Origin of the sequence: Pseudomonas orientalis (assembly GCF_002934065.1) — a bacterium.
GTDB classification, from domain to species: Bacteria; Pseudomonadota; Gammaproteobacteria; order Pseudomonadales; family Pseudomonadaceae; genus Aquipseudomonas; species Aquipseudomonas orientalis_A.
This window is the reverse complement of record NZ_CP018049.1, coordinates 2,183,150-2,239,368: the sequence shown is the minus strand read 5'-3', so window position 1 is coordinate 2,239,368 and position 56,219 is coordinate 2,183,150. Positions and strand designations below refer to the sequence as shown.

The window sequence follows — 56,219 nt, the reverse complement described above, 5'->3', positions numbered from 1 at the left end:
TGAGTTCACTGGCCGCCGAAGGTTACGACCTGGCCGTGCGCCATGGCTTCCAGATCCCCGAGACCCATGTGGCCTGGAAGCTCTGCGACACCGCCTCGGTGCTGGTCGCCACCCGCGACTATCTGCAGCGCCATGGCGAACCCGGCACGCCGAGCGAGCTGTCGGCGCACAACTGTCTGTTCTACCCACGCGGCGCCGACCAGCCGGCCTGGACCTTCGAACGCAGCGGCACACACATCGAACGCCTGACCATCCCCATCGCCGGCAGCTTCGCCACCAACAACAGCGAAGCCCTGCGCGACGCGGCGCTCAACCACCTGGGCATCGCCCTGCTGCCGGACTTCAGCGCCCACGCGGCGCTGGCCGAGGGCAAGCTGGTGCAGGTCTTGAAGGGTTGGACGCTCAAGGGCGCGTTTGCCGATGAGATCTACCTGATTCGGCCGTACTCGCCCCATGTGCCGAAGTCAGTGAGTGCGTTGGTGGGCTTTTTAAAGGCGCAGTTGGCCGGCGGGTTCCGATTCGTCGGCTGAGGCAAAAAAAAGCCCGGCGACACACGCGGATGCGTCACCGGGCAAAGCAAGCGACCTGCTTCAGAAACGCGGCTTGAGCGTTTTCCAGTCCGGTTGATAGCGCTGCATCTGTTTTACGTCATCACGCTGACGGATACCGCAACTGAGGTATTGGTCATGCAGCTTGCCCAACTGATCGTGGTCAAGTTCCAGGCCCAGCCCCGGCGCGCGGGTGATGCTCACGCAGCCGTCGACGATAGGCAGCTTGCCGCCCTTGATCACCTCCTCATCCGGCTCCTGCCACGGGTAGTGCGTGTCACAGGCATAGTCGAGGTTGGGCACCGCGGCCGCTACATGGGCCATGGCCATCAGGCTGATGCCCAGGTGTGAGTTGGAGTGCATCGACACGCCCAGGCCAAAGGTGTGGCACATTTTCGCCAGCACTTGGGTGTCACGCAGGCCGCCCCAGTAGTGGTGGTCGGCGAGCACTATCTGCACACTGTTCAACGCCACGCTGCGGCGAAACTCGTCAAAGTCGGTCACCACCATATTGGTCGCCAGGGGCAAGCCGGTACGTGCGTGCAACTCGGCCATGCCGTCCAGGCCGGGGGTCGGGTCTTCGTAATATTGCAGGTCGTCGCCCAGCAGTTCGGCCATGCGAATCGAGGTGTGCAACGACCAGTTGCCGTTCGGGTCGATGCGCAGCGGCACACCCGGAAACGCCTTTTTAAGCGCCTTGATGCAGCGCACCTCATGCTCCGGCTCCAGCGCACCGGCCTTGAGCTTGATGCTTTTGAAGCCGTAGGTTTCAAGCATGCGCCGGGCCTGGGCGACGATCTGCGCTTCAGTCAGGGCCTCCCCCCAACTGTCGGGTTTGTAGGGCGAATCGATATGTTCGGCGTATTTGAAAAACAGGTAGGCGCTGAACGGAATCCGGTCGCGAATCGCACCGCCGAGCAGGTCCACCAGCGGCACATTCAGCGCGTGCGCCTGCAGGTCGAGAAACGCCACTTCGAACGCCGAATAGGCATTGCTTACGGCTTTGCTGGCATGGGAGCCCGGCGCCAGCTCCGCCCCGGCAATGCTCTGCGGTCTATACGCCGCCACGGTGGCCTGGACGATAGCGCGCAGGCCATTGAGGTTGAACGGGTCCAGCCCGATCAGCTGTGGCTGGACCTGTTGCTGGATCGCCAGCGCTGGCGCATCGCCATAGCTTTCGCCGAGGCCGATGTAACCGGTGTCGCTTTCAATCTCGATGATCGAGCGCAGCGCGAAAGGCTCATGGATGCCACTGGCGTTGAGCAGCGGCGGGTCGCGAAAGGCAATCGGGGTGACGGTGACGCGGACAATTTTCAAGAGACGGCTCCCTGTGGACCTGGACGCACTGTGTGATGTGCCGTGGATGAAGTGGGCGGCGTACCGCTGCGCGGTGCGGTGCGGGCAAAAAACACCAACACCGCCGCCACCAGTGAAGTGGCCGCCAGCCCGTAGAGGCCGCCCTCGATGGACCCCGTGCTCTGCTCCAGCAAACCGAACGTGGTGGGCGCCACGAAACCGCCCAGGTTGCCGACCGAATTGATCAAGGCAATCACCGCCGCCGCGACCCGCGCGTCCAGGTAGCCCTGGGGGATCGGCCAGAACAGCGCCGAAGCGGCCTTGAAGCCGATGGCGGCAAAACAGATGGCGACGAACGCAAACACCGGCCCGCCGATGGTGGACATGAACATGCCGAACGCGGCGATCACCAGCATCAGTGACACCCACGCCTGCTGGTGCTTCCACTTGCTGGCCAGCGAGGCGAAGCCGTACATGGCGACGATGGAAATCAACCAGGGAATGGAATTGAACAGGCCCACCTGGAAGTCACCCAGGTCGCCCATTTTCTTGATCATGCTCGGCAGCCAGAACGTGGCGCCGTAAATGGTCAGGGCGATGGAAAAGTAGATAAAGCAGAACAGTGCGATCTGCGTATCGGCGAGCAGTTTGAACATCGAAGGTCGCACGCCCCGGCTCGTCTCGCGCGCCTGTTGCTCGAGTGCAATGGCACTGACCAGCGCGTGTTTTTGCGCAGCGCTGAGCCACTTGGCCTGGTGCGGATGGGACTGCAGCCAGAACCACACGAAGCCGCAGAGCACGATGGAGGCGAAGCCTTCGATCAGGAACATCCATTGCCAGCCATGCAGACTCAACCCGCTGACGTTGAGCAATGCGCCCGACACCGGCCCGGAAATCACCGAGGCAATCGCCGACCCACTGAGGAAAATCGCCATGGCCTTGCCGCGCTCGCTGGCCGGCAGCCACTGGGTGAAGTAGTAAATGATGCCGGGAAAGAACCCGGCTTCGGCGGCGCCCAGGATAAAGCGCAACACGTAGAAGCTGGTTTCCCCCTGCACGAACGCCATGCCCATCGCGGCCGCGCCCCAGGTGAACATGATGCGCGTCAACCAGGCCCGCGCGCCGTAGCGTTGCAGCAGCAGGTTGGACGGTACTTCGAAGATCGCATAACCGATGAAGAACAGCCCTGCGCCCAAGCCATAGGCCGCCGCACCAATGCCCAGGTCGGTTTCCAGATGGCTGCGCACGAAGCCGATATTGACGCGGTCGATGTAGTTGACGATGAACATCACCACAAACAACGGCAGCACATGGCGCTTGACCTTGGCGGCGGCGCTCGCAAGCACGCTCGGGTCTGGCGCATTCTGGAGGGTATCCACGGGCAACTCCCTTTCATTATTTTTTTGGGGACCGCTCGATGATGGACGCCCGGTATTGTTCCCGTCTAATCTAACCTGGCATTGGATTGATACTGGAATTAGATCAATGTTCGAATTGACGCAACTGCGCTGCTTCACCACCGTGGCCACCGAGCTGAACTTTCGCCGCGCCGCCGAACGCCTGAACATGACTCAGCCGCCGCTGAGCCGGCAGATTCAGTTGCTCGAGCATCATCTGGGCGTGGACCTGTTTGTCCGCACCACCCGCAGCGTCGCGCTGACCGCCGCCGGCCGGGCGTTTTTCATCGAGGCGCAGTACCTGCTGGAACGCGCCCAGCAAGCGGCGGTCACTGCGCGGCGCTTTGCCGAGGGCGATATCGGTACGGTCAACATCAGCTTCGTCGGCAGTGCGGTGTACGAGTTCTTGCCCAAGGTGATCGCCGAGGCGCGGCTCAAGCAGCCCCACGTCAAGATCGACCTGTCCGAAATGAACACCTACCAGCAGTACGAAGCCTTGCGCGCCCGGCGCATCGACCTGGGCATTGTTCGCGCGCCGCTGCTGGAGCCCGGCTACGCCACCGAATGCCTGGTGCGCGAGCCATTTGTGCTGGCGGTGCCGAGCAGTCATCGACTGGCCCAGGCAAAGGAGGTCAGCGTGCACGACCTGGATGCGCAACCGTTCCTGATGTACGCCCATTCCGCCTATCCGCCGTTCAATGAGTTGCTCACCGGCCTGCTGCGCTCGGCCCGCGTCGCGCCGCAGTATGTGCAATGGCTGGGCTCGTCGCTGACCATCCTCGCGCTGGTCAACGCGGGCATGGGCCTGGCCCTGGTACCGCGTTGCGCCAGCAGTGTGGTGTTCAAGAACGTGGTGTTCCGCGATATCGACCTGGGCGAAGGCGCACAGAGCGAACTGCACCTGATCTGGCGCGAGCACAACGACAACCCGGCATTCACAATGCTGCTCGAGGGTATCCGCCATGCGGTGGGCGAAAACCTGCCCGACCATTGACCCAATCCTGTCGATTACTTGCCTGATCCTCTGAACTTGCAAGCTATTGCATAGATAGCCCTTGCGCGGTGGTCTAGAGTTCGACGATGGGCGACGTAACGTCGCACCACTCCTATAAGAACTTATGCAGCACCCACCGATGATCAGCAGGTAAGCCACCATGCAATTACGTATTAACCAACAGGCCTATGAGGTCGATGCCGACGGCGACACGCCTTTGCTGTGGGTAATCCGCGACGACCTGGGCCTGACCGGCACCAAGTACGGCTGCGGCCTAGCCCAGTGCGGCGCGTGTTCGGTGCTGGTGGACGGCAACGTGGTGCGCTCGTGCGTCACGCCGGTGGCCGGTGTGGTCGGTCGCGAGATCACCACCATCGAAGCCATCGAGGCCGATGAGGTGGGCAAACGCGTGGTCGAGGCCTGGGTCGAGCGCCAGGTGGCGCAATGTGGTTATTGCCAGTCCGGGCAAGTGATGGCGGCCACCGCGCTGCTCAAGCACACCCCGGCGCCCTCGAAGGCGCAGATCGACGCGGCGATGGGCAACCTGTGCCGCTGCGGCACCTACAACGCCATCCATGCCGCCATGGATGACCTGGCCGCCGGGAAGGAGACCGTCTGATGAGCACTGTCCTGCCTGACGTAACCCTCGACGCGCCGATCAACCTGTCGCGTCGGCGCTTCCTGGCGAGTACCGCCGTCGGTGCACTGGTGATCGGCTTCGGCCTGCCCCTGGGCGCATCCCGAGTGCAGGCCGCCACCGGCGCTGGCGCCGAACGCGGCACCCAGGTGCCGGCTTTCCTGGAGATCCGCCCGGACGGCAGCGTGCGCCTGCTCAGCCCCTTCATGGAAGGCGGCCAAGGCACCCACACCGCCATGGCGCAGATCATCGGCGAGGAGTTGGATGCCGACCCGGCGACGTTCACCGTTGAAGCCGCGCCGCCCGGCGAGGCCTATGTGGTGATGGAAAATGGCCTGCGCATTACCGGCGGCAGCATGTCGGTGCGCATGAGTTACCCGACCATGCGCCGCCTCGGCGCCCTCGCCCGTGCCATGTTGCTGCAGGCCGCTGCCGAGCACCTGAATGTACCGGTCGCACAACTGACCACCCAGCCCGGCCGCGTGCTGCACGCCGCGTCGGGCCGCTCGCTGGGTTACGGCGAGTTGGCCGGGCGCGCCCTGGACATGCCCGTGCCGGACCCTGCCGGCATCACCCTGCGCGACCCGAGCCAGTTCCGCTGGATCGGCAAGCCGGTCAAACGCCTGGATGCCTATGACAAATCCACAGGCAAGGCGCAATACAGCATCGACCTGAAAGTCGATGGCATGCTCCACGCCGCCGTGCAGCACGCGCCGCGCCTGGGCATGACCGTGGGCAGCCTGCGCAACCAGGCTCAGGTCGAGGCCATGAAGGGCGTGCATTCGGTGCACACCTTGCCCGGCGCCGTGGCAGTGGTGGCCGAACGCTGGTGGCACGCCAAGCGCGCCGTTGAAGCGATCCAGGTGGACTGGCGCGAAGCCGCCGCCGACTCCAGCGTACGCGTGATGCCAGCGGACTTTTCCAGCGACAAATACCGTGACTTTCTCGCCACTCAGGAAGGCCCGGCCCGCGACGAAGAAAATGCAGGCGACGTAGCCGCCACGCTGGCCAGCGCCAAGACCCGCGTCGATGCCACCTATCACAACCAATACCTCAATCATGCCCAGCTTGAGCCGCCCTCGGCGCTGGCGCGCTACAACCCCGACGGCACGCTGGAGGTGTGGCTGCCGAACCAGGCGCCGGATATGTTCCGTGCCGACATCGCCAAGCGCACCGGCCTGGCCATCGAACAAATCACCCTGCACTCCCCGCTGCTGGGCGGTTTTTTCGGTCGGCACTTCCTGTATGAGTCGGCCAATCCGTATCCGCAAGCCATCGCCTTGACCAAGGCCGTCGGTCGTCCGATCAAGCTGATCTGGAGCCGTGAGGAAGAATTTGTGCGCGATGTGCTGCGCCCGGTCGCGGTGGTCAAGTTCCGCGCAGCGCTGGATGACCAGGGCCTGCCGCTGGCCATCGAAGCGGTCAGCGCCACCGAAGGCCCGACCGAAGCGATTGCCGGCAAACAGGGCGACAAGCTCGACCCCACGGCCCTCGAAGGCCTGTCGGGCAAGAGCTATGCGATCCCCAACAAGCGCATCGCGCAGATCTATGTCAAAGGCCCGGCTATGCTTGGCTACTGGCGATCGGTGGGCAATTCGTTGAACGACTTCTTCTACGAAGCGTTTCTTGATGAACTGGCCGACAAAGGCGGCCATGACCCCTACGAACTGCGCCTGCACCTGCTGCGCGACAATGCGCGGCTGACCACGCTGCTGCAAGCGGTGGGCGAATTGTCCGGCGGCTGGAAGCGCGGGCCGTTCACTGCCGAAGACGGCAGCCGCCGTGCCCGTGGCGTGGCCATGGCTTCGCCCTTTGGCTCCCACGCGGCAGTGATTGCCGAGGTGTCGATCGAGAACGGCCAGGTCAAGGTGCATGACATCTGGCAGGCCATCGACCCCGGCAGCATCGTCAACCCGGCGATCATTGAAGCCCAGGTCAATGGCGCCGTGGCCCTGGGCCTGTCGCAAACCTTGCTGGAGGAGGCGGTGTACGTGGACGGCATGCCACGGGCGCGCAACTACGACCTTTATCCGATCCTGCCGCCGTCGCGGATGGCGCGGGTGCACGTGAAGATCGTCGAGAGCGGCGAAAAGATGGGGGGCATCGGCGAACCGCCGTTACCGGCCGTGGCACCGGCGGTCGCCAATGCGGTAGCCCGGTTGACCGGCCAGCGCATCCGCAGCCTGCCATTGAGCCGCTACACCTTCAGTTAACCCACAGGGAACGCCCATGAACAACCGCCGATTCGCAAGAACCGCAGGCTGGCTGGCGCTGCCCTGCCTGGTCGTCGCGGGCCTCTTGGCCTGGTACGTCACCCGCGAGCCCGCCTCGCCGTTCGAACAGGAACACGCCACCGGCCTGGACCCGGCACTGGCCAGTCGCGGTGAGTACGTCGCCCGTGTGAGCGACTGCGTGGCCTGCCACAGCCTGGCGGGCAAAGCGCCGTTTGCCGGTGGCCTGGAGATGGCCACGCCGCTGGGGGCCATCCATGCCACCAACATCACCCCCGACCGCGACCATGGCATCGGCCGCTACAGCCTCGCCGACTTCGACCGCGCCGTGCGCCACGGCGTGGCACCGGGCGGGCGCCGCCTGTACCCGGCGATGCCCTACCCGTCCTACGTGAAGCTCAGCGACGACGACGTGAAAGCGCTGTACGCGTTCTTCATGAAAGGCGTGCAGCCGGCCGACCAGGCGAACATCCCCAGTGATATTCCCTGGCCGCTGAACATGCGCTGGCCCATCGCGCTGTGGAATGGTGTATTCGCACCCACTGCGCCCTATGCGGCCAACCCCGGCCAGGACGCGTTGTGGAACCGTGGTGCTTATATCGTGCAGGGCCCCGGCCACTGCGGCAGTTGCCACACGCCGCGCGGCCTGGCGTTCAACGAGAAGGCCCTGGACCAGTCCGGCGCGCCCTTCCTCGCCGGCGCCCTGCTCGACGGCTGGTACGCGCCCAGCCTGCGCCAGGACCCCAACACCGGATTGGGCCGCTGGAGCGAGGCGCAGATCGTGCAGTTCCTCAAGACCGGGCGCAACCAGCATGCGGTGGTCTACGGTTCGATGACCGAAGCGTTCAACAACTCCACGCAGTTCATGGCCGATGACGATCTTGCCGCCATCGCCCGCTACCTCAAGTCCTTGCCCGGCGACCCGCAGCGTGACGGCACGCCCTGGCAGTATCAGGTGGCCGATACGCGTCAGGACATCCCCGGCGCCCACACCTACGCGACCCGCTGCGCCTCCTGCCATGGCCTGGACGGCAAGGGCCAGCCGGAGTGGATGCCGCCGCTGGCGGGCGCCACTTCGGCGTTGGCCAGGGAAAGCGCCTCGGCGATCAACATCACCCTCAACGGCTCACAACGGGTGGTGGCCGCCGGGCTGCCGGACGCCTACCGCATGCCGGCGTTCCGTGAGCAATTGTCTGATCAGGAGATCGCCGAGGTGCTGACCTACGTGCGCGGTACGTGGGGCAACAGGGGTGAAGCGGTCGACGCCCAGGCAGTCAGCAAATTGCGCGGGCATACCGACCCGGCCAGCGCCAGCCCGATCATTTTGCATATGCGTTGATAGACACCGATCCAATGTGGGAGGGGGCTTGCTCCCGATAGCGGTGTGACAGTCGACCAAAATATTGACTGATCCACCGCCATCGGGGGCAAGCCCCCTCCCACAGGTTTCTCGTGTAGCAGTTAGAGCTGGCAGTCTGCATGATCCGCCAGGCACCAGCGTTCAAGGACAAGTAACCCAGACTTACATCACACAGCAGATTCAACTGTGGGAGGGGGCTTGCTCCCCATAGCGGTGTGACAGTCGACCAAAATATTGACTGATCCACCGCCATCGGGGGCAAGCCCCCTCCCACAGGTTTCTCGTGTAGCAGTTAGAGCTGGCAGTCTGCATGATCCGCCAGGCACCAGCGTTCAAGGACAAGTAACCCAGACTTACATCACACAGCAGATTCAACTGTGGGAGGGGGCTTGCCCCCGATAGCGGTGGGTCAGTCACCTCTTCATTGACTGACACCCTGCCAACGGGGGCAAGCCCCCTCCCACCTTTTGCTCCAGGCGCCTACTTGCTCTCGCCCGCCTTGCCTTCCTGCATCTGCACCGAAGATTTGCGGCCGCCGGTATTGTCCTTGGTGGTGTTATCGGAATTGTCGAAACAGCCGTGCAGCAGGAACACGCTGCAAAGGCTCAAGCACATATAAAACTTCTTCATGGAAACCACCTGATGAGTGAAGGAAATAGTCGTCAACCCTTGGTGTATGTGGCCAGTATCGGAGCACGAACGTTCCACGCAGGGGTAGTGAGACTGACGAATGGTTCGCTATTAACTTGCCAGCATTTACGCACGGCATATTTGCGCTAACCTTCATCCGCCAAGGCCTGTTATCCGGTGATCCCATGGACACGTTGAGCAAAGCGGAAATCGAGCGCGCGCTGTCACAGCGGCTGCGCAATTGCCGTGTCACCTGCACGATCACTCCGGACAGCAACCTGTCCATCACGGTGCTCGCGCCCGACGCCAATCAATTCACCATTGCCAATATCAACCGCGCCCGCTACCACGGCGAGTCAGGCATCAACCGGCTGGTGCGGGAGATCCTGGAAGACATGGTGGTGTCCCGAAAAACATACCGCCTCTCATCCGTGGGCTAAATGCGGGGACAAGAACAGAGCGAGGCTTCCCATGCCGGATACCCCTGCTACACCATCGCTGCACTGCACCATCGATTACCTTCAAGACACGCTGTTTGGCGTAAAGCCGCTTTCCTGCGAGAGCCAGGTCCGGATTACCGAGGACGGCGAGCGCGTAACGCTGCGTATTCTGCCGCCCTGGCCGGAAACATTGGCGAAGGCCCACACGGTTACGATCAAGGGAGAAGGTCGCACCTATCATGGCGTCCTGCTGGAAGCCCAGGCATCCGACGCCGATGAACTGGTGTTGAAAATCGAACGCCAGCCGCAACGGCCAGGGGCAACTGATCGCTAACCCCGCTCTCCCGCCAACGCACGTTGGTGAAAAGGCGCCAGCCACTTCAGCGCGTGCAGGGCCGCATCAAGCTGCACCTGCTCGCGCGACCCCATGAAGCGTTCCTTGCGACTGAAGATACTCAGCCGGTCGCCGATTCGATAAGCCCAGGCAAAACAGATAGTCCCGGCCGGAATCCCGTCCATGTCATCCGGGCCAAGCAGGCCGGTGGTGGCGACGGCGACCTGCGCCGTACTGTCACGCAATGCGCCTTCGGCCATCTCGCGGGCGACTTCGCAACTGGTGAGGTTGAAGGTGTCGATTGTGTACGCACGTACGCCCAGCAAGCGCTGTTTGGCCTGCGGCGAATAAACGACGTAACCACTTTCGATGCACGCCCCACCGCCCGCCACCTCTGACAGCAGCGTGATGATTTTGCCCGCCGTGCACGACTCGGCGCTGGTGAGGGTCATCTGGTGTTGTTTCAGGTAGTCGATAGTAGAAGCAGCGATGTCCATGGTGATTCTCCTGCATTCAAAACGTGGCCAGGTAGTCTGCCAATGTCAGCGCACAGGCCTCGATCGCGCCATCCACAATCAACTCATAGCCGTGGGTATTCTCGGTTGGAATCGCCAGGCAACCGCCGCGTGCCGAGGTGCCGTTACTCATGACGGCGCTGGCATCCGAGGCAAAATCCACCAGCAATGCATATTGCGGCGTATAGCCGCTGCGTTGTGCGGCAGCCGCCAGGCCGGTGACCACCGAGCGGGTGTAATAGCCTTTGAGGTCACCGGTATTGATGATCGGATCGACACTCAGGCGCGTGCCGTACTCGCTCATCACCGGGCCGACCTCCACCGCGATGGTGGTATCGCCCGGCAGTGTCCGCGCCGCATACATCGCGCCGGCATTGCACTCTTCCTCCAGGGTGGTGAAGATAAAATACACATCGCATGCCAGTTCCTGCCGGCGCTGATCCAGGTACTGCGCGCTGTGGAGTACGGCGGCGATGGGCGCGCGGTCGTCGAGAAAATGCGCGGCTGTCGCATCCCCCACCCGAAACGGCGCACGCCAATGGCGGCTCAGCGTGACGCGGCTGCCGGGACGCACACCGTAGTCACGCAAGGTCTGCACCGAGCACCGGGTGATCACATGCACGTCGTTCCAGTGCACGTCCCCTGACAGTACATCGGCGCCCTGGGGCGCATTGCCGGTTGCATGCATTGAGCCAAAGGACAGCACCCCCGGAATGAATTGATGATCGCCGAGTATGTCCACCGGGCACATGCCGAAATTCACCGGATTGGCGCCGCCCAACGCGGTCACCCGCAAGGTGCCATCGGTGTCGACATGCTTGACCACCATGGCGATTTCATCCATGTGCGCCATGATCTTCACTGCGCGCCGGGGCGCGCCATCGTCCTGCGCGCCTTTGACCAGGCCGATGACATTGCCGGCAGGGTCCACCCAGGTTTCGTCGCACAGCGGACGCAGGCGCTCCAGACAAATGGCGCGCACCTCATCCTCCTGGCCACCAGGGCCACGGGCGAGCAACAACTGCTCAAGCAAGTGGGGAATGGCGTGGGTTTCGGTCAAGGCGGTGTGGTCAGGCCGGGCATCGTTTGGCATCCGGGACGGTCTCCATTCGTGCGATTGAGCAATTATAAAAATGACCCGGCACATCGAGCGGTTGTTCCACAATTTTTTCGTTGGCACGCAAGCGCCTCAATCGGTTTGAACACCCACTTCGGCACGCTTTCTAGATGGGTTCTACAACCGCTCATGGAGGGAGTCCCAATGAAACTCACCCGCCTGCAACCTACGCTGCATTCGCTGTGCCTGACGATGTCCATTGCCGCGCTGACCGCCTGCGCCGGCAACGACTCGGCCTCCAACGTTGTCGCGCCCGGCGCGGCCAAATCACCCACCACGCGCAGCCTCGACGCCGGCGCCGCCCTGCTGCAATCGCGCCCGCCCATCGACGCGCTGAATGCCTACCTGGACGGTTTTCACTTCTACAACGGCCATCCCGACGTACAGATGGAAGCCCATCACTACTGCGCCATTCTCAACGAGGAGGTGATCCAGTGCGTGATCTACGACGGCAACCGTAAGGACGCCAAGTTGATGGGCGTGGAATACATCATCAGCGAACAGTTATTCAGCACACTCCCCACAGCGGAAAAGGCGCTGTGGCACAGCCACGTGCATGAGGTGAAATCGGGCCAATTGGTCGCCCCCGGCATCCCTGAAGTGGCCGAACACGCACTGATGGAAAAACTGGTGCACACCTACGGCAAGACCTGGCACACCTGGCATACCGACCTGCACAAGCGCCTGCCGCTGGGCGTTCCTCAGTTGATGATGGGGTTCACCGCCGACGGCCAGGCCGATGCGAAGATGGTCGCCGAGCGGGATCAGCGGCTGGGCATCGACAGTACCGAGAAAAAGACCGATCGCGCCGACATTCCCGCCCCGCCGATTGCACCCGGTGCGGACGCCTGGCGCCAGGGCAACATCATCCAGATCGTCGACCCCACCCAGACCGACCACCAGCACTGACGGCAGCAGCCGGTCATTTTGATTGAACGATCATTTGCCGGCGATTGCCTCACTAGAACCGGGGCGCACGTGTGCCCTTCGCACGAGGAGTCCGTATATGTCCTATGACCATCAAGGCACCGTCAGCCTCATCACTGCTTCGCGCCATCTGGGCACCGAAGATGATGAAGTGCTGAATGAGAACGCTGATATCAAAATGACCAGCAGCGGCAAGCCCACCATTGTTCGCGTGGATTTTTCCTCACCGCTGCAATGGCCCGGCCATCCCAACTTCGTCACGGTCAATTTGCCCGACGGCACGTCCGTTGGCGGTGTAATCGTGGCGCTGGAGCGCCCGGCCGATGGGCCAGGCTGGGTCACCTTCACGGTGGACGACTGAGCCTGCGCGCACGTCATCGCATTGTCCGACAAGTTCTTTGAATTTTTTTTGACGTCAAATATCTGTACTTCATGAGCATAGGGAGTCCTCATGAACAAGAGCGAATTATTCACGATCAACTATCAGCTTCACGGCAAGCCCAGGTCCTTTATCGTGCGCGCGGCGCGCATGAATAATGCTGAAGCATGGCACTGGGCCAGTTGCGATGCCGGCGTGGCGGTCATCCCCAGGTTCGGGCAAAACAACCTCAAGCGCGTCTCCAAGCCGATGGCGGAAAAATACGGCATTACGGACGTGCGCTGGTGCGGTGCGGCAGCGATTCAGTGGGCGGAGAGCGTTACATCATGAACAGTCAGGTGCTGGGCTTTACCAAGCGGCAGGCGGTGGACGACGAGGTGGCGCAAAACACGCAGATGTTTTTCGAAGCGGATCGACTCGATGCCCTGGCGTATAAAATCATCGAATCCTACAGCGGCGATGCGGCCACTTGGGCACGCTTCACCGAGGCAAAGAAGGTGGCAGACGCACAGCGTACCGCCGCTTATCGAGAGTGGATGCGCATTCACCGCGCGAGGAAGAAGTAAACCAAAGTCCGAAAGCACTGAATACCCAATGTGGGAGGGGGCTTGCCCCCGATGGCGATCTGTCAGTTATAAAGCGTTGACTGATACACCGCTATCGGGGGCAAGCCCCCTCCCACATTGGATTTGCACAGTACTCCGCATCGTCAGCAGCCCCCGCCCGAGTCGCATTCACCGCACGAAGATGAAGTAAACCAATAATCCGAAAGCACCGAATATCCACTGTGGGAGGGGGCTTGCCCCCGATGGCGATCTGTCAGTTATAAAAATTTGACTGATACACCGCTATCGGGGGCAAGCCCCCTCCCACATTTTAGACTTGCACAATACTCGGCATCTTCAGCAGCCCCCACCTGAGTCAGCGGGGGCGCACGCTCAAAGAATCGGCTTGCCCCCGGTCACGCCATAGCGCTCGCCGGAGATATAACTGCCCTCATCGGACGCCAGCAGCACATAAATCGGCGCCACTTCCACCGGTTGACCGGGACGACCCAGCGGCGTGTTGCTGCCGAACTCCTTGACCATGTCGTCAGTCATCGTCGACACGATCAACGGCGTCCAGATCGGCCCCGGTGCCACGCTGTTCACGCGGATCCCGCGCTCACCGAGCATCTGCGCCAGGCCTGCAGTGAAGTTGGCAATCGCGCCCTTGGTCGCCGCATAAGGTAGCAGTGACGGATTGGGCATATCGGAATTGACCGAGGTGGTGTTGATGATCGAACTGCCCTCGGCCATGTGCGGCAACGCTGCCTTGCAGATCCGGAACATCGCGGTGATGTTGACGTTGAAGGTTTTCACCCAGTCTTCGTCGGGAATGTCTTCCAACGATTTATAGGTCATCTGGAACGCCGCGTTGTTGACCAGCACGTCGATACGCCCGAACTGCTTGACCGTGTCATTGACGATGGCGCTGCACTGTGCCGCCTCGCCCAGGTCGCCGGGCAACAGCAGGCACTGACGCCCCGCCGCTTCGACCCAGCGCGCGGTCTCTTTCGCGTCCTCATGCTCATCCAGGTACGACACCGCAACGTCGGCACCTTCGCGGGCAAAGGCAATCGCCACCGCACGCCCGATACCGCTGTCGGCGCCGGTGATCAGGGCAATCTTGTTGGCCATCCGGCCCGAGCCTTTGTAGCTTTGCTCACCGCAATCGGGCATCGGCTCCATCTTGCGCTGGTCGCCGGGGACGGGCTGCTGCTGTGGCTTGAAGGGTGGTTTCGGGTAGTGGGTCATCGGGTTTCCCTCCTGTGTGTGGATAGTGTTGCGAGGGGTCGAAGGGCGCGATAGTTCAGAGCGATTTTCAGAAAATCTGATGACCGTTCCGGGCGCTGCACCCTATGGGTCATTCATAAGGGATCACCGAGATCTTGCCGTTGCGCTCAAGGATTGCAAAGCGGATCTGCCTGATCTCGAGAATGCCCTGGGACGAGCGCGCCGCCTCGAGGATATCGTCCTCATCCAGGCGTGCGCGCTTGAGGCGTTCATGGAGCACTCGGCCCTGTTCGACCACGACGGTCGGCCCGCCGTCGAGCAGGCGTGAGAACCACAGCGAACGCTGCTTGACCAATGAAAAGCCGATGTCGATGGCGATCAGCGTGACGATGACCAGCACCGCATTGGTCAGCGAAAAGTCATCCCCCAACAGGGCCTGCTGGGTGGCTTCACCGATCACCATCAACAGCACCAGGTCGAAGGTGGTGAGTTCCGCGAGGGAGCGCCTGCCGGCGATTTTGAACAGCACCAGCAACACCAGGTAAATCGCCGCTGCGCGCAGGACGGAGTCCATGACTGCCCCCTAGGGATAAATGAACTGAGACAAGGCCACGGTTGCGCCGTTGCCCAGCGAGACCTGGGTGTCGAAGCTGCCGACGCCGTCACTGCGCAAGGTCAGATACAGCGTCGCCCGCCCTTGATCGTCGCTCAGGGTCCACAGCTTCACGCCCTCGCCCGCCGTGCTGGCCTTCAGAGGCTGGGGCTGGAGCATTTCCACGTTGAAGCCCTGCAACAGCTCGCCGTTGATCGCGACTTCCAGTGGGGTGCGTGCGGGACCTTGCAGATGGATCACCAGTGCGTCTGAGGAACCATTGCGCAGGAAGCGCTGGTATTCGACGCGTACGTGGCCGTCGGCGCTGCGCACCTGGCTGGTGCTCAGTGGCCCTTTGGAAAACAGCCCCGCCAGCGTCAGCCCGATCAGGAGGACCAGCCCATACCAGCCCAGCCGCTCGAAGCGCCAGACCTTGCGCTGCAACGCCATATCCTCGCGTACCGGATAGTCGCGACTGTGCAGGTCGTCAGGCCCTGACTCGCTCATGTCCCGCCCTCTTTCAGCCCTTGCTGTGCTCCGGCGAAGACGGCCCCTTGGTCACGCCGCGCGGGCCGGACACGGCCCATATCACTGCTCCCAGGAACGGCAGCAGGACCACCACGGCGCTCCAGCCGGCCTTGCTCCCCGAAGAGTTTTCGCTACGCCATACGCTGTTGAGGACCCACAGGTCGAGCAACAGCAGGATGATCATCAAGCCAATCCAGAAATACATGGTGTCCATGGTGCACCTCCCAGTTATGAAACATTAGGTTTACCGGACGCGCACAGGGTTCAGAATTTTTCGACGGGCAGGCGCTGAATCTAAAGAAACGATAGTTGCGACGGAACTGAATCGTTGAATTGATCAATATTTCCGAGGCAACCAAATTGATACCGTCGCTTTTCACATCGGTCACAGCCTTATCGGAACCTGTTCAAGAAGGATTTACGCCATGCACCACACCGACACCTACGCGAAACGGATGGCCTGCCGCCAACTGGCGATGGAGCAGAACCAGAAGCTGTTCGATGAGGCCAACGCCCTCAGCCGCAGCGCATACGACCTGTTGGAATGCGCCGATTTCGACAGCGAAAAGTTCGATCACTACCTGCGCCTGCGCGCCAAGGCCGAAGCGCTGTTTCGTGAAGCGATCGAGCATCTGGGTGTACTCAACACGCACTTTCCGACGCCTGCATCCAGCGCGGCCAATGAGGGTGTGAAGGTTGTCATCCGTGAACAGGAGGTGGCGTGATGAATACCTCAAAGCAGGCTTGGGAGCTGGCGATGGTGCTGGTCGCCAACGGCAAGATTCCGTTCGACCCTGCCAACCCAAGCGGCTCGGTAAAGATCCTTTCGCGGCACCTGGAAGCGCTGGAAACCGCATTGCATGAGGAAGCGATGGCAAACACGCCGGTTGAGCGCCTGCGCAAACTCGGCAATCGCCGTTCTGCCCTGGCATGTGCCGATTGAGTTTGAGCAAAAGGTCAATGTGGGGCTTGCCCTAATACCGGTCAGTTAATGCTTTTTGTAGGAGCGAGCTTGCTCGCGAAAAACTCACAGGCACCGCGTTCATTCAGGAAGCACGCGTTATCGCTGACGTTTTTCGCAAGCAAGCTCGCTCCTACAGAGGGCCACGTACGCTTTACTGACTGGCATCAGGGCTTGCCCCCGATAGCATAGGCATCTACACGACTCTGTAGCGCTCAACCGTAACCACGATGCGAAGCGAGCCGCTCTTGATCTTGATCTGGCTTTTGATCTCAGGCGCCCCGTCAAACCAAGCTGGCCGGAGAGAGGGCACACCGAGCCTAAGCGAGGTGCCGAGTGGTGGGGCAAGAGCGTTTTGCTTACTTTTGCGCTTTTCAAAAGTGAGCCGCTGTAAAAGCGGAACCCTAAGTGGCCGTTACCGCAGAAACGGATATGTACTCGGTCCAATCCAACATCCTGGTCGGCCCTGAGGCCGCCATCGGGGGCAAGCCCCCTCCCACATCTGGATTGCGATCAATTCAGCGCAAAGCCATTGCGACCTGCCGACTTCGCCCCATACAGCGCCTTGTCGGCCGCCTCGATCAAGCTGAGCAAGCGCTCCAGTTCAACACCCACCGCCGCCGCAACACCGATACTCACACTCACACGCCCGAACGGGCTGCCCGGATGTTCGATGTTTTCCGCCAGCAACCGATCAATGATCAATTGCGCCACCACCGCCGCGCCTTCGCCGTCGGTCGCGGGCATGATAATGGCTATTTCCTCTCCGCCGTAACGCGCCACCAGATCCGACGGCCGCCGCACACAGGCTTCCAGCAAGTGGCTGACCCTCTGCAGACAGGCATCGCCGGCGACGTGACCCAAGGCATCGTTGTAGCGCTTGAAATAGTCGATATCGATCATCAGCAAGGCCAGCGCCGTGCCATCGCGCTGAGCCCGGCGCGCTTCCTGGGCCAGGGTTTCATCGAAGCAGCGACGGTTGGCCAGGCCAGTCAGCGCATCCTTCAGCGCCAGTAATTCAAGCTGTCGGTTGGAATCGAGCAGCTGTTGCTGGGCGATACGCAGCGCCTCTTCCACCAGGGTCCGCCGGCGGATATCGAGGATCAGGAACCAACCGATCAAGCCGGTCAGCCCCAGCAGCCCCGCCACCACCACCGCCGACAACGCAGCTTCGATACGCCAGGCCGCCAGCGACTCGTGCTTGCCCAGGGCAACGGTAGTGATGAGCGGCAGGCTCTCGCTTTTGCGGAAGGCATACAGCCGCTCTACTCCATCCAGGCTGGAGGTGTACGAAGCGGTACCGACGGAGCGGTCGACCAGATGCTGGGAATAGATAGGCGACTTGGAAAAGTTGCGCCCCATGTCCTGCTCGCGGAAGGGGTAGCGCACCAGCAAGGTGCCGTCGGTGTAGGACAACCCGATCGCGCCGTCCTGGCCGACATCAAGTTTGCCAAACACTCGCAGAAAGTTTTCCACCCCCAGCGTCACGGCCACCACCCCGGCAAAGTTGCCGGCCGCGTCATCGAAACGGCGGCTGATGGTCACCACCCACTCGCGGTTGGTATGGCTCTGAATCGGCGGGCCGATGAAAGGCTCACGGCTCGGATCGTCGCGATGATGGATGAAATACTCACGCGCGCTGCTGTTGGCACCCGCCGGAATCAAGCGATTGGAGGACAACAGCCAACCGCCCTGCCGGTCGTAGATGGTGATGCCGCTCAGTTGTGGCATCAGCGGCTGTTGTCGGCGGATCAAGGTGCTGATGCGCTGGATCTGCGCCGGGCCACTGCCATCGGTTTCCAGACGCTCGACCAGCCCCAGCAAGATCAGCGCGCTTTGCCGCACGATGCCTTCGGTGTAGGTAGTGAGCGCCTGGGTCAGGTTCAAGCCGTGCACGTCCACTTCCGCCAGCGCCCGCTCGCGGGAAGACAGGACTTTCCAGATCGTCAACGACGTCAGGGAACAGCCGATCACCAACAGCAAAAGCATCACAAGACGGGTATCACGCTTCACATCAGCACCTTAAGAAGTCCGGTTTCCGTTCCAGCCATCATTCGAACGTCGGTACTCACAGGGGCCACCGGTTCCGGGGCGCAAGCATACAAGCAGTCCGGCGGGGCCGCAGCAACAGAGTAGGTATCGGCAGGCGACGTTTCGAGACGGCACCAGGCAACGGTCACCGCCGGCATCAGACCAGGTAACGCTGTTATCCCGTTTCACACCGCATACGTGTAACTAAGCCCGATAGCAAGCAACGCCACTATTTCAATATCAACCCAAGTTAAAAAGTTATACGAAGCGGCATACAAACAGTGACTTTGTACAAGTTTCTCGCTGCGAACTACCGTTCATCGCCATTTTGAAAAAATTTCAAAACATCTGCCCGCTTGCTCTTATCGGAGTAGATGTCCGTTGCATAAATGGGCAACTAGCGAAACGACAACTGAACTTGGAGTATTGTTATGACCACTAGCAATAAAAACCCTGGCAACTTCGCTAACGATCGCGAGAAAGCGTCGGAGGCGGGAAAGAAAGGCGGCCAGGCGTCAGGTGGCAACTTTGCCAATGACCGCGAAAAAGCGTCGGAAGCGGGTCGTAAAGGCGGCCAGAACAGTCACGGTGGTGGACGCAAGTCATAACGAAGGGCATTAATCATGCGAGCGTCAATTGATTACCAGCGTGGCGAGTTGCATCACCGATCAATGGTGGAAGTGCGCACTGAAGCAAAATCCGGCGCACGCGCTAACACGACGCCGTGTTACGAACGCCGACAAGCCGCTGAACTAGCCGAAGCAACAGTCGGCGCGCCGCAAACACCACCATTGTGCGAGAGACACTTATAGCCCGTGCACCCGCACGAGTGAGTGTAAGTTACGTGAAAGATCGAAGTTAACGTTGTATAACCGACATAACGACGAGGTAACTGAACATGAGTACTCAAGACAAGAAAGGCCAAATGAGCGTCAATGAAGCCGGTAAAAAAGGTGGCGAAGCCACGTCGGCCTCCTATGACAAAGAGTTCTATCAAGAGATCGGCAGCAAGGGCGGCCAAAACAGTGGAGGGAACTTCAAGAATGATCCTGAGCGCGCCTCCGAAGCCGGTAGCAAAGGCGGCCAGAACAGTGGCGGCAATTTCGCCAACGATCGGGAGAAAGCCTCCGAAGCCGGGCGTAAAGGCGGCGAAAACAGCCATGGCGGCGGCCGCAACAGCTGATGTGCTTGATGCAGGGGAGCCAGCCTCCCCTGCTTTCATTGATGAGGGACACCATGCCTTTACACATTATTAATTTTACCGGCCCTGTCACTGCGTCAACCTGCAGCCAACTGATCGAAAAAGCCTCGTTAGCCGTGCAGCAAGACGCCTCGGGCCTGGTGTTGAACATCGCGACCATGGGCGGTGAATGCAGCTACGGGTTCACCATGTACAATTTCCTGATGTCCCTGCCAATACCGGTGCATACCCATAACCTGGGCACGGTGGAGTCAATGGGCAACATCATCTTTCTCGCCGGCGAGCGCCGTACTGCCTGCATCCACAGCAAATACCTGTTCCATCCGTTTCATTGGCACGTGCAAGGCGCAGTCGATCATTCGCGCATGTCCGAATACGCGATGAGCCTTGATTATGACTTGCAGTTGTATGCCCGCATCGTGGCAGAGCGCACCGCCGGTGCCAGCGAAACACTGGAAACGGAAAAGTACCTGATTGCCGCACCGCGCATTCTCGACCCCCAGCAGGCGCTGGCCGCCGGCCTGATCCACGCAATCGAGCTGCCCGTCATCAAGGCAGAGTTTGTGAGCAGCTTCATTCACACCTGACCCCGTTATGAATGGGAAACTCCAATGCACTTCGCTGCGGAATGGAATACTGGCATTAAAATATCAACTAAGCGCTTGTTTGAAATTCGTGCATCTATTGGTTGAAAACATCCGTCCAATCATGAATGGTTGCATTCCATTCAAGGAGGAACCGATGTGCCAGACTCACCAGCGGACTGTCGTTGCGTTCGATGCAAACAGCCCTATGAACCGACCTCGCAGGAGCCTGCCTATCTGGTGTCGAGCGCGTCAGAAATGCTCTGCCCGGCATGCAGACACACGTATTCAGCCGAGCTGATGAAAGAGGCACTTCAACGCAGCGTCCTGAAGTTATACACACTTCAGGAGCGGCGTGGGAAACAGTAGGTTTTAAACAAGTCTTCGAATGCGTTTCTGCAACTAACGATGCTGTCACTCGGGGGGTGGCGGCACATAGGGTTGTGCAATAAATGGAACATTGCCGGACGGCCGCCATCTCACATTTTCAAGCCCGTAACGCTCGGCAAGGGGCTTGCTTATTCGCTTGATTCTTTCATTGCGCGACCTCGGAATGACGCCGATTCCCGCATCGCAACATGCCCAATGCCAGGCTTCCGCATTATTCATCACCTCTGCCCTTATAATGAAAGACTTTGGCGTTTTGTGGTAGTCGTATTCAATGATATATAAAGAATTTTTCATAACTGCTCCTTCTGATTTTTTGTTGTTTGAGCAGAATGAAGGTTCAGAATTTTTCTCATCCAGATGAAAGATTTTGCGTTTTCAGCAGCACACGACCATTCGTCGGCAGTCGGTAAAAAAAATAAACCGCTACCCCTTTATTTGTTTCTCAATTGTGAGTCTGTTCACTCCAGGCTCTTGGTAAAAACTCCTGTCTTGCCCGTACTTAGTGCGGGCTTTTTTTCATGGCAACTTATTATGGCTAGACGCTCTGTTCGGACTGGCCAACGCGCTCGGCCAGAGACATGCGCGCATCCTTATATACGCAAGGGTTATTACTTGGGTTTGGACCCGACTGTCTATGTGTGCATGCGCTGCGGTGCACAGCGTGAGCCCGAGCGGTGGGACGATTTCGCACGTCGGCGCATGCCACCCCGGGGGCTTCTGAAGGAATCCCCGACCTGCGACAGCGATGATCAATACCCGCCTTGATACCTTTCATCCCCCCATCGTGAAATGCACCGGAACCTCAAACGGCGCAGGATTTTCTACCGAAAACACACCCTTAGGAGGACTGGAAAATGCCTGAGCAACCCCTGATAGCCAACCACACCCCTCAAGACACCCACCGACGCGGCACGCTGACCAAGGCTGAACGCGCGCTGTCGTTGACGGCCGGCGCTGCCCTGCTGCTGCAAGGCTGGCGCAAAGGCGGACTGGGCGGCGCATTGCACAGCGCGGCAGGCGCCTACGCCGTATTTCGCGGTTACGCCGGCCACTGCTCGCTCAAGCAAGCGCTGACGCCAACGCCCTTCGAACAACAGTTCAGTCGCGAACATCACTGGCCGATCAGCGAGGCGATCACACGCAGCATCACGATTGCGCGCCCGCTTGAGGAGGTGTCTGCCTTCCTCGCCCGGCCCGAGCAGATCGGCCCGCTGCTGCGCTGGGTCGACAGTGTCGAACAGCTTGCACCGGACACCACGCTCTGGACGCTGCGCGCTCCCGCCGGCAAGCGCGTGCAGTGCACCTTGATCCAGACCCAATCCCAGGAACCCTCGGTGTTGCATTGGAAAACCCCGGGCAATGCGCGCTGGGCGCACGACATTACCGTCTCGCTCACCCCTGCTCCCGCTGGCCGTGGCACGCAGGTCAAAGCGGTAGTGGTGTGCAAGCCGGCCATGGGCAAATTGGGCTATGGCCCGGCGCGGGCGATCAGCCTGTTCAGCGACAAGGCCTTGCTCAATGCACTGCAGGCCGTGAAACAGCAACTGGAAACCGGCGAGGTCAGCAACAACCGCCTCAGACCGGAACAGGATGACGACTTTTTTTACGTACACGCCGCCGATGACCAGGTGACCACCGATCACCCGGCCGTCAAAACCGGCGTCGCCATTGAAGGGGGACCTCACTGATGCGCGCACTCACCTGGCAAGCTCCGAACCTGTTGCAGGTCGACAATGTACCCGACCCGACGATCCTCAACCCGCGTGACGCGATCATTCGCGTGACGCTGTCCTCCGTGTGCGGTTCCGACCTGCACCTGCTCGGCGGCTACGTACCGGCCATGAAGCCTGGCGATATCATCGGCCACGAATTCATGGGCGAAGTGGTCGAGGTCGGCAAGGGCATCACCGACCTGCGCCAGGGTGACAAGGTGGTGACCATTTCGATTATCGGCTGCGGCAACTGCGAACCGTGCCAGCGCAGCGATTTTTCCTGTTGCGACAACTCCAACCCCAATCCGTCGGCGACGGACCTGATGTACGGCCAGCCTTGCTGCGGCATCCTCGGCTACAGCCACGCCTTCGGTGGCTACCCTGGCAGCCATGCGACCTACGTGCGGGTGCCGTTTGCCGACGTCAACCTGTTCAAGGTGCCCGAGGGCGTCAGCGACGAGCAGGCGCTTTTTGTTTCGGATGCAGCCCCCACCGGTTACTTCGCCGCGGACAATGCCGGTATCCAGCCCGGCGATACCGTGGCGGTGTGGGGTTGCGGCGGCGTGGGCCAGATGGCCATTTGCAGCGCGTACCTTCTGGGCGCGGAACGGGTGATCGCCATCGACCGCTACCCCGACCGGCTGCGCCTGGCCGAAGAGCGCGGCAAGGCGATACCGCTCAATTACGAGAAAACCAATGTGCATGAGGCCTTGTTGGAACTGACCGGCGGACGTGGGCCGGACCGCTGCATCGATTGCGTGGGGATGGAGGCCCATGGCACCGAAATCGATTACGCCTATGACAAGGCCAAGCAACTGCTCAGGTTGCACACCGAACGCGGCACTGTACTCAGGCAGGCCATCCGCGCCTGCCGCAAAGGCGGGACGGTATCGGTGGTGGGTGTCTATGGTGGGGTGCTCGACAAGTTTCCCATGGGCGCGATCGTCAACAAGGCCCTGACGTTGAAATCCGGGCAGCAGCCGGGTCAGCGGTATGCGACGACCCTGTTTGAGCATATTCAGAGGGGTGAGTTGGACCCTGCTTATTTGCTGACCCATCCGATGAGCCTTGAGGACGGGGCGCAGGGGTATCAGTTGTTCAAGGAGAAATCGGATGAGTGTATGCGGGTGGTGTTCAGGCCCTGATGTAGGGTACATATCCGTTATTTAGGTGGTGGCTGCTGGCGGTTCCGCTCTTACAGCGGGTCACTTTTGAAAAGCCCAAAAGTAACCAAAAGGCTCTTGCCCCACCACTCGGCACCTCGCTAATGCTCGGTGTGCCCGTAATCCGACATTGATTCGGGGGGCCGCCGCCACGCGCCATCCATGGCGCGGGGCGGCTAAACCGGCGTCCTGCCGGTTTACCCCCCAAATCAATATCGGATTACGGCCAGCGTGGTTTAACGGGGCGCCCAAGATCCAAAGCAAGATCAAAAGCGAGAGCGCTCGCTTCGCATCGTGGATACGCTGGGGCTTGCCCCAATGAGGGGAGTCAGTGAGTGCATCAGTGGCTGACACACCGTCATCGGGGGCAAGCCCCCTCCCACATTCGACCCGGATCGACACAAGGTACGGTCGGCTATAAGGCCGCCGCGCTTTTGCTTTTGATCTGCTTTTGATCTTAGACGCCCCGTTAACCACGCTGGCCGAACGCAGGCTTGAATTCGTGGGTAACCCGGCAGGACGCCGGGTTAGCCGCACTGGGCCAGGGATGGCCCATTGCGGCGGCCCACGGATTCAAGCCTGCGTTCGGGCACACCGAGCACTAGCGAGGTGCCGAGTGGTGGGGCGAGGACCTTTTGGTTACTTTTGGGTCCTTCCAAAAGTGACCCGCTGTAAGAGCGGAACCGCCAGCAGCCACAACCTAAATAACGGATATGTACTCGATCAGCCCCATCAACCTCACCCCGCCTGCACCGCCGGCGCCACCAACCGATTGCACCCATACAACACCATGCCCAGCACAATCAGCGCCCCACCCCGCAGCCAGGTATCCAGGCTCTGCTGGCTAAGCAGAATCAGACACGAAACAATCGCCAGCACCGGCACCCAGCTCGGCACACGAAAATGCTTCTCCTCGATCCTGTCACGACGCAATACCAGTACCGCCAGGTTGGTACTGAGAAACACAAACAGCAGCAACAAAACCACTGTCTCGGCCAAGGCCGCCAGCGTGCCGGTCAGGGTCAAGGCAATGGCCACGGCCGTGCTGGCAATGATCGCCACCCAGGGCGTACGGCGCTTGGGCAACACGCGTGACAACGGCTCCGGCAGCAGGCCCATGCGCGCCATGCCGTAGGTCAGGCGGCTGGCCATGACCATCGTCAGCAGCGCACCGTTGGCGACCGCCACCAAGGCGATGAAGGCAAACAGTTGCGGGGGAATATTCAGGCCCGAGGCGCGCACCACTTCGAGCAGCGGTGCCGAAGTGGCGGTCAGTTTGTCCATCGGCAGCACCACGGAGGCAGCGACACCGACCGCCATATACACGATGCCCGCCACGATCAACGCGGCGAACAGCGCGCGCGGATAGACCTTGCGTACCCCACGGATTTCTTCCGCCAGATTGGCCGACGTTTCGAAACCGACGAACGAATAGAACGCCAGCAATGCGGCGCCGAGCACGGCGAGCATCGGGTTGATGCCAGGTTTGAATTCGAACGCCCGCTCCAGGTTGGCTTCGCCGGACTGGAAACACCAGGCCGCGGCGACCACCACCAACAGCAGCCCGGACAGCTCCACGCAGGTCATCACCATATTGGCGCCCAGGGACTCCTTGATCCCGCGCGCATTCAACAGAGCAATCACCAGCAGAAAAACCAGCGCCGCCACATGGGGAGAGACATCGATGAACGCGGCCAGGTAGTCGCCGGCAAACGCCAGGGATAACCCGGCGGCGCTGGTGACGGCGGCGGCAAGCATGCAAAAGCCCACCAGGAATGAGATCAGTGGTGACTTGAATGCCTTCTCGGCGAACACCGAAGCGGCGCCCGCATGCGGGTACTTGGTCACCAATTCGGCGTACGAGCCGGCGGTGAGCATGGCGAAGAACAACGCCACCAGCAGCGGCACCCAGATCGCCCCGCCCACCTGGCCGGCAATGGTGCCGGCCAGCGCATAGACGCCTGCGCCGAGCACGTCGCCCAGGATAAACAGGAACAACATCGGGCCGGTTACGGCACGGCGCAAGGACGGCTTGGAGGGTTCGGCTTGGCTCAAACTGGATTCGGACATGGGCGGCTCTGGCGGCGGATTGTTATCTGCGATCAGTCGGCACGGGCCGGCTGACGCGAAGGCTATTTGCAATGGAAAATGCCCGCGTCACCAAAGTTCCGTTTTCCGCTGCAAACCGGCACAGGCACCCCGTCAATCGTCATCGGGCAAGTGTGCGTCAGCGCAGGGCAATCGACCCGATTCCCCGCCGGCAATCCGTTCCGCTTGATCAATGCCGCGCTTGAGCGCGTCGTGCACGGTCCATTCGGCGCCAGGCAACTGCCTGGTGCGCTCGACCACACATTGACCTGTGGCGGTGTACACGCTGACCAACACTTCAATATCGGCGTCCTCCCGCTCCCGGGCCCTGACTTCGATATGACAGCCATTTTCGACTTCCTGGGTAAAGCACTCTTCTTCCAGCGCCTTTTCGGCCCAGGCCTTATAGGTATTGCCACGAATGAACATAGCTGTTCTCCAAGACCGTTAGTGGGTGGTTCCTCAACTAATACATGAACTCTTTAGCAGGGATTACGTCTTTTTTCCAAGACGATTTCAATCATGCGCCTATAAGAACCCTATTAGCGTTTCGCTTGTTAAACCGTTCGTCAGGCGAAGTAACATTTTGTTAAACCAACCCCCGGTGGCTCATTCAAATTGTTCGGGAGCGCGGTGAAACGCGCCCTGTAGAGCGGCGGCAAAAGCCAGCGAAACCGAGCAGTCGATGCGTTTTATCGACTGACGGCGACGTATTGCCGGGCGTTAAACAATTAAGTGTGCCAAGTATCAACAAGCACAACGGCAGCGTTTCGCTCAAGCAACTTTTTTCGCGCACAGGCGCGGCGGCTTCGGCACTGTAACAACGGAAGTTTTCAATACAGGAGCAAGGCATGAAACGAACGATTGCTTATTGCCTGGCATCTCTGGCCAGCCTCTTCTTGTTAACCGGCTGCAACTTGGTGGTGTTCAATCCCAAGGGACAGGTTGCAACCGATGAACGCGACCTGATTATCCTCGCCACCGGCCTGATGTTGTTGGTGGTGGTGCCGGTGATCGTGCTGATGTTCGTATTCGCCTACCGCTACCGTGCGACCAACAAGAACGCGCGTTACTCGCCGCGCTGGGCCAGCTCCCACAAAATCGAAGCAGTGGTGTGGGGCGTTCCGTTGCTGATCATCATCGCCCTGGGCTGGGTGACGTGGGAAACCACCCACGCCCTTGACCCCTATCGCCCGCTCGACTCGGACACGCCGCCGATCAACGTGCAGGTCGTGGCCACCGACTGGAAGTGGCTGTTCATCTACCCCGACCTGGGTATCGCCAGCGTCAACGAACTGGCCCTGCCGGTGCACACGCCGGTGAGTTTCACCATCACCTCCGACGCGGCCATGACGTCATTTTTCATCCCGGCACTGGGCGGGCAGATCTACGCCATGGCCGGCATGCAGACCAAGCTGCACCTGATCGCCAACGAGACCGGCGAGTTCCGGGGCATTGCCGCCAACTACAACGGCCCCGGTTTTTCCGATATGCATTTCGCCGCGCTATCGCTGAGCCCCACCGACTTTCAAACCTGGGTGACCAAGGTCAAAGGCGCCTCCAAACCCCTTGACCACACGAGCTACGCGCAATTGGCCAAGCCCACCATCAAGCACCCGGTGACCTATTACTCGGCGGTGCAGGAGCGGCTGTTCCTGGACATCGTCGATAAATACGAAGGCATGAACAAGGCCAATAAAACCAGGCGCGCGCCAGTGAGCAGCGCGCAAAAACGCGCCGATCAACACCCCAGTCTGCTGGCCGAGGAGCGATAACAATGTTCGGAAAACTGTCATGGGATGCGATTCCAACCACTGAACCCATTGTGATGTACACGCTGGCCTTCATCGGGCTGATCGGCGTGGCGATGGTGGGCACGATCACCTGGAAACGCAAATGGGGCTATTTGTGGCGCGAGTGGTTTACCTCGGTGGACCACAAGAAAATCGGCTGCATGTACATCATCGTCGCGCTGGTGATGCTGCTGCGCGGATTTTCCGACGCCATCATGATGCGTACCCAGCAAGCCATGGCCGCCAGCGGCGGGCCGGGCTACCTCCCGCCGGAACACTACGACCAGATCTTCACCGCCCATGGCGTGATCATGATCTTTTTCGTGGCCATGCCCTTCGTGGTCGGCTTGATGAACGTTGTGGTGCCGTTGCAGATCGGCGCACGCGACGTGGCCTACCCGTTTCTCAACGCGCTGAGCTTCTGGCTGTTCGTGGCCGGTGCCGCGCTGGTCAACGTCTCGCTGGGGATCGGTGAATTTGCGCGCACCGGTTGGGTCGCCTATCCGCCGTTATCCGAACTGGGCTACAGCCCCGGGGTCGGCGTGGACTACTACATCTGGTCACTGCAAATATCCGGCATCGGCACGCTTTTGACGGGGGTGAATTTCTTCGTCACGATTTTGAAGATGCGCACCGAGGGCATGACTCTGTTCAAGATGCCGGTGTTCACCTGGAATGCGCTGTGCACCTCGGTGCTGATCCTCGCATCGTTTCCGATTCTCACCGCCACCCTGCTGATGCTGAGCCTGGACCGTTACCTGGGCATGCATTTCTTCACCAACGAAGCCGGCGGCAACCCGATGATGTACGTCAACCTCATCTGGGCCTGGGGGCATCCGGAGGTGTACATCCTGATCCTGCCGGCGTTCGGGGTGTTTTCCGAGATTGCCGCCACGTTCAGCAGCAAGCGGCTGTTCGGCTACGTGTCGCTGGTGTGGGCGACGATTGCGATCACCGTGTTGTCATTCATTGTGTGGCTGCACCATTTCTTCACCATGGGCGCAGGCGGCAACGTCAATGCGTTCTTCGGCATCATGACGATGATCATTGCAGTGCCGACCGGGGTGAAAATCTTTACCTGGCTGTTCACCATGTACCGTGGCCGGGTGCGCTTCGAAACCCCGATGCTGTGGACCCTGGGCTTTATCGTGACCTTCAGCATCGGCGGCATGACCGGGGTATTGCTGGCCGTGCCGGGGGCTGACTTCCTGCTGCACAACAGCCTGTTTCTGATCGCGCACTTTCACAACGTGATCATCGGCGGCGCGGTGTTCGGCTATATGGCCGGCCTCACCTACTGGTTCCCCAAGGCCTTTGGTTTCCGCTTGAACGACAAGCTGGGGCGCATTGCCTTCTGGTGCTGGCTGGTCGGCTTCTACCTCGCGTTCATGCCGTCCTACGTGCTGGGCTTCATGGGCATGACCCGGCGCCTCAACCATTTCGACAATCCGCAATGGCGGCCCTGGCTGTTGGTGGAGCTGGTCGGCGTAGGCGTCATTCTTTGCGGCGTTGCGGCCCAGGCCCTGCAACTGTTCGTCAGCATCCGCAACCGTCACCAGTATCGCGACCTCACGGGCGACCCGTGGGACGGGCGCACCCTGGAGTGGGCCACCTCCTCGCCGCCGCCGCTGTACAACTTCGCCGAGCAACCCAAGGTCAACGACCTGGACGCCTATTGGGGCATGAAGGAGCGCGGTGTGAGCACCCTGAGCCACACCGACTACCGCGCCATCCACATGCCGCGCAACACCGCCTCGGGCCTGGTGATCACCCTGTTCGCGCTGATCTGCAGCTTTGCCCTGGTCTGGCATATCTGGTGGCTGGCGGCGTTCGGGCTGGTGGCCTCGGTGGTGGCGTTCGTGGTGCGCAGCTACGACGAAGACACCGATTACTTCGTGCCCGCGCAGGAAGTCGCGCGCATTGAAACGGCACGTCTCAAAGACCTGGAAGAGGCTTGATCCATGTCCAATATCGTGATCGAAAAAGACATCGCCCACACCCACGAACAAGGGCATGAAGACGCCGGTTCCCTGAGCCTGTTCGGGTTCTGGATCTACCTGATGACCGACTGCATCCTGTTCGCGACCTTGTTCGCCGGCTACGCGGTGTTGCGCGACAGCGTGGCGGGCGGTCCTTCGAGCGTGGACATTTTCGAGCTGCCCTATGTGCTGGGTGAAACCATGCTGCTGCTGTTGAGCAGCATCACCTACGGCTACGCCATGCTGGCGATGAACCGTGGCCAGCAAAGCCAGGTGCTGCGCTGGCTGGGGCTCACGTTCGTGCTCGGCGCGGGCTTTATCGCCATGGAAATCAACGAGTTCCACCATTTGATCGTAGAAGGTTACGGGCCGGACCGCAGCGCGTTCCTCACCGCTTTTTTCACCCTGGTGGGCACCCATGGCGCGCACGTACTGACGGGGTTGATCTGGATGGCGGTGCTGATGGTGCAGGTTCGGCAGAAAGGCCTGACCACCACCAACGCCACCCGCCTCAGTTGCCTGAGCCTGTTCTGGCACTTCCTGGACGTGGTGTGGATCTGCGTCTTTACCGTGGTCTATCTGTTGGGGGTGGTGTGACATGTACAAGCAAAGTTCGATTCACAGCAGCGCGGGTACCAGCCATGGCAGCAGCCGCTCCTACCTGGTCGGCTTCCTGGTGTCGGTGCTGCTGACCCTGATCCCGTTCGGCCTGGTGATGTTCCCGTCATTGCCACGTGTCACTACCGCCTGGCTGGTGGTGGCATTGGGCGCGATACAAATCGTGGTCCATCTCAAGTTCTTCCTGCATCTGGATACCGCCGAGGAACAACGTTGGAACCTGATTGCGCTGATTTTCTCGGCGGTCATCATCCTTTTGCTGGTAGGACTCTCGCTGTGGATCATGGACAGTATTCATCACAACATGCTGGCGCACTGAAACACTGGCTGGGACTGTTCAATGCCGGGATCCAACTGACCAAGCCGGGGATTATTTTCGGCAACCTCGCGTCGGTACTGGGCGGCTACTTCCTCGCAGGTCGCGGCCACCTGGCAGAGCCTGCGCACTTGCTGGCGACCCTGCTGGGTACCGCCCTGCTGATCGGGTGCGGCTGTGTCATCAATAATTGCGTCGACCGCGATATCGATCGGCGCATGGTGCGCACCTGTCACCGCGCGCTGGCACTGCGAACCATCACCGTGCCCACCGCCGCAAGCTATGCCATCGCCCTGGGCGTGGCCGGCTTCGGTCTGCTGTGGGCAGGCAGCAATCTGCTGGCCTGCTTCCTGGCCATGGTTGGGCTGGTGATCTACGCAGGCGTCTATACCTGCTGGCTCAAGCGCCGCTCCCACTGGGCAACCCTGATCGGCAGCCTTTCCGGAGCGATGCCGCCGGTGATCGGCTATTGCGCGGTCACCGGCAGGTTCGACGCCACGGCGGTGCTGCTAATTGTGGTGTTCTGCTGCTGGCAGATGCCTCATTCCCACGCTATCACGGTGATGCGTCGCGAGGATTTTCGCGCGGCACGCCTGCCGCTTTTGAGTCTGCCCGAGGCGTACCGGCAGATACAGGCGTACATCCTGGCATTCCTTGCCAGCAGCCTGGTGCTGGGCGTGGTTGCGCAGATGCATGCCGTGTATTTTGCGCTGATGCTCGGACTCTGCGGTTACTGGATAACACTCGCGGCCAGCGCCACCCGCCTGACCGATTCGCCAGGCTGGGCGCGCAAGGTATTCGGTTTCTCGATTCTGCTGGTGCTGGCACTCAACCTTTCGCTGACAGTAATGGGCCAGGCCTGATGACCTGTGGGAGGGGGCTTGCTCTAATGCCTGTCAGTTAAGCGAACGAAACATAGGTATCTACACAACTCTGTAGCGCTCAACCGTAACCACGATGCGAAGCGAGCCGCTCTTGATCTTGATCTTGATCTGCTTTTGATCTCAGGCGCCCCGTTAAACCACGCTGGCCGAACGCAGGCTTGAATCCGTGGGCAACCCGGCAGGACGCCGGGTTAGCCGCCCCGCGCCATGGATGGCGCGTGGCGGCGGCCCACGGATTCAAGCCTGCGTTCGGGCACACCGAGCCCAAGCGAGGTGCCGAGTGGTGGGGCAAGAGCGTTTTGCTTACTTTTGCGCTTTTCAAAAGTGAGCCGCTGTAAAAGCGGACCCCTAAGTAGCCGTTACCGCAGAAACGGATATGTACGCGATCTGATCCAGCATCCTGGTCGGCCCAGAGGCCCATCGGGGCAAGTCGAATCGTCGCACCGCCCCTCCCACATTTGGACCGAGGTGTGTCAGATGGATACCCGTCGGTTGAGAGGCCGCCATCGGGGGCGAGCCCACTCCCACATTTGATCTTCGTTGCTTTAAGCATTTCGTCCGCTTAAATGACCGGCATTAGGGCTTGCCCCCTCCCACATTTTGAGTTGTTGCAGGTCAGGCATCGAGCACCGCGCGGATTTTTCGGGCCAGGTTGGCGGATTGATAAGGCTTTTGAATCAGCTCGAACTCATCCACCGATATGTCCGTACGCTCCAATGCATCTTTCGCGTAGCCGGTCGTGAGCAAGACCTTGATACGTGGATACAAGCGCGATACCTCACGGGCGAGTGCCGCTCCGTTCATCGCGCCCGGCATGATCAAGTCACTGAACACCAGGTCGTACGTGGCGCTCTTGAGCATGCTCAAGGCCTCGACAGCGTAGTGCGCGATGCCGGTCTGGTAACCGTAGTCGGACAGGATTTCTTGCACCAGCTCGGCCACCTCGGGCCGGTCCTCCACAATAAGGATATGTTCGTGGCCCTGCAGCGAGGTTGCGACGGTTGTCTGCTCGACCCAGAGCTGGCTGTCATCGGCTGGAAAGTACAGGCGCAGGGTGGTGCCGATGCCAGGGTATGAATGGATACGTGCCGTACCGCCCGATTGCTTGACGAAGCCATACACCATTGACAGCCCCAGGCCCGAGCCCTGGCCTTCTTCTTTGGTGGTGAAGAACGGTTGCATGACCTTTTCCTGGATATCCGCAGCGATGCCATGACCATTATCAGACACCGAGATGCTGACGTAGCGCCCCTCGGCCAGGCCATCGCGTTCAGCACTGGCCTCGCCCGGCACCTGGATATTGAGGGTTTTGACCGTCACAGTGGGATCGCTACGCTCTCGCAATGCGTCCAGGGCATTCGATAGCAGGTGCCGCACCGCCAGCTCAGCCTGGGCAGGGTCGATGCGGCAGTTCCACAGATCCTCGGCGAGTTCCACGTGCAGGTCGACGCCCTGCGGCACGGACACGAAGTCGGGACGATTCAACAAGGTGTTGAGGTTGATCACCCGGCTGTCGAGCCGCTGCTTGCGCGAGAAAGCGAGCAATTGTTGAGTCAGCGTTTGCGCTTTTTCCGCCGCCGCCCGGGCACGCCCGGCACTGTTGAAAATGCGCTGCGGGTCGCAACTGGGGCGCTTGGCGCTCTGCTGGATCAGCTCCAGATACCCGACCATCACCTGCAACAGGTTATTGAAGTCATGGGCAATGCCACCGGTCAGTTGCCCCAGCGCCTCCAGGTCCTGGGCGCGGCGCACGCGCTGTTCCGCATCGTGACGCCGGCTCACGTCCAGTTGGGAAGCGAAAAAGTACACCAGTTGGCCATGCTCGTTGAACAGCGGGGAGAGGAACAGTTCATTCCAGAAGGTCGAGCCGTCCTTGCGATAATTAAGGACCTCGACACATACCTCATGGCGTTGCTCAAGTGCACGTTGCACCTGCTGCAGGGTGTTCTTGTCGGTCTGAGGCCCTTGCAGGAACCTGCAATTGCGTCCGATCACCTCGTCGTGCTCAAACCCGGTAAGGCTCAGGAACGCCGGGTTGGCGAACACGATCGGATTATCGGGCTGGGTAGGGTCAGTCACGATCATCGCGCTGCGGCTGGCTTGCATGGCGGCGAAGAACGGATCCTTGCGGTTGGAAGAAAGCACCGCCGACCCGACAGTGTCGACCACGGGCGTTTTCTTAGTAGCCAAGGTTCACCTCCAGATAAGTGGCGCGTGTTCCATGGACCGTGAAAATGCAGCGCAGTGCCAGCGTGCGCCAAATCAAGCGCGGCGCCGTCGGTGCGGCGCCGCGCGCAGCGTCAGCGCTTGGCCTCTGTGTCGGGCGCCGCAGAGCGCTCCAGGAACGCTTGCGTAAGCTCTGGCAAATGCTCGAGCAACCATTGCGCCATGGCAATTTCCTGGGGCAGGATCTTCTCGCACGCCGCTTGTGTCTCGGCGTCTCCCGCCGCCTGCGCGGCCGCTATGAGCACCGTGTAGAAGTCGTCGTGCCAGTCCAGGCGGTAGGCGTCGTCTTCGAGCAATAAGTGCCAGGCCTGAATTTCCATGTCTTTCTCGCTTTTTTTCATCATAGCCCCCTGCAAAGTTAACCAGTCTGACTGGCTCAATAACGCGATACGGCATCAGGCTTCCCGGATCAGCGCCTGCCGTTGCCAGAGCGTGCGCAAGCGTCCCTCATGGTGGCGTAACTGATCTTGGACAGAGGGTGGGCACAGCCAGGGCTGTACGGCTCTTGAACGTTGGAAGCCTGCCTGTCATGGCGCGTTCACACGAAGACTCTGCAAAGCCGATGAACTGCACATACCCGTCGGTCACCCGGAGAAAACCTCCCCTGCCTTATTAACAGTCAGCCGCCACCACGGCGCTGCGCGACTTCGACCCCATCGGCGCCACGCCTCAGGATTGCTCGGCGAGGCACCCGCGCTGGCAATGCAGCCAGCGACGACATAAGGGGTTCGGCAGGCCCATTAACGGCTACATGGGATGTTTATTGCACAAACGTCGAGAAACGCCACGAACTGAAACGTATCAGCTCAGACAAAATACCTGATTATGCATAAATGCATTTTCGTCCTTGACCCGCAGACCCAAGTCTTCTAAAGTCAAATTACTGTATATGAATACAGTATTAAATGACCTTCAAGGACGAGGTTTTACCCATGAAAAGCAACACTGAAAAATTTGGCAAAACACCCCACCTGCCCAGCCTCTGGACCCGCGCCGATGCGCTGAAAGTCCATGCGGACGATCCCACTACCACTCAGCCACTGGTCAGTGCCGACTTCCCGGTGCTGAGCGATAAGGTGTTCATCTGGGACACCATGCCCCTGCGTGACATTGACGGGAATATCACCTCCGTTGATGGCTGGTCGGTGATCTTCACCCTGACCGCGGACCGTCACCCCACCGACCCGCAATACCTCGATCAGAACGGTAACTACGACATCACCCGTGACTGGAACGATCGCCATGGTCGGGCAAAGATGTATTACTGGTACTCCCGCACCGGCAAGGACTGGAAACTCGGCGGCCGGGTCATGGCTGAAGGCGTTTCGCCAACCGTGCGCGAATGGGCCGGCACGCCGATCCTGTTGAACGAGCAAGGCGAGGTGGACCTCTACTACACCGCAGTCACACCCGGCGCGACCATCGTCAAGGTGCGTGGCCGCGTGGTGACCACCGAGCATGGCGTCAGCCTGGTGGGCTTCGAGAAGGTCAAGCCGTTATTCGAGGCCGATGGCAAGATGTACCAGACCGAAGCGCAGAACGCCTTCTGGGGTTTTCGCGATCCATGGCCGTTCCGCGACCCGAAGGACGGCAAGCTGTACATGCTGTTTGAAGGCAACGTAGCCGGCGTGCGCGGCTCGCACACGGTGGGCAAGGCAGAAATCGGCGATGTGCCGCCCGGTTATGAAGATGTCGGCAACTCGCGTTTCCAGACCGCCTGCGTTGGTATCGCCGTGGCCCGTGACGAAGACGGCGACGACTGGGAAATGCTGCCGCCGCTGCTGACCGCAGTCGGCGTCAACGACCAGACCGAACGTCCGCACTTCGTGTTCCAGGACGGCAAGTATTACCTGTTCACCATCAGCCACACCTTCACCTACGGCGACGGGGTCACCGGGCCGGACGGGGTGTACGGTTTTGTCGCGGACTCGCTGTTCGGCCCTTACGTGCCCTTGAACGGTTCCGGCCTGGTACTGGGGAATCCGTCTTCCCAGCCCTTCCAGACCTACTCGCACTGCGTGATGCCCAACGGCCTGGTGACTTCCTTCATCGATAGCGTACCCACCGAAAACGGGACACAGATGCGCATCGGCGGCACCGAGGCACCGACCGTGGGCATCAAGATCAAAGGCCAGCAGACATTCGTGGTCGCCGAGTATGACTACGGTTACATCCCGCCGATGATTGACGTCACGCTCAAGTAAACAAGGTCAACAGACGTCGTAGCATGGCTTGATCGTTCCCACGCTCTGCGTGGGAACGATCGAAATTCACAGAAAAAAAAGCCACTCGATCGAGTGGCTTTTTTTATCCAAGTACGCACCGGCTACCCGTATAACTCATGCTGGCCGCGACGTGAACGCCAAGCGAACTGCCAGCAACACCAATACGAATGCAAGGCCCCGCGACTGCCACTTTGCGGACTCGCCGTGGTGGGACGCATAACCCCGGATGATTCCCCCCATCAGGCCCAGCACGACGTGAAAAATGATCGCGATCAAGGTTAACAGCAACCCCAGCGTCACTATTTGCAGGGCGACCGCAGAACTGCCGCGCACAACGAACTGCGGCAAAAATACCATGAAAAACAGCAACGCTTTGGGGTTGAGCAAAGAGTTAAGCATCGCTCGGATGAACACCGACATCAGCGACGCCTGGAGGGTGGCATGCGTTGAACGTGCGGCACGCACCCGCAGGGCGTTCCAGGCCATCCAGAGCAGATAGAACGCACCGGCCCAGCGGATCAGGTCGAACGAGGGGGGCCACTGCGCTATGGCGGCTGTGAGGCCGGCTGCGGTGAGCGCGGTCAATACCAGGTCGGCCGCGCCGATTCCCAACGCAGCGGCGACGCCGCCACGCCAGCCGTAGCTGGCGCCGTGCGCAATCACGAAGGCCATGTTGGGGCCGGGAGACATCAGTAACAGCAACACGGCCCCCGCAAACAGCAGGAGCGTCGATGGCTCTACCATGGGCGCTCCAGATCGCCGTAACAGGCGTTGTGAGGCGTGCTGCCATGGGGGTGAGCTGCTTTTTCGAGGTCGGTGCACCCGACCGTAACGTGACTGAACATGCCTCAATCGATTCGACGCCGCTGGAACGGTTGCATCCTGCGCGCCGGGTTCGCCTCCCTGCTGTATGTAAATGCGAGCCTAAGCCCACCATTTGATACACACAAAGAATTGTCCTGAATACATTCAACCGGACCATTGCCAACGCGCCAGGATCGAGTTGACGACAGTCCTTTTCGACTCCTGCGATAGCCCGGCGTTGCGCGGCGCCTTGTGGCTGATCAGCCGCGGCCAACCGAGCTGCGCACGGACAACGACCACGGCATCCAGGACTTTCTGCGTCCAGCGTATGTCCTGCGGATCGACCACGACAACACGGAATCCATGATCGGCGCCTTCACTCTGCACGCCCTCGGAATCATCGACGTGCAAGTCGATGTCGAATGCCGGCGGATACTTCGAAGGCGCATTGCACAGCCTGTGCCCGGTCAGGGCGCGGTTGTGCAGCACGCTGTTGACGACCCCGTCGACGCGAATGCCATAGAGCAACAGCCAGCGCCGGATGTAGGACGGTGTGCGGCCGGACGAGGTATAGACCCAGACACTGCAGCCCTGGCGACGCAACTCGCGGATCAGCGAACGTGTGCCGATACGCAACGGCTCACCCAGCCAACGATGCACACAGGCCGGCAGCCAGCTGGTCTCGACAGCGCAGTGGTGCAGCTGACAGGCCAGCGTGTCATCGATATCAAATGAAATACGCAGGCGTTGACGCTTGAATCCGCGCATCAGTGGCCTCTCTCTCGCAGGGGCAGCCGCGCGCCGCTCAGGAAAAACTTGCCTGGATCAGGCGCCTGGTGCTCCAGGAAGGCTGCATACTTTTTCTTGATCTTGGGCAATTCATACAACGCCTTGACACCATGTTTGGCAGAGTTGCGTATCACCGAGGATGGGTTGAAATAACCCTCGGCATTTTCAAGCGTCAGCACGAACGGCGGCAAACCTGCACGCATGAGCAGATAGCTGACGATAAGCGACCCGCTGCGGTTGTTGCCTTCAATGAACAGCTGCGGCTTGCTGAGGATGCGCACATAGACGCCGGCCGCCCGCTTCCAGACCGATTCGCTGCGATACGCGCAATACCAGTTGTACAAATCCTTGATACCGCCTTCAACGTTGTTGAAGAAATGCTCTTCGGTGGCCGCCAGGTGCTGCGCGTATTCCAGCCGCCGCGCCGGGTCTCGACCGCACAACACGGTGGCGTTGATCTCCAGCATCAGGTTCAGCTGATGAAGATCAAACAGGTCCACGCCGCGTGCGACATAGTCGTCAATCAACGCATAGCCTTCAAGCACATTGAGCAGCACTTCGTCGGTCAGAGGATCGCGCGGCTCGGTGAAGTGCCGGCTAAGCTCGGCGAAACGGTGCTGCACTTCGCGCAATGCGCGTTCAATGGCAGGTAAATCAAGGCGATGCGTTGCAGGCATTGAAGCTCCTTGGAAACACGAGGTAAAAAATCTACCGGTTCACGCCACATCCGTTTGGCGTTTGCACGTAGGCGGCCCAGGCCGGACGGTATTGCTCAGCTGAACTTGCCGCTGATGTAGTCTTCGGTCATCTGTTCGCGTGGTTTGCCGAAGATCTGCGTGGTCGGGCCCATTTCGACCAGATACCCCGTGCGCGTGCCCTGGGAAATATCCACCGAGAAAAACGCCGTAGTATCGGCCACACGGATCGCCTGCTGCATGTTGTGGGTCACCAGCGCGATGGTGTAATCCTTCTTCAGCTCGACCATCAGTTCCTCGACGCGACGGGTGGCAATCGGGTCGAGCGCCGAGCACGGCTCATCCAGCAGCAACACTTCCGGCTCGGTGGCGATAGCGCGTGCGATACACAGGCGTTGCTGCTGGCCGCCGGAGAGCGACAAGCCGCTGACCTTGAGCTTGTCCTTGACCTCGTCCCACAGGGCGGCGCCTTGCAGTGCGTGTTTGACGCGGTCGCCCAGGTCGCCCTTGTAGCGATTGAGGCGCAGGCCAAAGGCGACGTTGTCGAAGATGCTCATCGAGAACGGGTTCGGCTGCTGGAACACCATGCCGATGTAACGACGCACCACCACCGGGTCGACGCCCTTGCCGTATACGTCCTGGCCGAGAAAATGCACATGCCCTTCGAAACGAAAGCCCTTGACCAGGTCATTCATGCGATTGAGGCTGCGCAGCACGGTGCTTTTGCCACAGCCGGAAGGCCCGATGAAGCCGGTGATCTTGTTTTTTTCGATCGGCACGTGGCTGTCACGCACGGCCATGAAGTTGCCGTAGAAAATCTTGTCCAGCTTGCAGTCCATGACCACAGGCGACTCGGTCACAAACGGAGCGGCTATTTGCGCAGTGGATACGTTCAAAATTCAGGTGCTCCCGCTTTTAGTACTTGGGTTTGCCGAAAATACGGCTCACGACATTCACGACCAGCACGATCATCACCAGCACCAGCGAGGCCGCCCACGCGAGTTCAAGCTGATTGTCGAAAGGCATGCCGGAGAAGTTGTAGATCAGCACGGCCAACGAGGCTGTCGGGTTCATGACGGCCAGGTTGCCGTCGTGGTAGATCCAGTAGTTGCTGAACAGCGCAGTGAACAGCAATGGTGCGGTTTCGCCCGCAGCGCGCGCCACGGCCAGCATGACGCCGGTCAGGATCGCCGGCAGGCCGGTAGGCAAGACGATCTTCCAGATCACCTGCGAACGGGTGCAGCCCATACCGTAGGCAGCGTCCTTCATGATTTTGGGCACCATGCGCATCGACTCTTCGGCCGTCAGCACCACGATTGGCAGCATCAGCACGGCCAGCGCCACGCCACCTGCCGGTGCCGAGTAGGTCCCGGTGGTCATCACCACCAGCGCGTAGGCAAACACCCCGGCCAGAATGGACGGCAAGCCGGTGAGCATCTTGGCGGCAAAGCGCGCAGCGCTCGCCAGTTTGCTGTCAGGCCCCAGTTCCGCGAGGAAGACTGCTGCCAGAATACCGACCGGCACGGCGATGGCCGCCGCAATGCCGACCATCACCAGGGTGCCGGCCATGGCGTTGCCGAAGCCGCCACCGGTCTCGAAACCGGTCGGCGGCAGCTCGGTGAAGAGCTCCAGGCTCAGGCGCGCACCGCCTCGGGTGATCAACATATACAGCACGGAGATCAACGGTACGCTGGCCAGCAGCGCGCCGAACCAGACCAGCGTGGTCAAGACCAGGCTGCGCAGGGCGCGGCCTTCGAAGCGGCGCTGCAGGCTGGGCAGCGCGGCGGCAGGTGCGGTGAGGTTGGTCATTGTTTGGTCCCCCGCTGGGCGTAGAGCATGATCATCGAACCCGCCACGTTGACCAGCAGTGTGATGAACATCAGCACCAGCGCCGCATACATCAACACTTCGATCTCGTTGGGCCCGGCCTCGGGAAAGTTCAGCGCCAGCAAGGCCGCCAGGGTATTGGCCGGCGCGAACAGGGACAGGGAAATGTTGTTTGCGTTACCCACCAGCATCGCCAGGGCCATGGTTTCCCCCAGGGCGCGGCCGAGGCCCAGCACCAGGGAGCCGAAGATACCGGTGGCGGCCGACGGCACCATCACCTTGAGAATCGCTTCCCAGTGCGTCGTGCCCATGCCGTAGGCGGCCTGTTTGGTTTTCATCGGCACCGCGGTGAGCGCGTCCTGGGACACTGCGGCAATGGTCGGCAGGATCATGATGGCCAATACCAGCGCGGCCGGCAGCAGGCCCGGCCCGCTCAGGGACGTACCGAAAAAGGGAATCCAGCCAAGCTCCGTGTTCAGCCATGCCGTCAGCGGGCGGATGGCGGGGATAACTACATAGATGCCCCACAGGCCGTACACCACGCTGGGGATCGCCGCGAGCAATTCGACGATGGTGCGAAACACCGCAGCCAGCTTGGCGGGAAGGAAATCCTGGGTGAGGAAAATCGCCATGCTGACGCCAAAAAAGCCGGCGATCATCAACGCGATAAAGGCGCTGTACAGCGTGCCCCAAATCGCCGGCAGAATGCCGTACTTGCCTTGATTGACATCCCAGACGCTGCCCAGCAGCACGTCAAAACCGTGCTTTTCCATGCCTGGAAGGGCCTTGCGCCCTACTTCGAACACCAGTGCGAAGACTAGCGCCAGCACCAGCACCACGCCGATGCGTGCAAGCGCACGGAACGTGCGATCCATCACGAAGTCCTTGGTGGACGGTGGCTGGCACGCAGAGTCCGGGTTACCCGGTACGACAAAAGGTGTGTTCATGGGTTAATTCCGAAACAGGGAAGAAGTGCTCCCGGCATGGCTGACTGCCCATGCCGGAAGCGACCTGGCACGCCTTACTGAATGTTGGCGGAGGCTTTGCGAACCTGCTCGACTACCGAAGGCGGCAGCGGGATGTAGCCCATGGAGTCAGCGATTTTCTGCCCTTCGGTCAGGCTGTACTCGACCATTTCACGCATGGCCTTGGCCTTGGCCGGGTTGCCGTTGTCCTTGCGGAAAATCATCCAGGTGTAGGACGTGATCGGGTAGGACTTGGCACCGTCCGGGTCCGGCAGCCAGGCCACCAGGCTTTCCGGCATCTTCACCGCAGCCAGTGCTTCTGCACCGCTTTCGGCATTGGGCACAACGTACTGGCCGGCCTTGTTCTGCAACTGGGCGAAGTCAACCTTGGCCAGTTTGGCGAAACCGTATTCGATGTAGCCAATCGCGCCTGGGGTCTGGCGTACGGTGGCGGTCACACCGTCGTTCTTGGGCGACTTGATGAACTTGTCGGTCGCTGGCCAGTTAACGGTGTTGCCTTCACCCAAGGCTTCTTTGAAGCCAGGGTTGATCGCCGCCAGGTGCTTGGTAAATACCGCGGTGGTGCCACTGGAGTCCGCACGCACCACGACGGTGATAGGCGTAGCCGGCAGCTTCAGGTCCGGGTTGGCGGCAACGATCTTGGGATCGTTCCACTGAGTAATCTTGCCCAGGAAGATATCGGAGTACACATCGCGCGGCAGCTTCAGGCCCTTCGGGTTGCCCGGCAGGTTGTACGCCAGCACGATTTCACCGGCGGTCATCGGCAGCAGTTGCACGCCCTCGGCAACCTTGGCGATGTCTTCGTCTTTCATCGCGGAGTCACTGGCGGCGAAGTCGACGGTTTTGTTCAGGAAGTCCTGCACACCCGCCCCGCTCCCCTTGGATTGGTAGTCAACCGTGACGCCCGCGCTTTTCTTGCTGAAATCCTTGAACCAGGTGAGGTAGATCGGGGCCGGGAAACTGGCACCGGAACCGGTCAGGCGGATGCTTTCGGCAGCAAACACCGAAGTGGCGCTCAGAGAAACCGCGACGGCGAGTGCAGCAGACTTCATCAAGCTTTTCATTCAGGAACTCCGTGGTGTAATTTCGGGCTCCCGGGACTGTGCAGCAGCTTTGTTACGATTTTATGAAAAATCCATGGCAGACGTGTTTTTGCCCCCTTTTGCCGGTGCAAACTGGCATTTTGCCGTGATTGATTCGTAACAAATTGCGACTAACAGGCGTATTCGTCCCTTTCGGGCACGAAACGAGACAAAGACGCCCGCCGGCTTACTTGCCGCCCGTCACGTCAAGGAATGTGCCGGTCACAAACGACGCTTCGGCGCCGGCCAGCCAGAGGATGGCCTGCGCCACTTCCTCCGGTTGGCCGCCGCGCCCCATGGGAATCGAGTCTTTGACGCGATCCACGCGGCCCGGCTCGCCGCCGCTGGCGTGCATCTCGGTGTAGATGTGCCCGGGGCGAACACAGTTGACGCGTATGCCCTCGCGCGCCACTTCCTTGGCAAACCCGATGGTAAACGTCTCCAGGGCGCCTTTTGACGCGGCATAGTCGATGTATTCGTTGGGACTGCCCAGGCGTGCGGCGCCGGAAGAGACATTGATCACCACCCCGCCCGACCCGTTGTGCCGGTAAGCCATGCGCTTGACCGCTTGCTGGGCGCAGAGCATGGGGCCGATGGCATTGACCGCAAAGATGCGCTGCATGCGTTCATGACCAAGATCCTCCAGGCGCGACTGGGTCGCCAGCACCCCGGCGTTATTGACCAGGACATCAATGCGCCCGAACGTGCGGTCAATGGCCGCGAACAACTGCGCGACCTGTTCGGGGTCTGCGCTGTCGGCCTGCACGGCCAGGGCCCTGCGCCCCGCTGCCTGCACATCCGCCACCACCGCCAGCGCCGCCGGTTCGTTGGCCACGTAGCTGATCGCGACGTCATAGCCCCTGGCGGCGGCCAGTCGAGCGGTGGCTGCACCCACGCCGCGACTGCCTCCGGTGATCAGGATCAGGGGTGCCTGTGTGACCTTGTCCATTTGAATGACCTCCTGCGTTGTTGGCTGTATCAGCCGATGATGAGGATGCCGGCTACGATCACCACACACGCCAGGACGCGGCGCAGGGTGAGCGTCTCGCCGAGAAACAGGTAACCGATCAACAGCGCAAACAGCACGCTGGTTTCGCGCAATGCCGACACCGCGCCCAGGGGCGCTTCGTTCATGGCGTAGATAACGATTGCATAGGCCAGCAAGGAGACCAACCCGCCGAGCGCGGCGGTCAACAGGCCGGGCCGCACACTGAACAAGCTGCGGGCATCGCGCAGGCCGATATACACCATCGGCATCAGCACGCCCCACAAGGCACACATCCAGGCGGTGTAGGCTAGCGGCGCGCCGGAGAGCCTGGCACCGATGCCGTCGACGACGCTGTAGGCCGCGATGAAGCAGCCGGTGCCCAGCGCATAGGGCAGGCTGGGAACCGACAGGCTGCGCCCCTTGAAAGCCAGCGAAATGATCCCGCCAGAAACCAGCGCGATCCCCAGCAACTGGCCGGGCGCGATGCGCTCGCCGGCAAACACGGCGGCACCCAGGGTGATCAGGGCCGGCGACGACCCACGCGAAATCGGATAGATCTGCCCCAGGTCACCGACCCGATAGCTGCGCACCAGAAACAGGTTGTAGCCCACATGCAGTAACGCTGAGAGCAGCGCATACCCCCAGCTCTCAGTCGCGGGTATTGGCATGAACGCTGCGGCGAGGCTGCAGGTGATGGCGATGGCAATACACATCACAGTCATCGACCACAGCCGGTCGGCACCGCCACGCAGCAGCGCATTCCAGCTGGCGTGCAGGAGCGCGGCGAAAAGAACCAGGCAAACAAGATGGATAGGCATGCGCCATCTTAGGCAGCCCGGCACCGGAACGACAGCGAAGTTTCCTCATTGCACCATGAACGAATACTCATACCCTAGTGAGCGGCCTGTTGCACTTTCAGCGCCTCGGCCATCAACCACTGTCGAAAGTCGAGAATGTGCGGCTGCGCCTCGATGCCCTTGGGGCACACAAAGTAGTAAGCCAGCGGCGATGGGAACGGCACATCGAACAGCCGCACCAGCCGGCCATCGCTGATTTCGTTTTCCACGTGGCCACTGCGCACCAATGCAACGCCCTGGCCGAGCAAGGCGGCCTCGACCGTCATGTTGCTGTCGCCGAACCTGACGCTTTCCCTGAGCGGCGAAAACACCAGCCCGACGGCCTGGAACCAGGCCTCCCATTTCGGCACCAGCTCGGCGCCGTCGCGGGTCAGCAGCGGCAAGCGCAACAAATCGGCCGGGGTGTGCGGCGTTCCAAGGCGCCCCAGCAAATCGGGGCTGGCCACCGGAAACACCTGCTCGCCGAACAGAAACTCCGAATACAGACCGGGATAACTGCCCTTGCCCAGCCGAATCGCGACATCGGCCTGGCCCCCCGAGAAGTGGATGATCTTGTCGGTGGTGTCCAGCGACACCAGCAGCTCGGGGTGCTGACGGGCCAGGCTCGGCAAGCGCGGCAGCAGCCATTTGAGTGCGAACGAATAGGTGGTACTGACGCTGAGTCGAACCCGGCCTTTTTGCTCGCGCAGATCGCCCAGGGTCGCCTCCAGGCTGATGAAGAATTCGCGCACGATGGGCGCCAGCGTAGCCCCCGCCGCCGTGAGGCGTAGCGGTTGACCGCGTTCAAACAGCTGCAGCCCCCACAGCGTTTCCAGATGCTTGAGCTGGTGGCTGACCGCGCTCTGGCTCACATGCAGTTCCTGGGCGGCGGCTGTAAAGGTCGGATGCCGCGTGGCGGCTTCAAACGCGCGCAAGGTGGCGGTCGGCGGCAGGTCTCTCATCGGCAGGGTCTCGGCGAATGGGCAGGAACAGGTTGGGCATGAGCTCAGGCTCATGTTACCCCGGTCGCCGGGTAATTGATTCAGACAGGGATGGGCGACCGACCGATGCGCGCTCCAGGCCGCTGGCTTTACGCGGGAGCCGGCGCAGTACCCGACTGCGCTAATGAATGGGTGATAGGGTTACGCCAATGCCCACCGATAGAAACGTGCCTGAATATGGAACTGTACATCCGCCCCGCCACACTCGACGACGTGCATGCACTTCTCGCACTGGACGCCTACGCCACGGCCCACGCCAGTCGCCGTGTATTTATCCATGACGCCGTTGTGCGCCAGCAATGCCTGGTCGCCGAGGCAGGCGGCCAGTGCGCTGGCTACCTGGTGCTGACCAATGATTTCTTCCATCACGACTTTGTGGCGCTGGTGGTCGTGGCGCCGATGCACCAACGCCAGGGGGTGGCGCTGGCGCTGCTGGCGGGCGCCGAAAAGCTGTGCAAAACGCCCAAGCTGTTTGCCTCGACCAACCTCTGCAACACCGCTTCCCAGGCGATGCTGGCCAAAGCCGGGTTCATACCGAGCGGTCGAATCGAGAACCTTGATGAAGGCGACCCGGAACAGGTGTACGTCAAATTCGTTTGTTGAACCGGGCCGGTCAGAGCCTACACCGGGAACTGTGCCCTGATCAGCGTGCCACCCTCGTCCAGGTTGCTGGCGGTCATGGCGCCGCCATGGGCCTGGCAGATCGCCCGGGCGATGGACAAGCCCAGCCCGCTGCCGCCCGAGTAACGCGCCCTGGAGCGTTCCGCCCGCCAGAAGCGATCAAATACGCTGTCCAGATGCTGTGCTTCGATGCCCGGGCCACGGTCACCGATTTCAATCACTACCTGGTCTTGAACCTGACACGCCACAATATTCAACTCACCGCCGCCTGCCGCATAACGCAACAGGTTATCAACCAGAATGTTGATGACCTGGCCCAGGCGATCGCGATCGGCATGCACCCGCAGCCCATCGGTCATACTGACCTGTGTTCGAACGCCGGCCTGATCCAATTGCGGCTCAAACCAGGCCAGCCGTTCGGCCACCAGCGCCATCAAGGGGAAATCGCTGCGCTCAAGCACCAACCGGCCAGCCCGGGCCATCGACAACAGGTGCAAATCATCCACCAGTTTGCTCAGCTGATCGAGCTGACGCTTGACCATGCCCAACTGCGCCGCATCGCTGGGAAACACCTCGTCGAGCATACCCTGCACGCGCCCCATGGCGGCATTCAACGGCGTGCGCAGCTCGTGGGCAATGACCGCGCTGGACTCTCGCACGTCACGCTCATAGCGCTCCAGTTGGGTGCTCATGCTGTTGAAGTCGCTGACCAAGCGTTGCAGCTCGTCGGGTGCAGCGCGGTGGACCGGCAGACGCGTCAGGAAATCCCCGCCGGCGACGCGCCTGGCGCCCTGGGCAATCGTCGAAAACTGGCTGGACAAGGGCCGCGAAAACCACAGGCCGCAGGCAATGATGATGGGGATGGCGACCAGCACCAGGCCAACCAGTACCAGCCAGTCGTGATTGGCGATGGCCGGCTGGAAATAGTCCAGGGGGTAGTACTGGGCAACCAATTGACGCAAGCGTGGCTCGTTGAGCCCTGGATCGGCGCGCAGTTGCTGCAGCTCTTCGCGCAGCCCCGGCGGCAGATGCTGCACAAAACTCCAATCCGTCAGCGTGATGTTGATCCACATGCACACCGAGATCACCACCACCGCGCCGATCGCCAGCAGGCTCATGCGCATGCCGATCCAGCGCCACAGTGGTTTGTCGTTGATCTGCGATTTATCCGCAGGGGGTTTATCCAACATGGGGCTCACCTGAACCGATAGCCAATGGAGCGCACCGTCACCAATACCCCGGCGATGCCATGGGTTTCCAGCTTGCGGCGCAGGTTGTGCACATGGGTATCGACGACACGGGCCAGGGCTTCGCTTTCCGGCAGGCAGATTTCCAGCAGCTCGTCACGGGTAAAGGCCTTGGACGGGGTCTGGAGCAACGTCACCAGCAGCTTGAATTCCGTCGGCGTCAGGTCCAGCCATTGCGGTGCTGCATCGCCCTGCTCAATGGCTACGGTAAAAGCGTCAAGATCCACCCGCAGGTTCTCATGGCGCAACAGGTGTGCCACCGGCTGGTTGCCGCTGGTGCGTCGCAGCACCGCCTGTACCCTCGCCACCACTTCACCCGGGCTGTAGGGCTTGACCACATAATCGTCTGCGCCGTAGCGCAAGGCGCCAAGCTTTTCCGGTTCGTCGCCCATGGCCGTGACCATGATCACCGGCGTGTCACTGCTGCGGCGCACGGCGGACAACACCTCGGTGCCACTCAAGCGCGGCAGCATCACGTCGAGCAATATCAGGTCGGGCTGCCAGCTCTTGTGCAGGTCGAGACCGCGCTGACCGTCTTCGGCCAAGGCCACCTCATAGCCATCGCGGCGCAAATAGGCTTCGAGAATGCTGGCGCTGTCGGCATCGTCTTCGACGATGAGGATACGTTTTCCTGACACAAAGAAGCCTCTTGATGAAACCTTGATAATTTGCGAACGGTTTATTGAAAGTCCGCTGCCAGGCTTGCCCTGTGCCCGACTTTCGCGAACCGATCCTATGCCTACCACCGCACTGCTGTCCAAGCCTATCAACTCGCCTGACAGGCTCCATTCAAGCGCCAGCTGTGTTTCATCCCGGGGGCCAAACCTGGCCCTGTCCGTATGGCTGTCTACGCCGCATAAGGTTGGACACATCAGGTCGAACACACGATGATTTCTTTCAAGCACCTATCCAAAGTGGCCGTGCTGCTCGGCGCGCTGTCGATGAGTATCGACGGTCAAGCCTCCTCCACCCTGCCTGCCGATGCATTCATCCATCCCGGCCTGCTCCAGACCCAGGCGGACTTCACGCGAATACGCGAAAAACTGGCCAACCAGAACCCGCCATGGCTGGCCGGTTGGCAAAAGCTGATCGCCAATCCACATGCCTCATTGGCTTGGCAACCCAATCCAGTGTCTGTGCTGAACCGCACTTCAGCAGACATGAATAACGACAGCACGCTGTTCAACGACGCCGCCGCGGCCTACGCACTGGCCCTGCGCTGGCAGATCTCGCAGTAACCCGCCTATGCCGACAAGGCCGTGGGTATCTTGAACCAGTGGTCCTCCACGCTTACCGCCATCAGGGACGAACCCGACAAGTTCCTGACGGCAGGCTTGTCCGGTTATCAACTGGCCAATGCGGCCGAGTTGTTGCGCAGCTACCCGAAGTGGCAGGCGGCGGACTTTCTTCAATTTCAAAGCATGCTGCTCAACGTGTTCTATCCCATCAGTCATGATTTCCTGCTGCACCACGATGGAAGCCCGCCTGATCGTCACGGCGCCCGCTGGGACCTGGCCAACATGAACTCGATACTGGCCATCGGCGTACTCACGGATCGCCGCGACCTCTACAACGAGGCCGTCGATTACTTCAAGCACGGCAGCGGTAACGGCGCCATCGAACACGCGGTCTGGAAGTTCCATGGCAATGGCCTGGGTCAAGTCCAGGAAAGCGGGCGTAACCAGGCACACGCCCTGCTCGACATCGCCCTGCTCGGCAGCTTCTGCCAGATGGCCTGGAGCCAGGGCGACGACCTGTTCAGCTACCAGAACAACCGTGTACTGCAAGGCGCCGAGTATGTGGCCCAGTACAACCTGGGCCAGGACGTGCCGTTTACCCCTTTGCTCAACCGCGCGTTCAAACAGAGGGTCATCTCGGCCGAGCATCGGGGCGAAATCCGTCCGATATGGGAGCTGCTCTACAACCACTACGTCGTGCGCAAAAGCCTCAGCGCGCCGAATGTGAAAGCCATGGTGAATAAGGTCCAGGTGGAAGGCGGCGGCGGCGATTATGGCCGCGACAGCGGCGGTTACGAGCAACTGGGGTACGGAACATTGCTGTATTCGTTGGACGAATACGGTGTGTCAGACGCTGAATTAGTGCCGTAAAAGACGCCGGTGCCGAACGGCACCGATCGCGGCTACGGTGCTATAGGCATAGGTATCTACACAGCTCGGTAGCGCCCAAACGTAACCACGATGCGAAGCGAGTCGCTCTTGATCTTGATCTTGATCTGCTTTTGATCTCAGGCGGCCCGTTAAACCACGCTGGCCGAACGCAGGCTTGAATTCGTGGGCAACCCGGCAGGACGCCGGGTTAGCCGCACTGGGCCATGGATGGCCCATTGCGGCGGCCCACGGATTCAAGCCTGCGTTCGGGCACACCGAGCCTGGGCGAGGTGCCGAGTGGTGGGGCAAGAGCGTTTTGCTTACTTTTGCGCTTTTCAAAAGTGAGCCGCTGTAAAAGCGGAACCCTAAGTGGCCGTTACCGCAGAAACGGATATGTACTCGATCTGATCCAATATCCTGGTCGGCTCTGAGGCCGCCATCGGGGGCAAGCCCCCTCCCACATTTGGGCCAGGATCGACACAAGATACCGGTCGGCTCTAAGGCCGCCGCGCTTTTGCTTTTGATCTTAGGCGCCCCGTTAAACCACGCTGGCCGAACGCAGGCTTGAATCCGTGGGCAACCCGGCAGGACGCCGGGTTAGCCGCACTGGGCCATGGATGGCCCATTGCGGCGGCCCACGGATTCAAGCCTGCGTTCGGGCACACCGAGCCCAAGCGAGGTGCCGAGTGGTGGGGCAAGAGCGTTTTGCTTACTTTTGCGCTTTTCAAAAGTGAGCCGCTGTAAAAGCGGAACCCATAGCAGCCGTTACCGCAGAAACGGATATGTACTCGGTCCAATCCAACATCCCGGTCGGCTCTGAGGCCGCCATCGGGGGCAAGCCCCCTCCCACATTTGGGCCAGGATCGACACAAAATACTGGGCAAGGCAGCCTGGAACTCACGTTCAATTATGCAAAATCGCCCGATGAATATCCCCCAGCGCCATGATGCGCTGGGCGGCGTTGAGCTTGATCGCCTCCTTGGGCATGCCGAACACCACACAACTGGCCTCGTCCTGAGCCACCGTGGCGGCGCCGGCATCAAGCATCTCCTTGAGCCCGCGTGCGCCATCGTCGCCCATACCGGTCATGATGATGCCCGTGGCGTTCCTGCCGGCGAACCTGGCCACCGAGCGAAACAGCACATCCACTGAAGGCCGGTGCCGGTTGACCAGCGGCCCATCGATGACCTGAGCGTGATAATAGGCGCCGCTGCGGGTGACCATCAGGTGCTTGCCGCCAGGGGCGATCAGGGCCAGGCCGGGCAGGACACGGTCATTGTTGCGCGCTTCGCGCACCTCGATTTCGCAAACGCTGTTGAGACGCTCGGCGAACGAGGCAGTGAATTTTTCCGGCATGTGCTGCACGATCACCATGCCCGGGCACACCCGCGGCAGGGCCGTCAGCACCGCCTCCAGCGCCTGGGTGCCACCGGTGGAGGTGCCGATGGCGACAATACGTTCGGTGGTGTGCGCCATGGCCTGGCCATTGGCGGCGGGCAGGATCGCATCCGCACTGAGCTTGCCGGCCGGTGCCGGTGCCGGGCTGACGCTGCGCCTTCCCAGGTTCCTGACGTTGGCGTTGGCCGCGGCACGGATCGCCGCCACCAACTCGGCCGCCGATTCGATCAGGAAATTCTTCAAGCCGGTCGTGGGCTTGGTAATGATCTCCACAGCACCCGCTGCCAGCGCCTGCAGGGAGGTTTCCGCGCCTTTCTGGGTCAGCGACGAGCAGATCACCACCGGCGTCGGCCGCTCGCTCATGATTTTCCTGAGAAAGGTGATGCCGTCCATGCGCGGCATTTCTACATCCAGCACGATCACATCCGGCCATTCCCGGGCGAGTTTGTCCATGGCGAAAATCGGGTCGGAAGCGGCGCCCATCACATGGATATCCGGCGTGTCAGCGAGAATCGCCAGCAGTACCTGGCGCACCACGGCCGAGTCATCGACCAGCAGCACACTGATTTTTTTGGTAGGCATCTTGTTGAAGTGTTCCCATAGGTTGGTGCCGGACCCAGACATTGCCGTTCCACAGGTCGAACATGATCGTGCGGTAACCGGTACTGCCCATGTCCTGGGCCGTCAGGTGCAATTGATAGCGCTCGGCCAGGGCCAGCGCCGCGCGAATATTCAGGGTGGCCACGTCGTGGGTCGGCAGGCGGCGCTGGTGATCAGGAAACATCTCGCCGCCGCCGAACAACTTGACCTGGTAATCCTGCGCACGCGTGCCATTGGCCTGGGCGTGGCGCAGCAGCAGTTCCAGGGCTTCGTCGCCATAGCGGCCATCCAGGGGCTGATGATTGCGCGCTCGCCCCGGCAGCATGAAGTGACACATGCCGCCGATCTGTCGTTGCGGGTGCCAGAAGGTGATCGCCACGCAGGAACCGAGCAAGGTACGCAGGCGCGTCGGCCGCGTCGCAAAGCTGACCTGCCCAGGCGCCAACACCACTTCGCCCACACCGACTGGTTTTTTCATGGCTTGCGGTAAATCGACGGCGCCACCAGCTTCAAGGTGTCGTTGACACCGTTGAGGCTTTCCGAGTGGCTGATGATGAAATAACCGCCGGGCTTAAGCAGCGGCAACAGACGCGCGACCACCTGGCTCTTGGTCTGCTGGTCGAAATAGATCATCACGTTGCGCAGGAAGATCACCTCGAACTCGCCCAGGGCCGGCAGCGCTTCATTAAGGTTGACCTGCACAAAATTGACGCGGTTACGCAAGGCCTTGTCGATCAGGAAGGTGCCCTCCTGGCGGCCAATGCCCTTGAGACAGTACTTGGTCAACAGCGGCTGGGGCAGCGTCGCGGCGCGCTCCATGGCGTAGTGGCCGTTGCGTGCCTTGGCCAGCACCTGGGTGCTGATGTCCGAGCCGATCACTTCCCAAGGCGTGGTGCCCAGGCCCTCGGCCAGGGTCATCGCCAGGCTGTAGGGTTCTTCGCCCGAGGAACTGGCCGCGCTCCAGACGCGAAATACCTTGCCCGGCGCGGCCCCGGGCAGCACCTGCTGGCGCAGGAAGTCGAAGTGCTTGGGCTCGCGAAAAAAATAGGTTTCGTTGGTGGTCAGCAAATCCAGGGCAACCTGCAGCTCGCCCTTGCGTTGGTCACTCATGATCAGCTTGAAGTACTCGCCGTAGCTATGCAGCTCGTAGTGCTTGAGGCGCTTGAACAGGCGCCCGGCCACCAGGGCTTTTTTGGCCGGCGACAGGTTGATGCCGGCCGCGCGGTACAGCCAGCTCTGGAACTGGCCGAATTCACGATCGTCGATGGAGGCGGTATCTGGCATGGTCGGGACTCAACGCGGATCGAGGTCGAGGGCCGCCGCCTGGCCGTCCTCGGCGAGGCTGGACATCTCATCGATGGACAGCACCTTGTCCACCTCCAGCACAATCACGAACTTGCCGTCGACCTTGGCCATGCCGCCGATGAAATCGGCGCGAATCCGCGCGCCGAAACTGGGCGGCGGCTCGATCTGCGCGGCGGGGATCTCCTGCACGGCGGACACGGTATCGACCAGCAACCCGATATCCTGAGGCCGTCCATCATCGTTATTCGCCTCAATGATGATCACGCAGGAGCGCCGGGTGATCGCCGAGTTGGCCCGCCCGAAGCGCGCCGACAAGTCCACCACCGGCACCACCGCGCCGCGCAGGTTGATCACCCCGCGCACGAACGCCGGCATCATCGGCACCACGGTCAGGCTGCCGTATTCGATAATTTCCTTGATGCCCAGAATGCCGATGGCGAACATTTCACCGCCAAGCATGAAGGTCAGGTATTGCGCGTCCTCATCCACCGCAACCGCGGTATGCCGAGTCGTCATCACTGCGCCCATGTCACTCTCCTTGTAGGCCCGTATTGATCGTGGGATCAGAAGCGGGTGAAGTCCGATTCGTCAGGTGCGCCGGCCATGTTGTAGGCGAAAGCCTTGCGCGGTGCCTGTGGTTTCGGGCGTGGCGGCTGACGGCTGGGCTTGCTGCCGGGGCTGTCGACGCTGCTGCTTTGAACCGAAGCCTTTGGGGTTGAATCGAGCACGAAGAAGCTCATGGCTTGCTGCAATTGCTCGGCCTGGCTGCTCATTTCTTCGGCTGTGGCCGCCAGTTCCTCGCTGCTCGACGCATTTTGCTGGGTCACTTGGTTGAGCTGGGTCATCGCGGTGTTGATCTGCCCGACACCGGCGGCCTGTTCTTCGGAGGCAGCGCTGATTTCCTGCACAAGGTCGGACGTTTTGTTGATGGACGGCACCATTTCGTCAAGCAGCTTGCCGGCCTTCTCAGCCATGTCCACGCTGCTGGACGACAGCTCGCCGATTTCCTGGGCCGCGACCTGGCTGCGCTCGGCCAGCTTGCGCACTTCGGCGGCCACCACGGCGAAGCCCTTGCCGTGCTCGCCGGCCCGCGCGGCCTCGATGGCGGCGTTGAGGGCGAGCAGATTGGTCTGGTAGGCGATGTCATCGATGATGCTGATGCGTTGGGCGATTTTCTTCATCGCCACCACGGTCTGCTGTACCGATTCGCCGCCTTCGGTGGCTTCCTTGGCGGCCTTGCTGGCCATGCCATCGGTGACCTTGGCATTCTCGGTGTTCTGGTTGATGCTGGCGCTCATCTGTTCCACCGAGGCGCTGGTTTCCTCGACACTGGCGGCCTGTTCACTGGTGGCTTGGCTCATCGATTGCGCCGTGGCGCTGACCTGTTCGGAGGCGCTGGCCAGGTTGTCGGCGGCATTACGCACTTCGCCGATGATATGCGCCAGCTTGCCGACCATGTTGCGCATGGCGTTGAGCACCATGCCGGTTTCATCCTTGGCACCGGGCTCGATGTGGGCGTTGAGGTTGCCTTCGGCCAATTGTTCGGCGGCGGTTGCGGCCAGCCTCAACGGGCGGGAAATAATCCGGGCGATGAATACCGCCAGGCCCAGGCCGATCAACAAGGCCGCGACCAGTACCGCGCTGATCGACAGGCGTGCGTTTTCATACAGCGCCGAGCCCTTGTCACCCGCAACCGTCGCACCGGCATCATTGATCTCGATCATTTTTTGCAGGCGGCTGGTTACCTCATCGAAATGCCCCTTGGACTCTCCCCTGAGCAAACCACGTGCCTGGACTTCCTGGTTCTGCCGGGAAAACTCGAGCACTTGCTTGCTGCTCGCCAGGTACGCGTCCCACGCACTTTTCACGCTGGCCAGCAGTTGGCGATCTTCGTCGTTCGACAGCAACTGCTCGTAGGTGCCCATGCGGGTGTCGAACTGTTGGCGCGCGTCGGCGGCCTCACGTTCGGCCTGGGCCTTTTCCTCGGCGATGTCGGTCGCAAGGTGGCGGTTTTCTTTCAAGCGATAGTTGGCAGCAAAAAAACGCATGCCGGCTGCTGCGCGCATGGAAGGCATCCAATTGCCCCTGATGTCCTGGGCCGCCTGGTTGACGGCGCCGAGCTGGAGAATGGCGAAGCCGCCCATGGCCGCAGTGAGCGCCAGGACCACCAGGAACGAGCTGATCAGCTTGGTGGATATTTTAAGATCGTAGAACCATTTCATCGGGGAACCTCCATGGAATTGCTTATGCGTCAGCGAGCGACGACCGGCGGCGATTGAGGCGCCTGGGGCGTGCGGGCTTCCAGTTGTACGAGTTGGTTGAGCAGTGCCGGTACATCCAGGATCAGGGCCACCGCGCCGCTGCCCAATATGGTCGAGCCGCTGATGCCGCGCAGCGCGCCGAACAACTTGCCCAACGGTTTGATCACGGTCTGGAACTCACCGAGCAGGTCATCCACCACCAGCCCGGCCTTGTGCTCGGCGTAGCGCACCACCACCACGTTCTGGCGCCGTGCAGCCGGCCCTTCGTGGCTGAAGTGTTCACGCAGGTCCACCAGCGGCAAGACCTCGCCACGCAGGTCCAGATAGCCGTCGTCGCGGCTGGACTGGCGCTGGCGTTCATCCAGTTCGATACATTCCTGGACCATGTCCAGGGGAATCACATAGGTGGACTGGTTGATGCCGACCAGAAACCCATTGATGATCGCCAGGGTCAGCGGCAAGCGGATGCGCACCACCGTGCCCTCGCCGGGGCGGCTGTCCAGGTCGACGGTGCCGCGTAACAAGGTGATATTGCGCTTGACCACATCCATGCCGACGCCGCGTCCGGACAGGTTGGTCACCGCCTCGGCGGTGGAGAAACCCGCTTCGAAGATCAGGTTGTAAATCTCCTGGTCGGTGAGCACCGCGCCGCTGGCCACCAGCCCGCGTTCCTGGGCCTTTTGCAGGATGCGTTCGCGATTGAGCCCGGCGCCATCGTCGGCGATTTCAATAACGATGCTCCCCGAGTCATGGTAGGCATTGAGGCTCAAATGCCCCTTGGTCGACTTGCCGGCCGCACGCCGCGCATCAGCGCTTTCGATACCGTGGTCCATGGCGTTGCGCAGCAGGTGCATCAGCGGGTCGCCGATTTTCTCGACGACGGTCTTGTCCAGTTCGGTGTCCGCGCCGCTGATGTTCAGTTCGATGTCCTTGCCCAATTCCTGGCTGATATCGCGCACCACACGGCGAAAACGGTTGAACGTGTCGCCAATGGGGATCATGCGCAGGCGCAGGGCGCCATCGAGGATCTCTTCCACCAGCCCCGATACCGTCGAGGTCGCCTCTTGCAAGGGGTCGTTGTTACAGGAGCGGGCCAGCAGGCTTGAGCCGGCACTGGCGATCACCAGTTCGCCGACCAGATTGATCAGCTCGTCGAGCTTGTCGGCGTTGACCCGCACGTAATTGCCGTCGCGGGGTTTCGTCTCGCTGGCGGCTGCAGAACGCTGCGGTGTCGCCGCCACAAGGCCTTGCTCTGCCTGGGCAACCCGGTCGCCAACAACGACCGCAGTGCTCCCAGGCGCTTGGTCGATCACACTGATGTGCACCTCGCAGTCGTCACGCACAAAATCGAACACTTCGCTGAGGGCGGCGTGGCTGGCCGTCGAACGCAGGTCGATCTCGAAACCCAGGTAGCAGCTTTCCGGGTCCCAGCTGTCCATTGGCGGGATGCTGTCGGTCAGGGTGGTGACCTGCAGCACCTGGCCCATGGTTTCGAGGTAGCGTAAAAATGACAGCGGGTCCATGCCATTACGGAACACCTCCACGCCGAAGCGCAGGGAGATGTGCCAGAGCACTTCGACCACCGCGTCGTCGGCCACCTCAGCGATTTCGACGCTGGCAGTGGCGGTTCGCATCGGCTGATAGGCACTCAGCGCCTCGCGCAATGCCTCACCGCGTTCCAGAGCGGCAGGCGTCGGCACCTCACCGCGGTTGGCGACCACTTCGACCAGTTCGAGCATGTGGTCGCCGCACTTGAGCAGCAGCGCGATCAATGCGGCGTCCACCGCCACATTACCTTCG

Annotated in this window: 57 protein-coding genes and 2 pseudogenes (2 of these 59 running past the window's edge); 26 read left to right on the top strand and 33 right to left on the bottom strand. The window is 61.0% G+C overall.

All coding sequences use genetic code 11. The features are described from left to right. Positions 1-530, top strand: the 3' portion of a protein-coding gene (locus tag BOP93_RS10230) for a LysR family transcriptional regulator (RefSeq protein ID WP_104502506.1). It extends 409 nt beyond the left edge of the window; 530 of the gene's 939 nt are visible here — the last part of the coding sequence; its start codon lies beyond the left edge, outside the window; its stop codon occupies positions 528-530. Between the two features lie 60 nt (positions 531-590). On the opposite strand, the gene BOP93_RS10225 is transcribed toward BOP93_RS10230, so the two are convergent. Beyond that, entirely contained in the window at positions 591-1,865 is a 1,275-nt protein-coding gene (locus BOP93_RS10225; RefSeq protein ID WP_104502505.1) for a glucarate dehydratase family protein, read from the bottom strand. Next, positions 1,862-3,223, bottom strand: coding sequence for an MFS transporter (locus BOP93_RS10220; RefSeq protein WP_104502504.1), 1,362 nt, complete (start codon positions 3,221-3,223; stop codon positions 1,862-1,864). The genes BOP93_RS10225 and BOP93_RS10220 overlap by 4 nt, the downstream gene beginning before the upstream one ends. Positions 3,224-3,329: 106 nt before the next feature. Between BOP93_RS10220 and BOP93_RS10215 the strand changes: the two genes are divergently transcribed. From BOP93_RS10215 to BOP93_RS10200, 4 genes are all read left to right on the top strand, one after another. After that, on the top strand, positions 3,330-4,235 hold the full coding sequence (locus tag BOP93_RS10215) for a LysR family transcriptional regulator (protein WP_104502503.1): 906 nt from the start codon (positions 3,330-3,332) through the stop codon (positions 4,233-4,235). A gap of 160 nt (positions 4,236-4,395) precedes the next feature. Next, positions 4,396-4,854: a (2Fe-2S)-binding protein gene (locus tag BOP93_RS10210; RefSeq protein ID WP_104502502.1), complete on the top strand. Its 459-nt coding sequence runs from the start codon at positions 4,396-4,398 to the stop codon at positions 4,852-4,854. Continuing rightward, positions 4,854-7,085, top strand: a complete 2,232-nt coding sequence (locus BOP93_RS10205) for a xanthine dehydrogenase family protein molybdopterin-binding subunit (protein ID WP_104502501.1) — start codon at positions 4,854-4,856, stop codon at positions 7,083-7,085. The genes BOP93_RS10210 and BOP93_RS10205 overlap by 1 nt, the downstream gene beginning before the upstream one ends. Before the next feature lie 16 nt (positions 7,086-7,101). Beyond that, a complete protein-coding gene (locus BOP93_RS10200) occupies positions 7,102-8,442 on the top strand; it encodes a c-type cytochrome (RefSeq protein ID WP_104502500.1) in 1,341 nt (446 codons plus the stop codon). Between the two features lie 501 nt (positions 8,443-8,943). On the opposite strand, the gene BOP93_RS27595 is transcribed toward BOP93_RS10200, so the two are convergent. Continuing rightward, positions 8,944-9,093 (bottom strand): hypothetical protein, encoded by a 150-nt coding sequence (locus BOP93_RS27595; RefSeq protein ID WP_167400614.1) that lies wholly within the window; start codon positions 9,091-9,093, stop codon positions 8,944-8,946. A 185-nt stretch (positions 9,094-9,278) separates the two neighbouring features. Between BOP93_RS27595 and BOP93_RS10195 the strand changes: the two genes are divergently transcribed. Both BOP93_RS10195 and BOP93_RS10190 read left to right on the top strand, forming a co-directional pair. After that, the gene (locus BOP93_RS10195; RefSeq protein ID WP_104502499.1) at positions 9,279-9,533 is read left to right on the top strand and encodes a hypothetical protein; all 255 of its coding nucleotides are present in this window, start codon (positions 9,279-9,281) and stop codon (positions 9,531-9,533) included. A 31-nt stretch (positions 9,534-9,564) separates the two neighbouring features. Further along, complete coding sequence (locus tag BOP93_RS10190) at positions 9,565-9,867, top strand: hypothetical protein (protein WP_104502498.1); 303 nt, start codon at positions 9,565-9,567, stop codon at positions 9,865-9,867. Here BOP93_RS10190 and BOP93_RS10185 read toward each other — a convergent pair. Together BOP93_RS10185 and BOP93_RS10180 are read right to left on the bottom strand one after the other, a co-directional pair. Then, positions 9,864-10,364 (bottom strand): CinA family protein, encoded by a 501-nt coding sequence (locus BOP93_RS10185; protein WP_104502497.1) that lies wholly within the window; start codon positions 10,362-10,364, stop codon positions 9,864-9,866. The genes BOP93_RS10190 and BOP93_RS10185 overlap by 4 nt on opposite strands. Before the next feature lie 16 nt (positions 10,365-10,380). After that, positions 10,381-11,475: a M28 family peptidase gene (locus BOP93_RS10180; protein WP_104502496.1), complete on the bottom strand. Its 1,095-nt coding sequence runs from the start codon at positions 11,473-11,475 to the stop codon at positions 10,381-10,383. Between the two features lie 216 nt (positions 11,476-11,691). Between BOP93_RS10180 and BOP93_RS10175 the strand changes: the two genes are divergently transcribed. From BOP93_RS10175 to BOP93_RS10160, 4 genes are all read left to right on the top strand, one after another. Beyond that, positions 11,692-12,408, top strand: coding sequence for an OBAP family protein (locus tag BOP93_RS10175; protein ID WP_420220237.1), 717 nt, complete (start codon positions 11,692-11,694; stop codon positions 12,406-12,408). 97 nt (positions 12,409-12,505) lie between these two features. Further along, entirely contained in the window at positions 12,506-12,787 is a 282-nt protein-coding gene (locus BOP93_RS10170; protein ID WP_104502494.1) for a hypothetical protein, read from the top strand. A gap of 90 nt (positions 12,788-12,877) precedes the next feature. Beyond that, complete coding sequence (locus tag BOP93_RS10165; RefSeq protein WP_104502493.1) at positions 12,878-13,135, top strand: DUF6555 family protein; 258 nt, start codon at positions 12,878-12,880, stop codon at positions 13,133-13,135. Further along, the gene (locus BOP93_RS10160; protein WP_057721927.1) at positions 13,132-13,371 is read left to right on the top strand and encodes a hypothetical protein; all 240 of its coding nucleotides are present in this window, start codon (positions 13,132-13,134) and stop codon (positions 13,369-13,371) included. The genes BOP93_RS10165 and BOP93_RS10160 overlap by 4 nt, the downstream gene beginning before the upstream one ends. 372 nt (positions 13,372-13,743) lie before the next feature. On the opposite strand, the gene BOP93_RS10155 is transcribed toward BOP93_RS10160, so the two are convergent. The 4 genes from BOP93_RS10155 to BOP93_RS10140 form a co-directional block, all read right to left on the bottom strand. Then, positions 13,744-14,601 carry an SDR family oxidoreductase gene (locus BOP93_RS10155; protein WP_104502492.1) on the bottom strand — a complete coding sequence of 286 codons (858 nt, stop codon included), beginning with the start codon at positions 14,599-14,601 and terminating at the stop codon, positions 13,744-13,746. A 109-nt stretch (positions 14,602-14,710) separates the two neighbouring features. Continuing rightward, positions 14,711-15,154 (bottom strand): DUF421 domain-containing protein, encoded by a 444-nt coding sequence (locus tag BOP93_RS10150; protein ID WP_104502491.1) that lies wholly within the window; start codon positions 15,152-15,154, stop codon positions 14,711-14,713. A gap of 9 nt (positions 15,155-15,163) precedes the next feature. Next, positions 15,164-15,679, bottom strand: coding sequence for a hypothetical protein (locus BOP93_RS10145; RefSeq protein ID WP_104502490.1), 516 nt, complete (start codon positions 15,677-15,679; stop codon positions 15,164-15,166). 13 nt (positions 15,680-15,692) lie between these two features. Then, positions 15,693-15,914 (bottom strand): PLD nuclease N-terminal domain-containing protein, encoded by a 222-nt coding sequence (locus BOP93_RS10140; protein WP_104502489.1) that lies wholly within the window; start codon positions 15,912-15,914, stop codon positions 15,693-15,695. A gap of 211 nt (positions 15,915-16,125) precedes the next feature. Here BOP93_RS10140 and BOP93_RS10135 point away from each other — a divergent pair, with 211 nt between their 5' ends. Both BOP93_RS10135 and BOP93_RS10130 read left to right on the top strand, forming a co-directional pair. Continuing rightward, entirely contained in the window at positions 16,126-16,425 is a 300-nt protein-coding gene (locus tag BOP93_RS10135) for a hypothetical protein (RefSeq protein WP_104502488.1), read from the top strand. Then, complete coding sequence (locus tag BOP93_RS10130) at positions 16,425-16,643, top strand: hypothetical protein (RefSeq protein WP_104502487.1); 219 nt, start codon at positions 16,425-16,427, stop codon at positions 16,641-16,643. The genes BOP93_RS10135 and BOP93_RS10130 overlap by 1 nt, the downstream gene beginning before the upstream one ends. A gap of 531 nt (positions 16,644-17,174) precedes the next feature. On the opposite strand, the gene BOP93_RS10125 is transcribed toward BOP93_RS10130, so the two are convergent. Next, on the bottom strand, positions 17,175-18,674 hold the full coding sequence (locus BOP93_RS10125) for a sensor domain-containing diguanylate cyclase (RefSeq protein ID WP_104502486.1): 1,500 nt from the start codon (positions 18,672-18,674) through the stop codon (positions 17,175-17,177). A gap of 449 nt (positions 18,675-19,123) precedes the next feature. Between BOP93_RS10125 and BOP93_RS10120 the strand changes: the two genes are divergently transcribed. From BOP93_RS10120 to BOP93_RS10110, 3 genes are all read left to right on the top strand, one after another. Continuing rightward, positions 19,124-19,300 (top strand): general stress protein, encoded by a 177-nt coding sequence (locus BOP93_RS10120; protein ID WP_019821495.1) that lies wholly within the window; start codon positions 19,124-19,126, stop codon positions 19,298-19,300. Between the two features lie 290 nt (positions 19,301-19,590). Further along, positions 19,591-19,875, top strand: coding sequence for a general stress protein (locus tag BOP93_RS10115; RefSeq protein ID WP_104502485.1), 285 nt, complete (start codon positions 19,591-19,593; stop codon positions 19,873-19,875). Positions 19,876-19,928: 53 nt separating this feature from the next. Further along, complete coding sequence (locus BOP93_RS10110; protein WP_104502484.1) at positions 19,929-20,480, top strand: ATP-dependent Clp protease proteolytic subunit; 552 nt, start codon at positions 19,929-19,931, stop codon at positions 20,478-20,480. Between the two features lie 411 nt (positions 20,481-20,891). Here the strand turns inward: BOP93_RS10110 and BOP93_RS10100 are convergent, their stop codons facing one another. Continuing rightward, positions 20,892-21,161: a DUF6555 family protein gene (locus BOP93_RS10100; RefSeq protein ID WP_104502482.1), complete on the bottom strand. Its 270-nt coding sequence runs from the start codon at positions 21,159-21,161 to the stop codon at positions 20,892-20,894. 560 nt (positions 21,162-21,721) lie between these two features. Here BOP93_RS10100 and BOP93_RS10095 point away from each other — a divergent pair. Further along, on the top strand, positions 21,722-22,555 hold the full coding sequence (locus BOP93_RS10095; RefSeq protein ID WP_104502481.1) for an SRPBCC family protein: 834 nt from the start codon (positions 21,722-21,724) through the stop codon (positions 22,553-22,555). Beyond that, complete coding sequence (locus BOP93_RS10090) at positions 22,555-23,724, top strand: zinc-dependent alcohol dehydrogenase (protein ID WP_104502480.1); 1,170 nt, start codon at positions 22,555-22,557, stop codon at positions 23,722-23,724. The genes BOP93_RS10095 and BOP93_RS10090 overlap by 1 nt, the downstream gene beginning before the upstream one ends. A gap of 756 nt (positions 23,725-24,480) precedes the next feature. Here the strand turns inward: BOP93_RS10090 and BOP93_RS10085 are convergent. Both BOP93_RS10085 and BOP93_RS10080 read right to left on the bottom strand, forming a co-directional pair. Continuing rightward, a complete protein-coding gene (locus BOP93_RS10085; RefSeq protein WP_237140408.1) occupies positions 24,481-25,812 on the bottom strand; it encodes an APC family permease in 1,332 nt (443 codons plus the stop codon). Positions 25,813-25,944: 132 nt separating this feature from the next. Then, positions 25,945-26,259, bottom strand: a complete 315-nt coding sequence (locus BOP93_RS10080; protein WP_104502479.1) for a hypothetical protein — start codon at positions 26,257-26,259, stop codon at positions 25,945-25,947. 422 nt (positions 26,260-26,681) lie between these two features. On the opposite strand from BOP93_RS10080, the gene cyoA reads away from it, so the two are divergent. From cyoA to cyoE, 5 genes are read left to right on the top strand one after another with little or no spacing between them, the layout of a single operon-like run. Then, positions 26,682-27,605, top strand: coding sequence for a ubiquinol oxidase subunit II (gene cyoA, locus BOP93_RS10075; RefSeq protein ID WP_104502478.1), 924 nt, complete (start codon positions 26,682-26,684; stop codon positions 27,603-27,605). A gap of 2 nt (positions 27,606-27,607) precedes the next feature. Beyond that, positions 27,608-29,581 (top strand): cytochrome o ubiquinol oxidase subunit I, encoded by a 1,974-nt coding sequence (gene cyoB / locus BOP93_RS10070; protein ID WP_104502477.1) that lies wholly within the window; start codon positions 27,608-27,610, stop codon positions 29,579-29,581. A gap of 3 nt (positions 29,582-29,584) precedes the next feature. After that, positions 29,585-30,199 carry a cytochrome o ubiquinol oxidase subunit III gene (locus tag BOP93_RS10065; protein ID WP_104502476.1) on the top strand — a complete coding sequence of 205 codons (615 nt, stop codon included), beginning with the start codon at positions 29,585-29,587 and terminating at the stop codon, positions 30,197-30,199. 1 nt (position 30,200) lies between these two features. Then, the gene (cyoD, locus tag BOP93_RS10060) at positions 30,201-30,539 is read left to right on the top strand and encodes a cytochrome o ubiquinol oxidase subunit IV (RefSeq protein ID WP_104502475.1); all 339 of its coding nucleotides are present in this window, start codon (positions 30,201-30,203) and stop codon (positions 30,537-30,539) included. Next, positions 30,497-31,399, top strand: a complete 903-nt coding sequence (cyoE, locus tag BOP93_RS10055) for a heme o synthase (RefSeq protein WP_104502474.1) — start codon at positions 30,497-30,499, stop codon at positions 31,397-31,399. Before cyoD ends, cyoE begins: the two co-directional genes overlap by 43 nt. Before the next feature lie 636 nt (positions 31,400-32,035). Here cyoE and BOP93_RS10045 read toward each other — a convergent pair. Together BOP93_RS10045 and BOP93_RS10040 are read right to left on the bottom strand one after the other, a co-directional pair. Then, positions 32,036-33,610 (bottom strand): histidine kinase famiy protein, encoded by a 1,575-nt coding sequence (locus BOP93_RS10045; protein WP_205885797.1) that lies wholly within the window; start codon positions 33,608-33,610, stop codon positions 32,036-32,038. Between the two features lie 110 nt (positions 33,611-33,720). Then, positions 33,721-33,897 (bottom strand): annotated as a pseudogene (locus BOP93_RS10040) (DUF892 family protein); the annotation flags it as partial. 681 nt (positions 33,898-34,578) lie between these two features. Between BOP93_RS10040 and BOP93_RS10035 the strand changes: the two are divergent. Continuing rightward, complete coding sequence (locus BOP93_RS10035) at positions 34,579-35,850, top strand: glycoside hydrolase family 68 protein (protein WP_104505264.1); 1,272 nt, start codon at positions 34,579-34,581, stop codon at positions 35,848-35,850. Between the two features lie 135 nt (positions 35,851-35,985). On the opposite strand, the gene BOP93_RS10030 is transcribed toward BOP93_RS10035, so the two are convergent. The 10 genes from BOP93_RS10030 to gcvA form a co-directional block, all read right to left on the bottom strand. Beyond that, positions 35,986-36,615: a LysE family translocator gene (locus BOP93_RS10030; protein ID WP_065935577.1), complete on the bottom strand. Its 630-nt coding sequence runs from the start codon at positions 36,613-36,615 to the stop codon at positions 35,986-35,988. A gap of 225 nt (positions 36,616-36,840) precedes the next feature. Next, positions 36,841-37,443: a hypothetical protein gene (locus BOP93_RS10025; RefSeq protein WP_237140407.1), complete on the bottom strand. Its 603-nt coding sequence runs from the start codon at positions 37,441-37,443 to the stop codon at positions 36,841-36,843. Further along, positions 37,443-38,141, bottom strand: a complete 699-nt coding sequence (locus BOP93_RS10020; protein WP_104502472.1) for a hypothetical protein — start codon at positions 38,139-38,141, stop codon at positions 37,443-37,445. The genes BOP93_RS10025 and BOP93_RS10020 overlap by 1 nt, the downstream gene beginning before the upstream one ends. Positions 38,142-38,236: 95 nt before the next feature. Then, positions 38,237-38,998 (bottom strand): phosphate ABC transporter ATP-binding protein PstB, encoded by a 762-nt coding sequence (gene pstB / locus BOP93_RS10015; protein ID WP_231982786.1) that lies wholly within the window; start codon positions 38,996-38,998, stop codon positions 38,237-38,239. A 76-nt stretch (positions 38,999-39,074) separates the two neighbouring features. Next, positions 39,075-39,968, bottom strand: a complete 894-nt coding sequence (gene pstA, locus BOP93_RS10010; RefSeq protein ID WP_104502470.1) for a phosphate ABC transporter permease PstA — start codon at positions 39,966-39,968, stop codon at positions 39,075-39,077. Further along, a complete protein-coding gene (pstC, locus tag BOP93_RS10005; protein WP_104502469.1) occupies positions 39,965-40,933 on the bottom strand; it encodes a phosphate ABC transporter permease subunit PstC in 969 nt (322 codons plus the stop codon). Before pstC ends, pstA begins: the two co-directional genes overlap by 4 nt. A gap of 74 nt (positions 40,934-41,007) precedes the next feature. After that, on the bottom strand, positions 41,008-42,036 hold the full coding sequence (gene pstS, locus BOP93_RS10000) for a phosphate ABC transporter substrate-binding protein PstS (protein WP_057725519.1): 1,029 nt from the start codon (positions 42,034-42,036) through the stop codon (positions 41,008-41,010). Between the two features lie 205 nt (positions 42,037-42,241). After that, complete coding sequence (locus tag BOP93_RS09995; RefSeq protein WP_104502468.1) at positions 42,242-43,003, bottom strand: SDR family oxidoreductase; 762 nt, start codon at positions 43,001-43,003, stop codon at positions 42,242-42,244. 29 nt (positions 43,004-43,032) lie between these two features. Next, positions 43,033-43,860, bottom strand: a complete 828-nt coding sequence (locus BOP93_RS09990; RefSeq protein ID WP_104502467.1) for a DMT family transporter — start codon at positions 43,858-43,860, stop codon at positions 43,033-43,035. 74 nt (positions 43,861-43,934) lie between these two features. Continuing rightward, on the bottom strand, positions 43,935-44,840 hold the full coding sequence (gene gcvA / locus BOP93_RS09985; RefSeq protein WP_104502466.1) for a transcriptional regulator GcvA: 906 nt from the start codon (positions 44,838-44,840) through the stop codon (positions 43,935-43,937). Between the two features lie 216 nt (positions 44,841-45,056). Here gcvA and BOP93_RS09980 point away from each other — a divergent pair, with 216 nt between their 5' ends. Then, entirely contained in the window at positions 45,057-45,482 is a 426-nt protein-coding gene (locus BOP93_RS09980) for a GNAT family N-acetyltransferase (protein ID WP_104502465.1), read from the top strand. 17 nt (positions 45,483-45,499) lie between these two features. Here BOP93_RS09980 and BOP93_RS09975 read toward each other — a convergent pair whose 3' ends face one another. Both BOP93_RS09975 and BOP93_RS09970 read right to left on the bottom strand, forming a co-directional pair. Next, entirely contained in the window at positions 45,500-46,690 is a 1,191-nt protein-coding gene (locus tag BOP93_RS09975; protein WP_104502464.1) for a sensor histidine kinase, read from the bottom strand. A 5-nt stretch (positions 46,691-46,695) separates the two neighbouring features. Next, a complete protein-coding gene (locus tag BOP93_RS09970; RefSeq protein WP_104502463.1) occupies positions 46,696-47,385 on the bottom strand; it encodes a response regulator in 690 nt (229 codons plus the stop codon). Positions 47,386-47,634: 249 nt separating this feature from the next. Here BOP93_RS09970 and BOP93_RS09965 point away from each other — a divergent pair. Then, positions 47,635-48,855 (top strand): annotated as a pseudogene (locus tag BOP93_RS09965) (alginate lyase family protein). Positions 48,856-49,758: 903 nt separating this feature from the next. Here BOP93_RS09965 and BOP93_RS09950 read toward each other — a convergent pair. The 6 genes in view from BOP93_RS09950 to BOP93_RS09925 are tightly spaced (at most 35 nt apart) and all read right to left on the bottom strand, a layout consistent with a single transcriptional unit that may run on beyond the window. Then, a complete protein-coding gene (locus BOP93_RS09950) occupies positions 49,759-50,835 on the bottom strand; it encodes a protein-glutamate methylesterase/protein-glutamine glutaminase (RefSeq protein ID WP_104502462.1) in 1,077 nt (358 codons plus the stop codon). Continuing rightward, positions 50,798-51,331 carry a chemoreceptor glutamine deamidase CheD gene (gene cheD / locus BOP93_RS09945; RefSeq protein ID WP_104502461.1) on the bottom strand — a complete coding sequence of 178 codons (534 nt, stop codon included), beginning with the start codon at positions 51,329-51,331 and terminating at the stop codon, positions 50,798-50,800. Before cheD ends, BOP93_RS09950 begins: the two co-directional genes overlap by 38 nt. Further along, positions 51,328-52,137, bottom strand: coding sequence for a CheR family methyltransferase (locus BOP93_RS09940; protein WP_065895561.1), 810 nt, complete (start codon positions 52,135-52,137; stop codon positions 51,328-51,330). Before BOP93_RS09940 ends, cheD begins: the two co-directional genes overlap by 4 nt. 9 nt (positions 52,138-52,146) lie before the next feature. Further along, entirely contained in the window at positions 52,147-52,686 is a 540-nt protein-coding gene (locus BOP93_RS09935; protein ID WP_104502460.1) for a chemotaxis protein CheW, read from the bottom strand. Between the two features lie 35 nt (positions 52,687-52,721). After that, positions 52,722-54,380, bottom strand: a complete 1,659-nt coding sequence (locus tag BOP93_RS09930; RefSeq protein WP_104502459.1) for a methyl-accepting chemotaxis protein — start codon at positions 54,378-54,380, stop codon at positions 52,722-52,724. 29 nt (positions 54,381-54,409) lie between these two features. Then, positions 54,410-56,219: the 3' portion of a chemotaxis protein CheA gene (locus BOP93_RS09925; protein ID WP_104502458.1), read on the bottom strand. 230 nt of this gene lie beyond the right edge of the window; 1,810 of the gene's 2,040 nt are visible here — the last part of the coding sequence; the start codon falls outside the window, past its right edge — the gene reads right to left on this strand; the stop codon is at positions 54,410-54,412.

Coding starts and splice junctions, on each gene's coding strand:
- BOP93_RS10215 (WP_104502503.1), top strand. CDS start 3,330: ATGTTCGAATTGACGCAACTGCGCTGCTTCACCACCGTGGCCACCGAG.
- BOP93_RS10210 (WP_104502502.1), top strand. CDS start 4,396: ATGCAATTACGTATTAACCAACAGGCCTATGAGGTCGATGCCGACGGC.
- BOP93_RS10205 (WP_104502501.1), top strand. CDS start 4,854: ATGAGCACTGTCCTGCCTGACGTAACCCTCGACGCGCCGATCAACCTG.
- BOP93_RS10200 (WP_104502500.1), top strand. CDS start 7,102: ATGAACAACCGCCGATTCGCAAGAACCGCAGGCTGGCTGGCGCTGCCC.
- BOP93_RS27595 (WP_167400614.1), bottom strand. CDS start 9,093: ATGAAGAAGTTTTATATGTGCTTGAGCCTTTGCAGCGTGTTCCTGCTG.
- BOP93_RS10195 (WP_104502499.1), top strand. CDS start 9,279: ATGGACACGTTGAGCAAAGCGGAAATCGAGCGCGCGCTGTCACAGCGG.
- BOP93_RS10190 (WP_104502498.1), top strand. CDS start 9,565: ATGCCGGATACCCCTGCTACACCATCGCTGCACTGCACCATCGATTAC.
- BOP93_RS10185 (WP_104502497.1), bottom strand. CDS start 10,364: ATGGACATCGCTGCTTCTACTATCGACTACCTGAAACAACACCAGATG.
- BOP93_RS10180 (WP_104502496.1), bottom strand. CDS start 11,475: ATGCCAAACGATGCCCGGCCTGACCACACCGCCTTGACCGAAACCCAC.
- BOP93_RS10175 (WP_420220237.1), top strand. CDS start 11,692: ATGTCCATTGCCGCGCTGACCGCCTGCGCCGGCAACGACTCGGCCTCC.
- BOP93_RS10170 (WP_104502494.1), top strand. CDS start 12,506: ATGTCCTATGACCATCAAGGCACCGTCAGCCTCATCACTGCTTCGCGC.
- BOP93_RS10165 (WP_104502493.1), top strand. CDS start 12,878: ATGAACAAGAGCGAATTATTCACGATCAACTATCAGCTTCACGGCAAG.
- BOP93_RS10160 (WP_057721927.1), top strand. CDS start 13,132: ATGAACAGTCAGGTGCTGGGCTTTACCAAGCGGCAGGCGGTGGACGAC.
- BOP93_RS10155 (WP_104502492.1), bottom strand. CDS start 14,601: ATGACCCACTACCCGAAACCACCCTTCAAGCCACAGCAGCAGCCCGTC.
- BOP93_RS10150 (WP_104502491.1), bottom strand. CDS start 15,154: ATGGACTCCGTCCTGCGCGCAGCGGCGATTTACCTGGTGTTGCTGGTG.
- BOP93_RS10145 (WP_104502490.1), bottom strand. CDS start 15,679: ATGAGCGAGTCAGGGCCTGACGACCTGCACAGTCGCGACTATCCGGTA.
- BOP93_RS10140 (WP_104502489.1), bottom strand. CDS start 15,914: ATGGACACCATGTATTTCTGGATTGGCTTGATGATCATCCTGCTGTTG.
- BOP93_RS10135 (WP_104502488.1), top strand. CDS start 16,126: ATGCACCACACCGACACCTACGCGAAACGGATGGCCTGCCGCCAACTG.
- BOP93_RS10130 (WP_104502487.1), top strand. CDS start 16,425: ATGAATACCTCAAAGCAGGCTTGGGAGCTGGCGATGGTGCTGGTCGCC.
- BOP93_RS10120 (WP_019821495.1), top strand. CDS start 19,124: ATGACCACTAGCAATAAAAACCCTGGCAACTTCGCTAACGATCGCGAG.
- BOP93_RS10115 (WP_104502485.1), top strand. CDS start 19,591: ATGAGTACTCAAGACAAGAAAGGCCAAATGAGCGTCAATGAAGCCGGT.
- BOP93_RS10110 (WP_104502484.1), top strand. CDS start 19,929: ATGCCTTTACACATTATTAATTTTACCGGCCCTGTCACTGCGTCAACC.
- BOP93_RS10100 (WP_104502482.1), bottom strand. CDS start 21,161: ATGAAAAATTCTTTATATATCATTGAATACGACTACCACAAAACGCCA.
- BOP93_RS10095 (WP_104502481.1), top strand. CDS start 21,722: ATGCCTGAGCAACCCCTGATAGCCAACCACACCCCTCAAGACACCCAC.
- BOP93_RS10090 (WP_104502480.1), top strand. CDS start 22,555: ATGCGCGCACTCACCTGGCAAGCTCCGAACCTGTTGCAGGTCGACAAT.
- BOP93_RS10085 (WP_237140408.1), bottom strand. CDS start 25,812: ATGTCCGAATCCAGTTTGAGCCAAGCCGAACCCTCCAAGCCGTCCTTG.
- BOP93_RS10080 (WP_104502479.1), bottom strand. CDS start 26,259: ATGTTCATTCGTGGCAATACCTATAAGGCCTGGGCCGAAAAGGCGCTG.
- cyoA (WP_104502478.1), top strand. CDS start 26,682: ATGAAACGAACGATTGCTTATTGCCTGGCATCTCTGGCCAGCCTCTTC.
- cyoB (WP_104502477.1), top strand. CDS start 27,608: ATGTTCGGAAAACTGTCATGGGATGCGATTCCAACCACTGAACCCATT.
- BOP93_RS10065 (WP_104502476.1), top strand. CDS start 29,585: ATGTCCAATATCGTGATCGAAAAAGACATCGCCCACACCCACGAACAA.
- cyoD (WP_104502475.1), top strand. CDS start 30,201: ATGTACAAGCAAAGTTCGATTCACAGCAGCGCGGGTACCAGCCATGGC.
- BOP93_RS10035 (WP_104505264.1), top strand. CDS start 34,579: ATGAAAAGCAACACTGAAAAATTTGGCAAAACACCCCACCTGCCCAGC.
- BOP93_RS10030 (WP_065935577.1), bottom strand. CDS start 36,615: ATGGTAGAGCCATCGACGCTCCTGCTGTTTGCGGGGGCCGTGTTGCTG.
- BOP93_RS10025 (WP_237140407.1), bottom strand. CDS start 37,443: ATGCGCGGATTCAAGCGTCAACGCCTGCGTATTTCATTTGATATCGAT.
- BOP93_RS10020 (WP_104502472.1), bottom strand. CDS start 38,141: ATGCCTGCAACGCATCGCCTTGATTTACCTGCCATTGAACGCGCATTG.
- pstB (WP_231982786.1), bottom strand. CDS start 38,998: ATGGACTGCAAGCTGGACAAGATTTTCTACGGCAACTTCATGGCCGTG.
- pstA (WP_104502470.1), bottom strand. CDS start 39,968: ATGACCAACCTCACCGCACCTGCCGCCGCGCTGCCCAGCCTGCAGCGC.
- pstC (WP_104502469.1), bottom strand. CDS start 40,933: ATGAACACACCTTTTGTCGTACCGGGTAACCCGGACTCTGCGTGCCAG.
- pstS (WP_057725519.1), bottom strand. CDS start 42,036: ATGAAAAGCTTGATGAAGTCTGCTGCACTCGCCGTCGCGGTTTCTCTG.
- BOP93_RS09995 (WP_104502468.1), bottom strand. CDS start 43,003: ATGGACAAGGTCACACAGGCACCCCTGATCCTGATCACCGGAGGCAGT.
- BOP93_RS09990 (WP_104502467.1), bottom strand. CDS start 43,860: ATGCCTATCCATCTTGTTTGCCTGGTTCTTTTCGCCGCGCTCCTGCAC.
- gcvA (WP_104502466.1), bottom strand. CDS start 44,840: ATGAGAGACCTGCCGCCGACCGCCACCTTGCGCGCGTTTGAAGCCGCC.
- BOP93_RS09980 (WP_104502465.1), top strand. CDS start 45,057: ATGGAACTGTACATCCGCCCCGCCACACTCGACGACGTGCATGCACTT.
- BOP93_RS09975 (WP_104502464.1), bottom strand. CDS start 46,690: ATGTTGGATAAACCCCCTGCGGATAAATCGCAGATCAACGACAAACCA.
- BOP93_RS09950 (WP_104502462.1), bottom strand. CDS start 50,835: ATGCCTACCAAAAAAATCAGTGTGCTGCTGGTCGATGACTCGGCCGTG.
- cheD (WP_104502461.1), bottom strand. CDS start 51,331: ATGAAAAAACCAGTCGGTGTGGGCGAAGTGGTGTTGGCGCCTGGGCAG.
- BOP93_RS09940 (WP_065895561.1), bottom strand. CDS start 52,137: ATGCCAGATACCGCCTCCATCGACGATCGTGAATTCGGCCAGTTCCAG.
- BOP93_RS09935 (WP_104502460.1), bottom strand. CDS start 52,686: ATGGGCGCAGTGATGACGACTCGGCATACCGCGGTTGCGGTGGATGAG.
- BOP93_RS09930 (WP_104502459.1), bottom strand. CDS start 54,380: ATGAAATGGTTCTACGATCTTAAAATATCCACCAAGCTGATCAGCTCG.